Here is a 57,671-nt window from a genome sequence, read left to right on the forward strand (position 1 = left end):
TTGTCTTGTTATTGCCTGGAACGACCAAACCTTTATCTCTAGCCATTTGTCTCCAATCTCGCAGTGACTGTGGGGTGACGCCGATTGCAACGGCGAGTTCTGCCACCGCTCGATTAAGGGGCGGCATCATTTGCAGAACCGCCCAATCCTTGAAGTCATTGTCATAACGTTTCGGCATTGCCAAACACCTTCGCCCCCTTGAATGATTGAGTCAAACATCAGAGGTGACAGATAGGCTGACACGGGGGGTCTTTTCAAAAGTGACCCGCTGTAAGAGCGGAACCCATACAAGCCATCACCCAAAAAACGGATATACACCCACCCCCCGCGTCCCCCTAGAATGCACCTCCTCCACCTCATGCATTCGGGGCATTCATGCACATCTCATCAGGCCGTTGGGTCTACGGTTTATCCCTGGCCCTGCTGACCGCGCTGCTCTGGGGCATCCTGCCGATCAAACTCAAACAGGTCTTGCAGGTGATGGACCCCGTCACCGTCACCTGGTTTCGCCTGGTGGTCTCCGGCAGTTGCCTGTTTATCTACCTCGCCGCCGTAAGACGCCTGCCCAGTTGGCGCTCCCTTGGCCCCAAAGGCGCCTGGCTGGTAGCAATCGCCGTGTGCGGCCTGATGGGCAACTACGTGCTCTACCTCGTGGGCCTGAAACTGCTAAGCCCCGGCACCGCGCAACTGGTGGTGCAGATGGGCCCGATCTTCCTGATGATCGCCAGCGTCTTCGTGTTCAAGGAACGCTTCAGCCTGGGCCAGGGCGTGGGCCTGCTGGTGCTGATCACCGGCTTTGGCCTGTTCTTCAACCAGCGCCTGACCGAACTGCTGACCTCCCTGGGCAGCTACACCGCCGGCGTACTGACGATCCTCCTGGCCACCACCATCTGGACCTTTTACGCCCTGGGCCAGAAGCAGTTGTTGACCGTGTGGAATTCGTTGCAGGTGATGATGGTGATCTACCTGTGCTGCGCGCTGTTGCTGACGCCCTGGGCGCACCCGATGGAAGCGCTGCAACTGAGCCCGCTGCAAGGCTGGCTGCTGCTGGCCTGCTGCTTCAATACGCTGATTGCCTACGGCGCATTCGCCGAAGCCCTGGCCCACTGGGAAGCCTCGCGCGTCAGCGCCACCCTGGCGCTGACGCCATTGGTGACCTTCGTCGCGGTGGCCGTGGCCGCGTGGATGTGGCCCGACTACGTGCACGCCGAAGACATCAACGCCCTCGGCTACGGCGGGGCCGTGCTGGTGGTGCTGGGTTCCGCAACGGTCGCGCTGGCGCCATCGTTGTTCGCCGGGCTCAGGGCCCGGCGTGCACGGTTGGCGTCTTAATGACCGGCTTCCAGCATGTTTTCCGGACGCACCCACTGGTCGAACTCTTCATCCGTGAGGTAGCCCAGCTTGAGCGCCGCCTCCCGTAAGGTCAGCCCTTCGGCATAGGCCTTCTTGGCAATCTCGGCGGACTTGTCGTAGCCGATGTGCGGGTTCAGCGCAGTCACCAGCATCAGGCCACGCTCAAGGTGCGCGGCCATTTGCTCGGCGTCGGGTTCGAGGCCGGCGATGCAGTGCTCCTGGAAGTTGCTGCAACCGTCAGCCAGCAGGCGGATCGACTCCAGCAGGTTGTGGATGATCACCGGCTTGTACACGTTCAGCTGCAAATGGCCCTGGCTGGCGGCGAAACCGATGGTCACGTCGTTGCCCAGCACCTGGCAGGCCAGCATCGACAGGGCTTCGCACTGGGTCGGGTTGACCTTGCCGGGCATGATCGAACTGCCCGGTTCATTCGCCGGCAACTTGACTTCCGCGAGCCCTGCACGCGGGCCGGAACCCAGCAGGCGCAGGTCGTTGGCGATTTTCATCAGGGCCACGGCCAGGGTTTTCAGGGCACCGTGCAGGGTAGTCAACGGCTCATGGCCGGACAGCGCAGCGAATTTGTTCGGTGCGGTGACAAACGGCAGGCCCGACAGCGCGGCCAATTCCGAAGCAATCGCTTCGCCAAAGCCGTGAGGCGAGTTGAGCCCGGTGCCGACGGCAGTACCGCCCTGGGCCAGTTCGCAGACGGCGGGCAGGGCGCTGCGGATCGCGCGTTCGGCGTAATCCAGTTGCGCTATAAAGGCTGAAACTTCCTGGCCAAAGGTGATCGGCGTGGCGTCCATCATGTGGGTGCGGCCGGTTTTCACCAGTTTCATGTGGCGCGCCGACAATTCTGCCAGGCCGCCGGACAGTTCACGGATGGCCGGCAACAGCTTCTCGGTGACCGCCTGCACGGCGGCGATGCTCATGGCGGTGGGGAAGCAGTCGTTGGAGCTCTGGGAGCGGTTCACATGATCGTTGGGGTGAACCGGGCTCTTGCCGCCACGGGGCTTGCCCGCCAGCTCGTTGGCGCGGCCGGCGATCACTTCGTTGGCGTTCATGTTGCTCTGGGTACCGCTGCCGGTCTGCCATACCACCAGGGGGAACTGGTCATCGTGTTCGCCGGCGAGCACTTCGTCGGCGGCCTGTTCGATCAGCCGGGCGATGTCGGCGGGCAGGTCGCCATTGCGGTCGTTGACCCGGGCTGCAGCCTTCTTGATCAGGGCCAGGGCGTGCAGCACGGCGAGGGGCATGCGCTGGTCGCCGATGGCGAAGTTCACCAGCGAGCGTTGGGTCTGCGCGCCCCAGTAAGCGTCATCCGGGACTTGCACTTCTCCCAGGCTGTCGGTTTCGATACGGCTCATCGGGCACACTCCTTCAGGTTCGTTTGCGCAGTTTAGGCCGTGATGGACCTTGAGGGTTCCATTAAAGACTTTTCATCGGATTATGTACCGCAAAACCAGGCCCCATAAGGCGTGGGGTTGAGCCGCGGCGTTTTTTAGGCGCAGAATGGGCGCCCTTGGGGTCTTACCTCGCCTGCTAGAAAAGGAAACTCGATGACTCGTCTTCGTGCCATCTGTACCGCGGTTGCTCTGGTATGTGCCAGCGGCCAGGTTTTTGCCGATACCGCCAGCCACAACGCCAGTGCCGAAGCCTTCCTTACCCTGGCCCATGCCGACAAGCTGGGTACCCCGGTGTACATGCAAGTGCAACAAATGTTCGCTCAGCGTTTCGAGCAGACCAAGGCGCCTGCTTCCAAGCAAACCGTTCTGGACACCTACCAGGCCAAGGCCAACACCGCCCTGGACCAGGCTATTGGCTGGAACAAGCTCAAGCCGGACATGATCAAGCTGTACACCAGTAACTTCAGCGAATCCGAGCTCAAGGACCTGGTTGCGTTCTACCAGTCGCCATTGGGCAAGAAAGTCCTGGAAAAAATGCCTCAGCTGACCCAGCAATCGGCCCAGATGACCCAGGCCAAGCTGGAAAGCGCGGTACCTGTGGTGAACAAGCTGCTGGAAGACATGACCAACGAGCTGACGCCAAAAGCCCCGGCCCCGGCCAAGAAGAAGTAAACAGGAATGACCATGCAACAGCGTATCGAATCGGCACTCGTCGCCCTGAGCCCGGAACACTTGAGCGTGCTGGATGAAAGCCATATGCACAGCCGTGGGTTGCAGACCCACTTCAAGGCCGTGCTGGTCAGCCAGCAGTTCGAGGGGCTCAACCGCGTCAAGCGCCACCAGAAGGTCTATGCCACGCTGGGTGACCTGATGAGCGAATTCCATGCGTTGGCGCTGCATACCTACACGCCTGAAGAATGGGCGAAAATCGACGCAGCCCCGGCCTCGCCGACCTGCGCCGGCGGACATTGATGGGTATCGACTGAACTCCCCTGTAGGAGCGAGCTTGCTCGCGAAAAACCTGAGAGCGCCGTTGGGTTTCAGGTGTTCCGCGTCACCGTTGACGTCCTTCGCGAGCAAGCTCGCTCCTACAGTTAACGGTTTATCCCTGATAGAATCCGCAACGCGCCGCTTAGTCGGCGCGTTTTTTTTGCATCCGGTTCACCCTTTACGAGGGTAGCCACCTGGAGAGAACACCCATGACTCAACCAATCGTCGTGGCGGCACTGTATAAGTTCGTCACCCTCGAAGATTACGTTGCCCTGCGCGAGCCACTGCTGCAGGCGATGGTCGACAACGGCATCAAAGGCACCTTGCTGATCGCCGAAGAAGGCATCAACGGCACCGTTTCCGGTAGCCGCGAAGGCATTGATGGCTTGATGGCCTGGCTCAAGAACGACCCACGCATGGACGACATCGACCACAAAGAGTCGTACTGCGACGAGCAGCCGTTCTACCGCACCAAGGTCAAGCTCAAGAAAGAGATCGTGACCCTGGGCGTCGAAGGCGTTGACCCGAACAAAAAAGTCGGCACCTACGTCAATCCGCAAGACTGGAATGCGCTGATCAGCGACCCGGAAGTGCTGCTGATCGATACCCGCAACGACTACGAAGTGTCCATCGGCACCTTTGAAGGTGCGATCGACCCGAAAACCACCAGCTTTCGCGAATTTCCCGACTACATCAGAGCCAACTTCGATCCGGCCAAGCACAAGAAAGTCGCCATGTTCTGCACCGGCGGCATTCGTTGCGAAAAAGCCTCGAGCTATATGCTCAGCGAAGGTTTTGACGAGGTGTACCACCTCAAGGGTGGCATCCTGAAGTACCTTGAAGAGGTGCCGCAGGAAGAAACCAAATGGCAGGGCGACTGCTTTGTGTTCGACAATCGCGTGACCGTGCGCCACGACTTGAGCGAAGGCGACTACGATCAATGTCATGCCTGCCGCACACCGATCAGCGCCTCCGACCGTGCATCCGAACACTATGTGGCCGGCATCAGTTGCCCGCATTGCTGGGATAAGCTTTCCGAGAAGACTCGTCGCAGTGCGATCGACCGGCAGAAGCAGATTGAACTGGCCAAGGCCCGCAACTTGCCGCACCCGATTGGCTACAACTACAAGCAATCCCCATCCTCCGAGGCCTGAGCCATGTCCGCGCGCCTGCTCTATGTAATGGATCCGATGTGTTCATGGTGCTGGGGTTTCGCTCCGGTGGCCAAGGCGCTGGTTGAGCAGGCCCAGGCCGCAGGCGTGGAGCTGCACCTGGTGGTGGGCGGTTTGCGCACCGGCAGTGGCGCGGCGCTGGAGCCGACCACCCGGCGCTATATTCTTGAGCACTGGCAGGCGGTCACCGACGCCACCGGCCAGCCGTTCAAGCGGGAGGGCGCGTTGCCTGACGGATTTGTCTACGACACCGAGCCGGCTTGCCGTGCGGTGGTCACGGCCCGCAGCCTGGCGCCGGATTGCGCGTGGAAACTGCTGGGCCTGATCCAGCAGGCGTTCTACGTCGAAGGGCGCGACGTGACCCGCGCCGACGTGCTGGTGGAGTTGGCCGAGACGGCCGGCGTGCCGCGTATCGAATTCGCCGAAGCCTTCGACCGGGCCGATCAGCACGCGGCCACCGCCGCGGATTTCACCTGGGTTCAGGACTTGGGTATCGCCGGTTTCCCGACCTTGCTGGCTGAGCGCAATGGGCAGTTGGCGCTGCTTACCAATGGCTATCAGCCGCTGTCCGAGTTGTCGCCGCTGCTGAGTCGTTGGCTGGAGCGAGCTGCCTGTGCATGATCAGCCCGATCCCGTCGAACAACCCAAGCGCGTCGACCGGCTGACCTGGGCGGAAGTCCGCCGCCTGGCCCTGCATCACAAAAAATCCCTGTGGATCGCCAATGGGGTTGCCGTGCTGGCGACCCTGTGCAGCGTGCCGATCCCGTTGCTGTTGCCGTTGCTGGTGGACGAAGTACTGCTGGGCCACGGCGATGCGGCACTGAAAGTGATGAACCACGCGCTGCCCCTGGGTTGGCAGAAGGCTGCCGGCTATATCGGCCTGATGCTGCTGGTGACCTTGCTGTTGCGTTGCGGCGCCCTGGTGTTCAACGTGTTGCAGGCGCGGTTGTTTGCGCGGCTGGCCAAGGACATTGTCTATCGCATTCGCGTACGGCTGATCGAGCGCCTCAAGCGCATTTCCCTCAGCGAATACGAAAGCCTGGGCAGCGGCACGGTGACCACGCACCTGGTCACCGACCTGGACACGGTGGACAAATTCGTCGGCGAGACCCTCAGCCGATTCCTGGTGGCGATGCTCACGCTGGTGGGCACCTCCGGGATCCTGATGTGGATGCACTGGAAGCTGGCGCTGTTGATCCTGCTGTTCAACCCGCTGGTGATCTACGCCACCGTGCAGTTGGGCAAGCGGGTCAAGCACCTTAAGAAGCTGGAAAACGACAGCACCTCGCGGTTCACCCAGGCCCTCACCGAAACCCTCGATGCGATCCAGGAAGTGCGCGCCGGCAACCGCCAGGGCTTTTTCCTCGGGCGCCTGGGCCAGCGCGCCCAGGAAGTGCGGGACTTCGCCGTCAATTCCCAGTGGAAAAGCGACGCCTCCAGCCGCGCCAGTGGCCTGCTGTTCCAGTTCGGTATCGACATTTTCCGCGCGGCGGCCATGCTCACCGTGCTGTTTTCCGACCTGTCCATCGGCCAGATGCTCGCGGTGTTCAGCTACCTGTGGTTCATGATCAGCCCGGTGGAGCAGTTGTTGAACCTGCAATACGCCTACTACGCGGCGGGCGGGGCGCTGACGCGGATCAACGAACTGCTGGCCCGCGCCGACGAACCGCAATACGCGGGCGGTGCCGATCCGTTTACCGGGCGCGAGACCGTCGGCATCGAGGTGCGCGGCCTGAACTTCGGCTATGGCGAAGAGCTGGTGCTCGACCAGTTGAACCTGAACATTGCCCCGGGTGAAAAAGTCGCGATTGTCGGCGCCAGCGGCGGCGGCAAAAGTACCCTGGTGCAGCTGTTGCTGGGGCTGTATACGCCGCAGGCGGGCAGCATCCGTTTTGGTGGCTTGACCCAGCAGGAAATCGGCCTGGAGACGATTCGCGAGAACGTCTCCGTGGTGCTGCAACACCCGGCGCTGTTCAACGATACGGTGCGCGCCAACCTGACCATGGGCCGCGAACGCAGCGACCAGGCCTGCTGGCAGGCGCTGGAAATTGCCCAACTGGATGCGACTGTCAGGGCGCTGCCGCTGGGCCTGGACAGCGTGGTCGGGCGCTCCGGCGTACGCTTCTCCGGCGGCCAGCGTCAGCGCCTGGCCATTGCACGGATGGTGCTCGCGGAGCCAAAAGTGGTAATACTCGACGAAGCCACCTCGGCCCTGGATGCGGCAACCGAATACAATCTGCACCAGGCGCTGGCGCGGTTTCTCACTGGCCGTACCACCTTGATCATCGCCCACAGGCTGTCGGCGGTGAAACAGGCGGATCGGGTATTGGTGTTTGATGGCGGGCATATTGCCGAGGATGGCGACCATCAGCAGCTCATTGCTGACGGTGGCTTGTACGCCAAACTTTACGGACACTTGCAACAAGTGCGGTGATTTAGCCTACGCTGAGCTATCAGGAGCGGTTTTCACTCGCGTGCGTATTTTAGTTGTGCATGTGCAAGGGACCTCATGAAGCAAAAGCAGACTCTCGGAACCCCTCGGTTGTTGGGCATCGTGTGGCCCTTTATTGCCGTCGTACTGTTCCAGGCATTGTTAGGCTGCGTCAGTCTCTACGTGCTCTCGGCGGTGCGCGGCTATGTGGCAGGCGAAAGCCTGTGGTCCAAGGGCCAGAAAGACGCGATCTTTTACCTGACGCTGTACGCCGACAACCGCAACGAAGCCACCTTCCTCAAATACCAGAACGCGATTGCCGTACCCCAGGGCGGGCATGAGCTGCGCGTGGCCCTCGACCGCCCGACCCCGGACCTGAGCGCCGCACGCTCGGGCATCCTCAAGGGCGGCAACCACCGTGACGACGTTTCCAGCCTGATCTGGCTATACCTCAACTTTCGCCATTTCAGTTACCTGGAAAAGGCCATCGAGCTGTGGACGGTGGGCGACGGCTATTTGTTGCAACTGGACGACCTGGCGCAGGAGATGCACCGGGCGATCCTGGCCAATCAGGTCAGCAGCGCCGACGTGCACGCCTGGAAGGAACGGATTTTCGCCATCAACGACGGCGTGACCCCGGCCGCCAAAGCCTTCAGTGACGCCCTGGGCGAAGGCTCGCGGATGATTCTGCGCCTGCTGCTGGTGACCAACCTGGCCACGGCGCTGGGCTTGATCGTGCTGGCGCTGTTGCGCACCCACAAGCTGCTGGCCCAGCGGCACGCGTTTGCCGACGCGCTGCAGTTAGAGAAGGAGCGGGCGCAGATAACCCTGGAGTCAATTGGCGACGGGGTAATCACCACCGATGTCGACGGCGCCATTGCGTATATGAACCCGGCCGCCGAAGCCCTGACCCACTGGAAAGGCGCCCAGGCCCAGGGGTTGCCGCTGGCAGCGCTGTTCAACCTGCTGGATGAGAATGCCCAGGCCGACGGCTTTACCTTGATCGAACGCATATTGGGCGGCCAGCTCGGCGGGGGCAGCGAGCATTCAAAGCTGATTCAGCGTCTGGACGGCACCACCGTGTCCGTCACCCTGGTGGGCGCGCCGATCCGCAGTGCTGGCAAAGTCGTCGGCGCGGTGCTGGTGCTGCACGACATGACCCAGGAGCGCCAGTACATCGCCAACCTGTCCTGGCAGGCGACCCACGATGCCTTGACCGGCCTGGCCAACCGGCGCGAGTTTGAGTTCCGCCTGGAGCAGGTGCTGCACAACGTCGGGCGCCAGCAAAGCGGGCGCCATGCCTTGATGTTCCTTGACCTTGACCAGTTCAAGCTGGTCAACGACACCTGCGGGCATGCCGCCGGGGATGAGCTGTTGCGGCATATCTGCGCGCTGCTGCAGTCGGATCTGCGCGAAGGCGACACCCTGGCCCGGCTTGGCGGCGACGAGTTCGGCATCCTGCTGGAAAACTGTCCGGCACAGGTGGCGGAAAAAATCGCCGAAAGCCTGCGCCATACCGTGCAGAGCCTGCATTTTGTGTGGAAGGGCAGGCCGTTTGTCACCACCGTGAGTATCGGCCTGGTGCACATCACCCAAGCCCCGACCACCCTGGAAACCTCCCTGCGGGCTGCCGACATGGCGTGCTACATGGCCAAGGAAAAAGGCCGCAACCGCGTGCAGGTGTATCACGCCGATGACTCGGAATTGTCCCTGCGTTTTGGCGAAATGGCCTGGGTGCAGCGCCTGCATATGGCCCTGGAAGAGAACCGCTTTTGCCTGTACGCCCAGGAAATTGCGCCGCTGGGGCACACCGAGCATGGCAATGGGCATATCGAAATCCTGCTGCGCCTGCATGACGAGGCGGGGCGGATCATCCTGCCGAACAGTTTTATCCCGGCGGCCGAGCGTTACGGTTTGATGACATCGCTGGATCGCTGGGTGGTGGAGAACGTGTTCAAGATCGTCGCGGGCTGTATGCGTGAGCGCCCGGCCCGGCCTATGGCTATGTGTGCGATCAATCTGTCAGGCATTACCATCGGCGATGAGGACTTTCTCGGGTTCTTGCGTGAGAAATTCAGCGCGTATGGCATTCCGCCAGAAATGATTTGTTTTGAAATTACAGAAACCAGCGCTATCGCGAATTTGGGTAGTGCAATTCGTTTTATCAACGAACTCAAAGAGTTAGGGTGCCATTTCTCCCTCGATGACTTCTGCGCCGGGATGTCCTCGTTCGCATATCTTAAACATTTACCTGTAGACTTCTTGAAGATCGATGGAAGTTTCGTAAAGGATATGCTGGACGACCCGATTAACCGCGCTATGGTCGAAGTGATCAATCACATCGGTCATGTCATGGGTAAGCGCACAATTGCCGAATTTGTCGAGACACCCCAGATCGAACAAGCCTTGCTTGAGATCGGGGTCGACTACGCTCAGGGATACCTGATCGAGCGACCGCAGTTGTTTACCTTTGATAGTTTGCAGTGTCGACCTGTGCGACCGCAGCCTCTGTTATTCAAGGCGCCTGGCACGTTCCGATGAAACATTTGCTGGTCTGTACATATCACACATCAAAAGGAGCCCGACAGTGATCGACACATTCAACAGAACCGGCCCGCTTATGGAAGCCTCGAGTTACCCCGCCTGGGCACAACAGCTGATCCAGGCTTGTAGCGAGAGCAAGCGCCGCGTTGTCGAACACGAACTGTACCAGCGCATGCGCGATAACAAGCTCAGCGCCAAGACCATGCGCCACTACCTGATTGGTGGCTGGCCAGTGGTTGAACAGTTTGCGTTGTACATGGCACAGAACCTCACCAAGACCAAATTTGCCCGCCATCCTGGGGAGGACATGGCGCGCCGCTGGCTGATGCGCAATATTCGCGTGGAACTCAACCATGCCGATTATTGGGTGCATTGGGCGCGTGCCCATGGTGTCAGCCTGGAAGAGTTGCAGGCACAGGAAGTGCCACCGGAGCTGCATGCACTCAGCCATTGGTGCTGGCACACCAGCTCGGCCGATTCGCTGATTGTCGCGATTGCCGCCACCAACTACGCCATTGAGGGGGCCACTGGGGAGTGGTCCGCCGTGGTGTGTTCCACCGGCGTCTATGCTGCGGCTTTCCCTGAGGAAGACCGCAAGCGCGCCATGAAGTGGCTGAAGATGCATGCCCAGTACGATGATGCTCACCCGTGGGAAGCGCTGGAAATCATCTGCACCCTGGCCGGCATGAATCCGACCCAGGAACTGCAGGTAGAGCTGCGTCAGGCGGTGTGCAAGAGCTACGACTACATGTACCTGTTCCTGGAACGCTGCATGCAGTTGGAAAAATCGGCGACTGCCACCCGTAAACAACCCACCCTGGTTGCCAGCGAAGCATAAACCGCGTGATGGCGGGGCTGCCGTGAATTAAAGCGGTTACCCCGCCATTGCCAGGCGATTGCGGCCTTCGCGCTTGGCCACATACAAGGCGTTGTCCGCCCGGCGCAATACGCTCTCGGCGGACTCTCCTGCCAGCAAGGTCGAGCAACCCAGGCTCACCGTCAATTCGATACGTTCATCATCCGCCCAGTATTCCTGGGCCTGTACCGCATGGCGCAGGCGCTCACCGACCATCGAGGCCGCATCCCGGCCGGTGTTGGACAGCAGGATCAGAAACTCTTCCCCGCCAAACCGAAACACCATATCCACATTGCGCAGTTGGCCCTTGATCGAGGCGGCAACGGCCTTGAGCACCTTGTCGCCTGTGGCATGGCCGTGGCTGTCGTTGATGTGTTTGAAGTGGTCGATGTCCAGCATCAGCAAGGACAGCGGCTGCAGGTGCCGGCGGGCCATGTCGATTTCCCGTTGCAGGGTCTGGTCCATGGCGATGCGGTTACCGGTTTCGGTCAGCGGGTCGCGCAGGGCGCTACGGGTCGCCGCGCGGTAGAGCAGGGCGTTGCGCATCGGGTAGAGCAGGGTGGCCAGCAGTGATTCCAGGTTGGCCAACTCGTCTTCCATGAAGCGTTGGTTGCGCCGAAACACCAGTTCGCCGAGGTGCTCGCCTTCGTGGCTGAGGGCATAGCTCACCGAATGATGGCCGCGATGGCCATATTCCAGGCGCAGGTCGCTGGCTTCGTGACGGTATTGCAGGGCGTCCAGTGGCACCAGGCGTTGGATCTCACGGAAGAACAGCGCGAGGATGTGCTCCGGCTCCAGGCTGGTTTGCAATTGCATGCCCAGTTGCTGGCGAAGTTGCACAACGGTGGTGGGGCGGCGTGTAAGAAGGGAAGGCTGACCAAAGCCCAGTCGTTGCAATTTGGCGCTGTCGAAGTCAATTGCGTTGGTCTGGGTCGGTGTTTTCATAAGTGTATGAGCCTCTAAGCACAAAACTGTCTTACAGGCTGGGTGAGAGCGTCGTACTGTTCCTTCAGTTCCGTAGGACTGACGTATAGTCTAGCCCGGTTTGCCGAAGGGTATAACTGCCGCACGTCTTATAGCCGGGGCTGCGTTGCCGCAAGCCCCGGCGTGGGGCCTATTGTTTTTGCGGATCAAACTGCTTGTCGCGGATGAACAGCGCCGGGATCACCCCGCAGATAAAGTACGCGCCGCCCATCACCAAAAATCCTACGCCGATCGAGCCATGGGACGCCAGGAAGCCAATGGCGGCCGGTGCCACCGCTGCGCCAATTCGGCCAATGTTGTAGGCCCCGCCCACCGCTGAGCCGCGAAATTTCGCTTCGAAGCTTTCGGTCATGTAGGTCGCATTCACGCCGTAGGGAATGCCGTAGAGGAAGCCGAACACAATCAGCATCCACAGGATGTTGTCCGGGCTCTGGAACAGCACGATCACCGGCAGGAAAATCGCCGTGCCCAACGCGCCGACGGCGAATACCAGGCGCCGGCCCAGGCGGTCTGCCGCGAGCCCGGCGAGGATCTTGCCGAAAATCATCGCTGCGTAGGTGCCGACCATGTAGCTGGTCATCGACTTGAAGTTCATCCCCAGTTCGCCTTCCAGGTACGACGGCATCCAGTTATTGACGCCGTAGTAGCCGAACTGCAGGAAGCCTGCGGTCAGCGCCCAGAGGATAAACATGCGGCTGGCTTTCGGGTCGCTGAAGATCAGCTTGAACATGCCGTCGGGTTTCTTCGCCGACACGCGCTTGATGCCTTCGGCCTTTTCCCGGGCACGTTCGGCCTGGGCCTTGATCCAGGCTTGGGGCTCCGGCACCAGGCGTTGCATCAGCACGGCGAGGATCACCGGGATGATCGCCACGTAGAACAGCCAGCGCCAGCCGTGGTTCGGCAGGATCCAGCCCGCGAGCAAGGTGGCGACGATGTAACCCACCGACCAGCCGGCCTGCAGGGTGCCGAGCACGGTGGTGCGATAGCGGGTCGGCACGTATTCGGCCATCAGCGTGTTGCACGCGACATACAGCGCGCCCAGCCCGAGGGAGGCGAAGAAGCGTGTGCTCGCAAACTGCCAATAGCTGTGGGTCATGCCCAGGATCGCGGTGCCGGCGGAGAACAGCACGATGCTCCAGACCACGGTTTTCACCCGGCCAAAACGGTCACAGGCCCAGCCGCCGTAAATCCCGCCGATGGCCATCCCGGCCAGGGTGAAACTGCCCAGGCTGCCGGCTTCGACACTGGTCAGGCCGAACTCGGCCTTGAGGCTGCTGAGGCTGTAGGACAGCAACATCAAGTCGGCCCCGTCGATCAGCAGGCCGAGGAAGCAGAAGATGAATACGATGATCCACAGGTTGTTTTTCGCGGGCGACAACGCACCCGCCTGAGTGGCGACTTCCATAGCGATACCTTGTTGTAGTTGTTAGGGCACTGGGTATGGGTGTTGCAGTTAATGGGTTGGAACACGGTCAAAATGTGGGAGCGGGCTTGCTCGCGAATGCGGTGTATCAGCCACTGGATGCATCGACTGACACACCGCCTTCGCGAGCAAGCCCGCTCCCACAGGTGATCTGTGTTGTTCTCAGGTTTAGTGCTGCGCCTCGCGAATCATGTTGCGGGCGATCACCAATTGCTGGATCTGCGTGGTGCCTTCATACAGCCGGAACAAACGCACATCGCGATAGAACCGCTCGATGGCGTACTCGCTCACATACCCGGCACCGCCGTGAATCTGCACGCAACGATCCGCCACCCGGCCACACATTTCCGTGGCGAACATCTTCGAGCAGGACGCTTCGGTGCCGATGTTCAGGCCTTCGTCGCGCTTGCGCGCAGCGTCCACCACCATGCAGCGGGCGGCGTAGATCTCGGCCTTGCTGTCGGCGAGCATCGCCTGGATCAGCTGGAACTCGGCTATCGGCTGGCCGAACTGTTTGCGTTCCAGGGCGTAGTGCAGGGCATCGTTGAGCATGCGTTCGGCAGCCCCTACGCTGACGGCGGCAATGTGCAGGCGGCCCTTGTCGAGCACCTTCATCGCGGTCTTGAACCCCACGCCTTCGACACCGCCGATCAGCTGGTCGGCCGGCACGCGCACGTTGTCGAAAATCACGTCGCAGGTGTGGGCGCCTTTCTGGCCCATCTTGTGGTCACGCTTGCCCAGGGACAGGCCCGGCGTGTTGCGCTCGACGATAAACGCACTGATGCCGCCCGAGCCCTTGATGTCCGGGTTGGTGCGGGCCATTACCGTGTAAATCCCGGCGTGGGGGGCGTTGGTGATAAAGCGCTTGGTGCCGTTGATGACGTAGTGATCACCGTCGCGCACCGCTGTGGTTTTCAGCGAGGCGGCGTCGGAGCCGGAGTCCGGTTCGGTCAGGCAGAACGAGCTGAGCAGCTCGCCGCTGGCCAGTTTCGGCAGGTAGTGCTGCTTCTGCTCCTCGGTGCCGTCCAGCAGGATCCCGATGGAGCCGATGCCGTTGTTGGTGCCGAAGTAGGAGCGGAATGCCGGAGAGGTGCGCCCCAGTTCAAAGGCCACGTTGACCTCTTCTTCCATGGTCAGCCCGAGGCCGCCGTAGGCTTCGGGCAGGGTCAGGCCGAACAGGCCCAACTCACGGAACTGGCTGACGATATCCGCCGGGACGTCATCGGTCTCGGCCAGTTCGTTTTCCCGTGGGATCAGCGCTTCGTTGACGAACTGCTGGAGGGTTTCCAGCAACAGATGAAGCGTTTCGGCGTCTCGGATCATGTGCATTCCTCAGCGGCCCGTTCGGCGGGCCAGTTGAAAGTCAATCTGCCGAGGCCCTGCACCGATCTGTCTAGCGGGCGGCGGCCTCGATGTTGTTCACCATGTGCTTGAGACGGGGCCCGATGTCGTCCTCGAGTTTCTCCCGGGAAAGGTGAAAACTCGGTCCGCCACAGTTGAACGTCAGCAGCCCATGTTGTGCATGCAGCAGCGGTACGGCGATGGCGTTTACATCGCGGTGCCACTCACCGATCGACATGCAGTAGCCGAAATCGGTGTAATCCCGGAAGGCGCGTTCCAGGCCCTTCCTGATGCCTGGCCAGTCCTCCAGATGACGCTGGCGGATATGGTCGAGGATAAATTCCCGCTCGTTTTCCGGCATCGCTGCCAGGCAGGCGCGGCCTGCGGAACTCAAGTGCAACGGCAGCCGCGTACCGACCTGGCGGCGCATGGTCATGTTGGCTTCACCCTGGACCACGTCCAGGTACACCATGTCCAAACGATCGCGGGTCGCCATGGCCACCGCGGCCTGGGCGTACTTGGCCATCGTCTCCATCAGCGGATGGGCCACGGCCCGCACCGACAGGTTCGAAAGCATTGCGTAACCGAACGCCATCACCCCTACATCCAACTGATACCGGCCTGACTGCGGCAGGTGCTTGAGATAGCCCAAGCGGGTCAGCGTGTGGGTCATTCGTGTAATCGTCGGCTTTGGCAGCCCGGTCTTGCGCGCCAGCTCCTGGTTACCCAGCACGCTTTCGCTGGGGGTAAAACAACGCAGCAATTCCAGGCCACGTGCCAGGGCGGTAACGAACTGGCGGTCCTTGTCTTCTTCCTCGTCGGCATTCATCGGATCGATCAGCAAGTGTTCGAATGCGTGGTTGCCGGCAGGTGCTTCAGGTGTATTCGGGTCCAGGTTTCGACGGCGCATGTTAGTCCCCCTTTTTTTAGAAAATCAACAAAACAAAATTGTATTCCGCACAGCGAAACTAATCAACTTTTCGGGTGATTGTCTTTTTGTTTAATAAAACCCTTCTAAACAAAGAGTTATAGCTCGATTTGCGGGCGGCTAAGGTTTTTACGTTTACATCACGGCGAGTCGGTCCTTATGATTATCGCTAAATACGGAATGTTGTTTCGCATAGCGAAACACTCGATATCCGAACTAACAAGAACATTGCAGCAGGAGAACTTGTGGCCAGCCTCGACCAACCCGTAGTGCACCTCGACGTCCAGGACAATGGCGTCGCCGTGGTACGCATCCACCGTCACGAAGTTAAAAACGCCTTGAACGCCCAGGTTCGCGAAGAACTGGCCGAACATTTTCGTGCCCTGGCCAAGCGTCGTGATGTGCGCGCCATCGTGCTCACCGGCGGCGATCAGTTCTTCGTGGCCGGTGCCGACATCAAGGAATTCGCCAGCGCCACTCCGATCGAGATGTACCGTCGGCACACCGAGTATTTGTGGGAAGCCATCAGCCGCTGCCCGAAGCCGGTGATCGCCGCGGTGAACGGTTTTGCCCTGGGCGGCGGTTGTGAGTTGGCCATGCATTGCGACCTGATCGTCGCCGGTGAGTCGGCGCGGTTTGCCCAGCCCGAGGTCAAGCTGGGCCTGATGCCGGGCGCCGGTGGCACCCAGCGCCTGGTGCGCGCCGTGGGTAAGTTCCAGGCCATGCGTATCGCGTTGACCGGTTGCATGGTCAAGGCGCCGGAGGCTCTGGCCATGGGCATGCTCAGCGAAGTGGTGGCGGATGACCAGACTATCCCCCGCGCCCTGGAACTGGCTGCGCAGATCGCCGCCTTGCCGCCACTGGCGGTGGAGCAGATCAAGGAAGTGATGCTCGCCGGCGCCGACCTGCCGCTGGAAAGCGCGCTGGTGCTGGAGCGCAAGGCCTTTCAACTGCTGTTCGATTCGGCAGACCAGAAGGAGGGCGCCGCAGCGTTCTTCGAAAAACGCACCGCGAACTACCTGGGGGAATGACGATGACGGATTCAATCAAGATCATGGGCCTGGTAGGCACCGGCGTGATGGGTGCCGGCATCGCTCAGATTGCCGCCCAGGCGGGCGTGTTGGTGCGCTTGTTCGATGCCCGCGATGGCGCTGCGCAAACCGCTCGGGACAACCTCGGCGCCACGCTCTCGAAACTGGCCGCCAAGGGCAAGATCAGCCAGGCGGCGATGGACGCAGCGCTGGAAAACCTGCACGTCGCCGCCACAGTTGAGGCATTGCACGATTGCGACCTGGTGGTGGAAGCCATCGTCGAAAACCTCGACGCCAAGCGCGGCCTGTTGCAGCAACTGGAAGGCGTGGTCAGCGCGGGCTGCATCCTCGCCACCAACACCTCGTCGCTGTCGGTCACGGCCATCGCCACCGGTTGCCAACACCCTGAGCGGGTAGCGGGGCTGCACTTCTTCAACCCGGTGCCGTTGATGCGCGTCGTCGAAGTGATCGACGGCCTGGCCACTGCGCCGAAGGTCGGCGATGACCTGCTGGCCTTCGTGGCCCGCACCGGCCATCGCGGCGTGCGCGCCAAGGACACCCCGGGCTTTATCGTCAACCACGCCGGCCGTGCCTACGGCACCGAAGCGTTGAAGATGCTCGATGAAGGCATTGCCGAGCGCGGCGACATCGACCGTATCCTGCGTGAAGGCGCAGGCTTTCGCATGGGCCCGCTGGAACTGCTGGACCTCACGGGCCTCGACGTTTCCCACCCGGTGATGGAGTCGATCTACAACCAGTTCTATCAAGAAGCGCGCTACAAACCGTCGCCCCTGACCCGCCAGATGCTGGCGGGCGGACGCCTGGGGCGCAAGAGCGGGCAGGGCTTCTACCGTTACGAAAATGGCCAGGTAGTCGACGGCCCGCAGCCGCAGCCGGTGCCTTCGGTGAAGCATCTGCCGCCGGTGTGGATCGCCACTGAAAACGCCGACGACTACGAGCGCCTCAGCGCCTTGGTGATCAAGTTGGGCGCGCACCTTGAAAGCACGGCACAGCCTTCGCCTGAAGCGTTATGCCTGCTGGCGCCTTACGGCCTCGATGCCACATCGGCCAGCGAGCGCTTCCACACCGACCCGGCGCGCACCCTGTGCATCGACCTGCTGACCGACCTGTCACGCCATCGCACCCTGATGCAAAACCCGCTGACCTCCACCGCCACCCGCGACGCCGCCCACGCGCTGCTTGCCAGTGACGGGGTGGGCGTGACGGTGATCAGCGACAGCGTTGGCTTCGTCGCCCAACGCACCTTGGCGATGGTGGTCAACCTGGCCTGCGACATCGCCCAGCAACGCATCGCCAGCGTCGACGACATCGACCAGGCGGTACAACTCGGCCTGGGTTACCCACAGGGTCCGCTGGCCTGGGGCGATGCCCTTGGGCCGCGGCGCATCCTCACGATTTTGCAGCGCATGAGCGAACTCACCCACGACCCACGTTATCGCCCCAGCCCCTGGCTGCGGCGGCGTGCAGTGCTGGGGATTTCCCTGCGTCATGAAGAGCCGGCAGTCGGCTGATTTCGATTCATCACAGGACAAGAATAATGGGTGCATTGACAGGTTTGCGGGTGCTGGATTTAAGCCGGGTATTGGCCGGTCCCTGGTGTGGCCAGGTATTGGCTGACCTCGGCGCGGAAGTGATCAAGATCGAACGGCCACAAAGCGGTGACGACACCCGTGGTTGGGGCCCGCCGTGGATGAAGACCGATACCGGCGAGTCGTCCGGGCAGGCGTCTTATTACCAGTCCACCAACCGCGGCAAGTTATCCGTGGCCATCGACCTCGCCACCTCCGAAGGCCAGGAACTGGTACGAGCCCTGGCGGCCAGCTCCGACGTACTGATCGAAAACTACAAGGCCGGTTCCCTGGCGCGCTATGGCCTGGATTACGCGACCCTGGCCGAGATCAATCCACGGCTGGTGTACTGCTCCATCACCGGTTTCGGCCAGACCGGCCCGCGTGCCGAAGAGCCCGGCTACGACTTCATCATCCAGGGCATCGGCGGCCTGATGAGCATCACCGGCGAGCGCGACGACTTGCCCGGCGGCGGCCCGCAAAAAGTCGGCGTAGCGTTCTCCGACCTGATGACCGGCCTGTATTCCACCGTCGCCATCCAGGCCGCACTGCTCAGCCGCGAACGCACCGGCGTTGGTCAACACATCGACATGGCGCTGCTGGACGTACAGGTCGCAACCCTGGCCAACCAGAGCATGAACTACCTGGCCTCAGGCAAGGTACCTGAGCGGTACGGCAACGCCCACGCCAACATCGTGCCGTACCAGGTGTTCCGTGCGGCAGACCGCGACTTTATTATTGCCTGCGGCAACGACAGCCAGTTTGTTGCGCTGTGCCACAGCATTGGCTTGCCGCACCTGCCGCAAGACCCGCGCTTTCGGCGCAATGCCGATCGGGTCGCGCACCGGGCCGAGATTGTCGAGCTGTTGTCGGCGCACTTTCTGGGGCGTACGGCGGACGAGTGGGTGGCGAGTATTCACGCATCGAAAGTGCCGGTGGGCGCGATCAATAACATCGCGCAATCGTTGGAAGAGCCGCAGGTGATTGCCCGAGGCTTGATGGTGAAGATCCCGCATCCCAAGAATCCGGATTTCGCCATGGTCGGCAGCCCGATCAAGATGTCGGGCACGCCGGTGGAGTATGTAAGGCCGGCGCCGATGTTGGGGCAGCATACCGATGAGGTACTGGGCGAGCGCCTGGGGTTGTCGGCGGAGCAACTGGGGCAGCTCAAGGCGGTCGGGGTGATCGAGCAGTTGGACTGAACAATGGCGGCCGTGAAGGCCGCCATCCACCTTGATGACTGTTTAGCGCGCGACTTCTTTAAGGTAGGTGTTTCGGGCAGCTACGGCAGTCGGCGTGAAGTCCGTAAATACACCATCAACTCCCGCCCGGAAGAAGGCCATGTATTCGGCCGCCGGATTGCCCTTGTAGGCACCGGCCAGGTACTTCGCTTCGTTGCGGAAGGTGAAGATATGGACGAACAAACCAGCCTTGTGCGCATCGCTGATCAGGTTGGTCGGCTTGAAGGTGTCGACTTCGGGCAAACCAGGGTTTTGCGCTGAAGTGGCGGTCAGCGACATCGCTTGCGGCTTCCACGGGCCGATGCCGTCGGCGTAGGTCTTGACCTCGGCCAGGCCTGCCGGAGTCAGCATCGCACCAAAGGCGCGTGGGTCGCCGGCGACGGTCCAGCTGTAGGGGCGGCCGCTGACGAAGGTGTTGGGTTTGTCCGTGATGAAAATGGTTTCGCCGGTCTTGAAGTCCACACCGTTCCCATCCACCAACTGCACCGCCCTGGATTGCAGGCCGATAGAGCGCAGGTACTTCAGGCTGTTCGGGTCAAAGCTTTGCACAAACACCGGCGCGTCTTTGCGATTGAGGTTGTTGTCTTTAAGGGTCTTGAGGAACGCCGCTTCGAACGGATGACTGCCCGGGGCGCCGCAACCATTGGCGATGGCCTGGGCGTTGTTCCAGATTGGGTTTTTGCTTTCCGGGTAGGTGGTAATCACACGGCCTGTGGCTGCGCTTTTGGCTTTTGCGATGTCGATCACTTCCTGGAAACTCAAGATCGGCAGCTTGCCGTTGAGTTCGGTCGGGCGCTCGTCGCGGGCGTCGTACGTCGTGCCGCCGATCCATTGCTTGAGTTCGGCCAGGGTGAAATCGCTGATTGACCAGTCGTTGGTATGGTCTTCGCCATCCACGATCAAGGATTTCAACACGGATTTTGGATCGTTGGGGTTGGTCAAATCACTCAGGTACTGGGCCGGGCCATTTTCTGCGGTGGCGGGATACCGGACATTGACCAACACACCTGGAACCGTGCGCTTGCGGCGAGCAACCTCTGGGTTGGTCTTCGCGACGTCGCTGATGTTGGTGTTGTCGCTCAACCAGGGATTGTGCCGAGCTACCAATACACAGTCCTTGGTCATATGCAGGTCCAGCTCGAGGGAGTCTGCACCCGCGTCGGCCGCATGCTCATACGACGCCCGGGTTTCCTCGGGGTACAACCCCGGCAGGCCGCGATGCCCGATTACCAGTGGAGGTGCACCGTCCAGGGTCTTGAAGGAAGTGGAGGCGGCAGGCGCACTCCCGGTCACACTGTCACACGCGCTCACCATCAGGCTGCATCCGATAACGATAAAACGGGCAAGCAGGGTTTTTACCGCTGGCGGGCCTGAGCGAGTGTGCATGTGTCGTCCTTCAAGAAGAGGGTAGGGGCGGGGTATCTGCGGATGTTGGCGTTGACGCATGACAGAGTCGTGACAGGGAGTGGAGTGATGACTTTTCAGCAGTGCGCACCTTGGGAAAGCACAAATCTCACTGAATGCTTGACTTCTCCTTTTCAATCAGTAACATACGGCGCATTCCGCGATAGCTCAGTTGGTAGAGCAAATGACTGTTAATCATTGGGTCCCTGGTTCGAGTCCAGGTCGTGGAGCCAGATAGTGAAAAAGCCTGCAGAGATGCAGGCTTTTTTCGTTCAGGGCGTTTTTCCTGACAATCAGTCTATAGCGTGACTTTTATGAAGCTGTCTCTAATCCTTCGATTCAGAGGCAAGCAGTATGAAAATCGCAGCAATCGTTTCAACCAAGGGCGGACCGGGTAAAACCACGGTAGGCGCCAATCTAGGCGCGTTCTGCGCCGATGCAGGTCTTCGAACCCTACTCATTGATCTTGATAACCAGCCATCGCTGTCGTCGTTTTACGCGCTATCGCATGAAGCGCCAGGCGGCACCTATCAACTGATCGCGAATAATGAGACCCGGGCCGACCAGATCATCTCCCAGACCTGCATTCCCAATCTCTCGCTGATTCACTCCAATGACCCGTTCAACCAATTGAGCAATCTGCTTTTGCACGCAGCTGACGGCCGTCTTCGTCTCAAAAATTTGATGCCGGCATTTGAACGCGACTTTGATCTGATTTTGATCGACACCCAGGGCGCGCGCTCCATCCTCTTGGAGATGGCGTTGCTGGGCGCCCAAATGGCTATTTCTCCCATCACGCCTGATATGTTGACTGCTCGAGAGTTTCACCGCGGGATGCTCCAGCTCTACCGGGATCTTGAGCCATTGGCAGCGCTTGGTGCTGTGACGCCACCGCTGAATGTGGTGATCAACAAGCTTGACGCAACGAATGATGCAAACCTGATTTATTACTCTTTAGCCGAGACTTTTTCCGACCATCCCCAGGTTCAGATGGTCCGCACAACAATCCCGGCGGCGGTGAGTTTTCGTCGTGCCGCCACTGAAGGTATTCCCGCTCACCGATTGGAGTATCGGCTGCCCACACACCGACGTTCACCAACCGCATTCAAGGTCATCAAAGACCTCTCCATGGAGCTGTTTCCCGAGTGGCGTTTGAAGTTCGAAGCGCTGAGTGAGGAACGTCTGAGCCAGAACGTGTCTTTGCTATCGAAGAGGGCGACCCTGGGGAGAGCAGCAGTATGAGCGTGCTTGATCTAGCCCCACCTCATTCAGTTGAGGCCGAGCAAGGCGTTCTCGGTGGCCTGATGCTCGACAATTCCACGTGGGATCTCATTGCAGACGTCATTACCGCGGACGATTTTTTCAGGCGTGACCATCGTCTGATTTACCAGGCGATCGAGAAGCTTGCTGTGCGCGGTTCACCGATTGATGTGGTTACCGTCCTTGAGTCATTGGACGGGCCAGATGAAGTAGGGGGCCTGAGCTACCTAGGAGAGTTAGCCAAGAACACTCCTTCGGTTGCCAATATCTCGACCTACGCCGCCATCGTTCATGAGCGCTCCCATCTTCGTCGGTTGGTCATGCTCGGATACGAATGCAGCCGCGAGGCTTCCTCGAACCAAGCCAAGAGTGCTGAGGTCCAGGAGCTTATTGAACAGAAACTCTTCCTGCTGGGGCAGGACAGGGGACGGAGTGATTTTGTTGATGTGAAGCAGACGTTAATGGAGGTGGTTGAAAGGATCGACTACCACTTCAACGAAGGCGACAGCATCACCGGTATCCCTAGTGGACTGGATGCGATGGATCAGGTTACGGGTGGCTTTCAAGATGCTGATTTGATCGTCATCGCGGCTCGTCCTTCCATGGGTAAAACCAGCCTCGCGCTCAGCGTGGTGGACGCCGCCCTCCAACAGAAACCAACCAATACGGTTCAGATCTACAGTCAGGAGATGCCTGCTCACGCGTTGATGTTTCGCTTAATAGCGATCCTGGGCCAACTCAACCTGGCGGATTTGATGCGCGGTCAGTTGCGTGATGAAGATTGGCCCAAGGTGATAGCAGCGGTCGGCCGCATCAATAATTACGGTGAGCGACTCATTATTGATGACACCTCCAGTCTTACCCCGTCAGCGCTAAGGTCTAAGGTGAGGCGTGCGGCGCGGCGTTCGGGTATGCCTCGGCTGATCATGGTCGACTATCTCCAGTTGATGAGGCTGGAAGGTAAGGAAAATCGCAACCTTGAGATCGCCGGTATCACCGCGTCGTTGAAAGCGCTGGCCAAGGAGTTCAATTGCCCTGTTATCGCATTGTCTCAACTCAACCGGTCGGTGGAGCAGCGAGCCGATAAGCGCCCTTTCAATGGTGACCTACGCGAGTCAGGTGCGATTGAGCAAGACGGTGACGTCATCATGTTCATCTACCGCGATGAGGTCTACCACCCCGAAACAAGTGAATGCGGAGTGGCAGAACTCATCTTCGGCAAGCATCGCAATGGTCCTACCGGTACGGTTCGAGTCGCTTTCACACCTGAGCAGACACGCTTTTCAAACTTATCCCGGGATCAGCGGGGGGCACAGTGATGGGAGTATTCAACCAACGAGGACGCTGCTGTGACTGCGGCGCAGAATTTCCGCTTCACGTTTCGGTTAAGAGATTTGCCGGCGAGTCTCTGCCTGAGGGCGAAGTCGATATAGATACCTGCCCTGAGTGTGGCAGTTACAGCGTAGAAGATGCGCTGATGATCCTGGGGAGCGAAGACAACCTCGACGACACCTGCACGGTGGTCTTCCGACTCAGCAAGGAGCTGTTGGACAGTAGCGACTTTCTTTATGCCTTGGCCTGTCGCACGGATGGGTGGAAGGGGGTGGAGATACTGCAGGTTCAGTTACCCGAACACTGTTGCGAATTACCTGCCATAGAAGGGCGCAACCATGAATGAAGCGATGCTGATCATGGAGGTGAGCTAATGGCCGCCAAGCCCATGTCGACGGACCAAATCAAAGGGAAGCTGCTACAGGGCGCCTTTACGAACAGCGCACCGATGGTAGGTCGTCTGTCTGATCCAATTGTAGATACTCCAATGGTCCTGACGTTGGACCAGCTCAAGCCTTATGACCACAACCCCAGGTTGAACCGAAACCCTCGATACGATGACCTTCGTGCCTCAATTCAGAGTCGAGGCTTGGACGCACCGCCTCCTGTCACTCGTCGAGTGGGGGAGGAGCATTTCATCATCCGCAACGGCGGCAATACACGCTTGGCTATTCTCAATGAGTTGTGGCGGGAGACCGGAGAGGAACGCTTTTTTCGCATTCACTGCTTGTTCAGGCCTTGGCCTAGCCGTGGGGAAATCGTTGCACTTACTGGGCACTTAGCGGAAAGCGATCTCCATGGTGAACTGACCTTCATCGAGCGAGCTCTGGGCGTGGAGCGCGCGCGGGAGTTTTACCAGATCGAGGTCGATACACCGATCTCCCAAAGAGAGTTGGCGAAGCTTCTGAAGCAGGATGGTTACCCAATCTCTCAGCCGCATATCAGCAAAATGCAGGATGCGGTGCGTTATCTCTTGCCGGCGATTCCTAATGCTTTATATGGCGGACTTGGTAAACCTCAGATCGAAAAACTAACGAGTTTGCGCCGCGCGAGCGAGAAGGCTTGGCTTAAGCATGCTGGGGCAACGCCTCAAGAAATTGAACACGAGCATCTGTTCCAAGAGGTGCTTTCTCTCTTTGACCAAGGCGAGTACAGCTACGAGCGTTTCCAGGATGAGCTGCTCCATAAAATGGGGCAGCTGTTGGGGCAGGACTACAACAGTTTGAAGCTGGATGTGCTTGAGCCAGACCGTTCATATCCGATTGAGCGGCCTGAGCCAGCAGTTTCCGGCCGCGACCTGAGTCCTCCGGTTCATGCCGTTGCTCCTACCGCCCAGCGGCCTCAGCAAGTACCCGGCAGCATTGCATTAGGGCAAAACGCACCTGATGAGGTGGCACAACCCGATGAGCCTGTGTTCCTGCTTCATGAGGATGAGCAACAAGCGCGTATGGCGTCCAATACGCTTTCCGCTATCGCTGGGGTTACAACGCGGACTCAGGTTATTAAGCATCAGTTGGCGCAAGCGACTGGTGAAGCGATTCCACGTTTCGAGGACTCCTGTCTTCAATCCATTCCCATCCAGGCGGGAGGGCTTCATCCGGTTGCTGATCTTTGGTACATCGAGCGTGCTGTCGACTCACCTGATTCCTTGCGCCAGGCCATTTTCGGCCTGGTACAGGACATAGCAACTGAAGTGTCGCTTCCTCAAGAATACTTCACCCAGAGTGATTGGGGCATCGGCTTTCTATGCGCTCGGCCAGCTGAATGGGGCAACGATCTCTTTTCAGAAGCGCCCATGACACTCAGTCCCGAGGCCTACACCGTCCTTAACCTGCTGGATGGGTTGAGTGGGCGTTTCGCTCCGGCTTTGCACCTGCTTCGGGAGGATGCAGTACACCCGGCAATGCCTGAGATGAATAGCTATCGCTTGCTTGCCGAGTTGGGGCAACTCCTCCTCGGCGGTTCCCCCTTGAAAGACCAACCGGCCTCACTAGCAGGTCGGCTGAGTGATGTTGCCTTGGTCAAGTTATTCAGAGTCATACGCCTTGGGCGTCGGCTCATTGAGTTGGAATCCAAGCAATCTTTTTGCGATGTCATCCAATAACCACGGAGTGGTGGAGGTTTCTGTGCATCCCTTAAATCTGGCAGTCGCCTTTCAGATTTTGAACAACATAAAAAATGGCCAGTTGCGCAGTTGTCTCGCTATGGGCCTTGAAGAAAACGACCTGAAGATACTCATTGACCCGCTATGCATGGGGGTTCTGGTCAACTCACCGGTACCCTGGTTCAAGGTTGTCGTGGATGGCGTTGCAGTAAGGCGAGTACTCGCACACGCAAAAAACACTGAGGAGGATGAACTGATCAATCGAGCGATATTGCTTGGGGCAAGTTCTCCGATGATTCTTGAGCTTTTCGGGCTTCCGTCCAAGGAGTCATCAATCAGGCGGGAGATTCTGGGCGTACCACAACGTAGGGGGCGTTGGCCCCATGTTGGACCTGAGGATGAGGCAATTCTTTGGAAGCATTGGGTCAGCCTAACCAAGGAACTGGGTACTGATCTAGGGGATCCTCGAGCGGTCTTTGATGTGGCAATGATAATGGCCGAGCGTGAGCGCAGTCTGAACCTCGCGATTATCTGGAGCGCCATTCAGAGCTGGATCGCGCAGGGCCTGGTGTGATGGGCGTAGGAGGAAATTCTCGTTTCACCCCGGGTAACCTTGATGCGCTAAATGCTTTGCTCGACTCGGCAAGTGCGGCACTTAGTGAGAGCCGATCTGATAAGCATGCGGCGCCAAAAATTGAGAGGCCGTCTACGCGGCCACTCACGCCTATTCTGGACACGGAGAGAGCCGGGATTATCTTTACCGGTAATCCACATGAGGCAGTGCCAAGGAGGCTGTTGCTGGATAACCGGCTTACACCTTTGGAGCGTAATGCCTGGCAGGTCTTTCGCTTGCTGCTCAATGACGATGGCCTGACTTCCTTCCCAACTTATGAGCAGCTACGTCCATATTTGGCATCTACGCCCTTTAAGTTAGCGTCCAGAGAAACTGTGGCCAAGGCTTTGACGGCTTTGCGCATGACTCGCTGGCTCAGCCTTGGCGGACGAGTTCGCGACGAGGTAACAGGGCAAATGAAGGGCAATATCTACCTCTTGCACGATGAGCCAGTAAGCATTGCTGAAGCAGTCTTGTTGGACAGTGGCTACCTGGAGTTACTCGGGGAATGCGTTGGTCACTCAAACAAGTCGATCCGCGACGTTGCTGCCCATGTCTTTGAGGAGCTTGCTGCTGACCCCTACATTCGAGAGAACGCCTTGCCTTCGCATCTTGAAAAGCTGCAGCAGCGAATGGTAGGGCAGGGGTGGACCAACACTACAGTTGCTCAAGCTGGGGCAAGTGAATCCGAACTCAGTAATTTTGAGTCCGTACTCAGTGGAAACGAATCCGAACTCAGTGAAAAGGCCCCAGTTCGGAATCACGTTGGGCCGAGTTCGGATTCCGAACTCAGCCGAAAAGCTTGCGTCTTGACCCCAGTTCGGAATCCGAACTCATCTAGTACTAGTACTCATACAGATGTTTGTAAAAACACAGTACCGCGGGCGCGCGAGGATCTGCGATTGCCCGAGCAACTCCTCCAGCTTGCCTCAGAGCAGCGACGTAACGCCATGGTAGCGCTTGGATCAATTCAGCAGGGGTTGCAGCAAAAAGTACTGGACCAGTGGGCTGCACGGTGCGCCAGTGCGGAGGTGCGCAACCCTGCGGGATACCTATTCGGCATGATCCAGAAGGCTCAACGCGGTGAGTTCAATCAAGTCAGTGACAACGGAGGCGGTAATGCACATTACAATGCTCGCAGCGGCCCAGGGAGAGCAGTTGCGGCTCGAGTACCGCACCTGTCTGAGACGTTGATGCAGCGCGACAAACCGACGCCTGAGAGCCTTGTCGCGGGGCGTGAAGGTATGAGCGCGATCATGGCGTTGTTGAAGTCTGGACCAAGGCCATAGGTGAGTGGAGTGATTCCAGTGGAATCATCCTTGGCTGAGCAGCATGCTGATTCCACTGGAATCATGCTGGCAGAGCGCTTCCGTGATTCCAGTGGAATCAGCTCCTTGGGTTCGTTGGACCATCCCCAGCTTGGGAGGCTGTCTCAAAACATCCCGTCTACGAATCTGTTTCCGCACTGACGACATTCTCGTTCCTCGCAATACTGATGCAGTGACATCTACTTGCAGGAGCAATCCATGTCTGACCTTGTTCAATTGAATCTTGGCCCGTTGCGCAGCGCCATGAAGCTCACGCTCCACACCCATCATGCAGCTCGTGTCTGGCATGGCAGACCTGCAGGGAATGGCAAAAACGGCATTATTGGCTTGAGCGGCTTCGTCAGCTTGATGAACAGAATGAAGCGGGCGGCGGAGCAGGACGACCCCTATGCAGATTTTTGGCTGATCCGAATCCACGAGAAACTTGAGTCTTCAAAATCTGAACTGGGACAAATAAAAGCCCGGTTGGACCAGTCCATGAGCAGCCTGCCCGAAGCATTAAGTGTGGGTGAGAACCTCAACGTTCATCCGGTCATGCTCCCGGTCTACATCAACTCTCCGTTTGGCTTTCTTGCTGTGTACCTGCTCATCGCTTATGACGACATAGTTCGTCGGTTGTTGCTGGCCCATCACACAGCGTTGATGGGCCGGCGAGACATGGAGGTCTGGATCAACGCGGGGGGTTACGTGCTGCGTAGTCTCTTTGGGTTGGCCCAACAATACAAAGTCTCGGGCGCCACGCGTGATGACTTCGTGACGAACAATGCGGTCGCCCGGGAGGCTCGAGAGCGATATGGAGAGTTGCCACAGGACGTCCTTGAAGGGATACGCCGTTGCGAGTTTGCGCCTCCGATATACCAGCGTCGACCACGAGAAGAGGGGCAGGACGATGATCCAGATGACGATCCAGATAGCCCGCTCAGCATGGCTCCAGTGGAAACCATAGTGCCAACAGAAGCGGTTGGAGGATGAGTCGATGGTTCATTCCGAAGATGCCGTCAGCGCTGTCACTGCGGCCGAATCGACAGTCGATGAGAAACACGTTGCCTTCCAGCCGCTGCAACAGAGTGCCTTCTCGGCGATAGAACACGCGGCCTTCCTTAAAGGGCTTTTAAAGCCTTTTAAGGGTAAGGGGGAGCTCATGCAATTTGGTGACGTGTGCAGTCGGCTTATGAACAGTTTGGTTCAGTTAGCTACTGGAGAGGTGCTGGCTCAGGCCGAGCGTTATCCATTCACGTTGCTCCCAATCCGTATGACGCGACAGTCGACTGGAGCGGGAACGGTATTTCTGCGCTGGAGCCGAATGGATCGCAGCAAGATGGGAGTCGACCTATGGGCTGACCTGTTAGGCAATGGCAGGACGCCGATCAACCTAGTTTCGGATCTTTACGCCATGGAGCTTCAGCGGATAACGATCAACATGCAGATCAGCTTAATGCACAGCATCAGCCGACAGGCATTTTTGTGTGCTTCCAAAATCCGAGTTGCCGAGCAGATTTATCAGCAGCGAGTTTCTCAGCAGGTCACAAGCAATTCAGCGGAGGTATGACCATGTCCACCAAGTTTTGGGGCGAGGGGAACATCGGCACGAAGCCCGAGTTCAGGGAGTTTGCGAACGGTAACAAAGAGCCCCGGCGGTTGCTCAGGCTCAACGTGTACTTTGATAACCCGGTGCCGAAAGGTGATGGAGAGTATGAGGATCGCGGCGGTTTCTGGGCCAACGTGGAGCTTTGGCACAAAGACGCCGAGCGCTACTCGGAGCTTTACAGCAAAAGCATGCGGGTGCTGGTGATAGGTCGCATGCTTATGGATCAGTGGGAGGACGACAACGGCGAGGAGCGCAGTGCGATGAAGGTGCAGGCTAGCCGAGTGGGGATTTTGCCGCATCGTCTTCAGAGTTTGATGGTGAGATCGAACGACCATGCACCTTCTGAAGACGTAGTTTAAAAATCTATATTTGGCTGTTAAGCAAATTCCCAGGTACACCGTTTCTCGTATGCGAGAAAATTCCCCAAGCCCAGTCTAAAACCGGGGCGAGGCCGTCCCAGAATGGGGTTATCACATCTACTCAGCGAAAGGAATCTCGATATGCCGACCTTTACCGCATCAGAAAAAGCTGTCGCATTGAGTAAGGCGCAAAGAGAAGTTGATCTAGTCGCCGAAGCTGAAGACATCGCGGAGCTGCACCGACAGAAAAGCTGGGCCAGGGCATACGCCTCGGCGTTGGTACACGTCGGGGCATTGACTAGCGATGAACAGGGTAGGCTTGAGGGGCAGATCCTCAGGACTTCAGAAATGCGTCTGGACGAGCTTGATGCTCGCTGATACCTCTGAAACAAGCCCGGCGTGTCGGGCTTGTCGAGAGCTGATTCATTAAGTCGGTTGCCGACAGTTTCCGAGTACCTCGAACTGTGTAAGCGTCCGGTTGGGTTGCTTTCCTGAACGACCTCGGCTTTGAACGGTTTTGGATAAGAGCTTCGTTGGCGCATGAAAATGCTGGCAATAAGGGTGATCGCGTCCGCTTAAAAATACGCGGACACCATGCACTTAAACTTAGAGTTTGAAAGGTGAGTTCGCCGGACGCTTACGGGAGGTTTTTCCAACGGTCCAAAGCTATATTGGGTCGCTATATGCAGGAGTTCCATCATCGGGCGCGTATTGCAACGTTTGTTGAAAGGTTAACGCTAACCTATTATCGCCCTTTGGGGACCAAATATTGACTTGAGGCACACATGCTTTTACGCACGATCGCCCTCTACATCGGCTCCCCTATAGAGGAGGAATCTGAACGCGTAGTGCTTCGAGCTCTTCTAGTGATGCTTGAGGAGCGTAGATGGGCGTGAACGGACTGCGTGTGAAAATCGCGACGTATGACGAACTGTCAATTCTTTTGTCTAGCATCAACCCGCGATGACGGTTCCGGTTTCACAATTGCTGTGAAACCTTGAATGTCAGACGAAAAAAGCCCAGCTTGGCTGGGCTTTTTTAAAAATGATTCAGAATTTATTCAAACGTGTATTTTTTCTCAGTTACGAATGCCGGTTCCTTCCAATTAGGGCCTTTTATTAAGGCCTTACCAGAATCGATGATAAGCCCTTCACTTACCATATAACTAACCAGTTTTAATAGCTCAAGATTGTTTAGGATATTAACCCAGTCGTTTCTATTGTAAAGCCCGTCTAATCTAGGATACGAAATTCCACTTTCGCCCTTTGTTAGAAATAAAACGACATCTCTAGGTGCTTCGGAAACAACCACATCATTAATAGTATTCATTTTGCTTCCCTCTCGTCCTGTATCCTTCCAGCTTCTAACGCTTCCGGGGTGTAAAACAGATTCTGACCATCTTTCAGCTTATAGTCTTCTAATGTTGCCGCATGAGCATTATTCCAAGTCGCACCGCTATCCGCAGGGGACACACCATCCGCAATCCCCAAAGCCCTGTACCGTTCAAGCTCTCTAGTCTCGTGAGTATAAAATCGCTTATCGATATCAGTAACGGCCATTTCGCCGCTTAGGATTTTTTCCAGGCGATCAATCATCACGGCGTTTGCATCCGATGGACCGAACCTGCCTGTATGCAGCTTAACGAGATCAATGCCTTCCTGGGTCACTGTTGCGGTCGTCCAATCAAGGTTTTGAGTCGGCCCCCCTGCTTTATCAGGATTGTACATCCGACCGCTGTACTCGCCTTTGGTGTCGGCCCCTTCGTACGGATTGCTGTACACGGCATAAATCGGCGGCAAACCGGAATCCGCAGGGTAAACGTAGATACCGTCTCGAAAGCCCGACTGCTCGGCAGCGGGAAACGGCTCAGCTTCGATTTCGACGGGTGTCAGTGTGATTCCGGTATATACCGGATTCTGGACGGGCTGCGCCGGTGTTGCGGTTGAGCTATTTCCAGGTACCGCGATCGGGAACGTCAAAATAAAGGGTTCTGCACCAACGCCTGTGAACGTATAAGCGTTTGCTACAGGATCGAATACCAGTGCACGTACAGGCACAGCAGGAGAAACACCACCGGTTGCCTGCGTGTTCACCAGGGAATACTTCGATTGATCACCAATAATCCGATATGGGACATCAACCGTCCCGCCCGCCGCAGCAACGTCCTGAAGGTTTGCGGGCAGATTGGGCGCCAAGTCTTTCGCTGGCAGGTTCAGGGTTGTCGGTGGTAATTCACCATTACCGAGCGGCGATGGATACAGCAGGGCAAACAGACCCACGGCTGTGGCCGAACTAAAAACGGTACCCAATACCGCCCTACCGGCTTGAAGGGCACCTTCCAACGTTATTTGTGAGCCTGCCGCAGCTACGACAGATCCTCCAGCAGCGCTGAGCTGCGTAGCACCGGCAGCCGGAAGCTTGAACGTATGAGCGGTTTTAAATGCAGCAACTCTCGCAGCTTCAGCGGCTGCTGCGGCGACGGCCGCTGCGGCGGCGTTGGCGGCAGCGACTTCCTCGGGGGTCAGTTGCTTACTGATCGTTACGGGGGTATCACCGTTGATTGTGATTTCAAAGGGCGTAGCGTTCAGATTTTGCGCCACGTACTGAAGCTGAGTTGCTGCCGCTTCACCCACTGCGGTTTTAAGATTTTCGGGAATGGTGTTGTAAGTGACGTTTCCCGCAGAAATTTTCCCATCAAACTGATAGTTCCCTACGGCGTCTTTATTGACAGTGCCTTCAACCTTGAAGCTGGTATTTTCAATCCAGGACAACAGCTGCCAATCACTGACTGATCCGACAGCAGGAATGCTTTCTACAAGAATCGGGGTGACGGTACCGACCGGAGCCGCTGCCAAGGCGGCATCCAAGAGAGGGCTGGAAAAATTTGACGAATTTAAGCCAAAGCTGGCAATGGATGTTTCTGCTGCTGCGCCGTGTCCGTAGACAAAATGTCCAAATGCAGCAACGGGGGTCAGTTGGTTGCCCGTCAGACCAGGGCATGCCGCAACGCCGTTCGTGAGCTGGACATAATTGGTGCTCGCGTAATAAAGCGCGCCATTGACGTCATTTCCCGGGTGCAAAAATATGTAGTAGTCCGCATAGGGGACAACTTGCAGATCGTAGGTGAACCCCGGCGCGACGTTACCATTCTGGCTCCAATTTAGCTGTTCATCGGCGAGCTTAATAAGCATTTCTCGCCACAGACCCTGAGCGTAGTATGGATTTCTTGATTGTTGTTGCATTAGGAAAATAACAGCAGGGCTGGGCCCCGGGTTAGGCAGTCCATTTGTATTTACATCTGGATAGCCAGGTTCAGTAGCTGTGATGTTTATTGGGGGAAGAGTTATGTCGACCATAGTTTATATCCTTATCCATCCACGTAATTAGCAGTTCCTGTTCCCTAAAGGGTCGAAGCCCTTTGTTGGCATGACTCATGTTCAATCGCATCTGACCTGATGGCGGGTTTGGCCGTGGGTAAACATGAGCGCCAAGAAACTGTATATCCGTACAGCTTAATCCATCAACAGAAATATGCATAAATGCATATGTGGCCGACAAACGGTATCGATTCGCATTTGCCATCGGTGTGTGGTGGCCAGATCAAATAGAGTCAATACACCTGTTCCAAATGTAAAGTATTCGCATTTATACTCCCGCTCAATCGCCACTTCTACCGAGGTCGTCTGTTTATTTCTTCGCGCAGGTCATCGTGCAGGTCTCCCCCCAAACCCATACTGCTGACAGCTTTGATTCGGCACTACGATGAGCTGGTGGACCATGTGCGCCGACGCTTTGGTAAGCGGATCTTCGCGCGTGAAGTGGTTCACGATTTGTGCCTGCAGTTGCTTGAGCAGGATGAAAAGCCAAGCGTGCGCACGCCAGTGGCCTTTTACGCAAGATCGCCAGTGATATAGCAATCAGTCGCTACCATAGCGAGCGCCGCCGCCAGCCTTCATTGTCGGCGTTTCGGCAGTGCCGGGCGTGATCTGTGGCGCGCCGAGCCCGGAGCGTCAGCTTGATGGGGGAAGAGCGCTGGAGCTGCTGACTAAGCAATTGCCAGTCTGCCACCGCGCTGCCAGACGGTGTTTGTCATGCACAGGTGCATGAGTTGCCCCAGGCTGAAGTGGCCGAGCGCGGTACACACTAAGAAGCGTGCCTACTCAATTGAATAGGGTAGCTGGTCACTCCCCATTGACCACCGATGCGGGGGTTGAGGTTGTCGTCACTATCCAAGTGGAAGGATCAGATCCGCCCCTTGGTTTTTGACGTTCCCTACTGGAGTCCCCACCGGGTACCACTCAAATTCGTCGACGGGGAGACAAAGGTTTTTGGCTATGTCTTCCGCTCGAGCTGGCGACAGTTCCTGGTCCAACCATTCCCTGGCGTGTTCTGGAGACAAAACCAGCGGTCGCCGATCGTGTATATCCAACATGCCTTGGTCGCTGGCAGCCGTAATGATGACAAACCCATCTCCCTCGTGAGGTTCAAGATCTGTGTGAACCTGAGCTAGCGCTGCGAGGAACATAGGTGTCTGGCTTTTGAGACGAATGAAGTAAGGCTGCTTTTTCTTTGGATTCTCAGGATCCTTCACCCACTCATACCAACCATCAGCTACAACAAGTGCCCGGCCATTTGGCCAGAGCTGCTTGAAGAACTTGCCGGTGGTCACTGTTTCAACCCTGGCGTTGATCGGATCAGGACGTTTGCCTTTGGCCCAGAAGGGCGCCCATCCCCAGTGGACCGGATCAATTCGCAACCCGTCGTCGACGCTGTGCAGGATAAGTACCCGGGTAGTCGGTGCAATGTTGTAGCGGGCGATTGGCTGGTTGTCGTAGCCGCTGATCACGTCCTGCTCTGAATGGAGCTCTCTTAGGTAGTCGGCCATACCTTGGTACTGAGCAAACCGTCCGCACATGGTAATCACCCGCTTGTCGTAATTTCCTACAACTGAATTGACCGCAAACCGCCTTCAAAGTTAACTGTATACCTATACAGTATCTGAGAAATCTTGCGTCATGAGCTTTGTCATTCTAGGCCCTCTGGCAGAAGGCGGCGTCCAGCTGCCTCTTTGCTCTTTCAAAGTCCCGGCGGGTTTCCCTTCGCCGGCGGCTGACCATATCGAACAACAGATCTCATTGGATGAGCTGCTGAACATCCGAGCGCCCCATGTTTATCTGGTGTCGATTGCGGGGGATAGCATGCAAGGCATCGGAATTTTCGACGGTGACTTGGCGATTGTGGATCGGTCCATTGAGCCGCTGAACGGGCACATCGTCATTGCTCTGCTTAATAACGATCCTGTGTGCAAGCGCCTCTGCAAGCTGGGGCCTGAAGTGATTTTGAGGTCAGAGAATCCAAAGTACCCGGCGCGGTATGTGATGGAAGGGGACGAGCTATCGATCTGGGGTGTCGTCACTTACAGCGTGCGCAGCCATGGCCACGCTTAAACCTGAGCCAGTATTTGCGTTGATCGACTGCAATAGCTTCTACGCGAGCTGCGAGCGGGTGTTTCGTCCCGATCTGGCACGTACGCCTATCGTGGTTCTCAGCAACAACGATGGTTGTGTGATTGCTCGATCCGCGGATGCGAAGCCGTATATCAAAATGGGAGAACCGTACTTTCAGATCCGCGACAAGTTGAGCAAGCACGGCATCCTTCCTTTCTCCTCAAACTACGCGTTGTACGGAGACATGAGTCAGCGGGTCATGACGGTCATCGAGTCCCTGGTACCGGCTGTTGAGATCTACAGCATCGATGAAGCCTTCGCGGACTTGACAGGTATGACAGGTGACTTGGAGCACTTAGGTCGGCGTATCCGCGCCCAAGTGCTTAGGAGTACGGGTATTCCTGTGGGTGTCGGCATCGCGGGAACCAAAACGCTCAGCAAGCTGGCCAATCACGGTGCCAAGAGGTGGCAGTCCCAGTTGGGAGGTGTGCTGGATATTCGAAACTCAGCGCGAAGAGACAAGCTGCTCAAGGTGTGTGATGTCTCAGATGTCTGGGGCATTGGCAGAAAAATGACGGCGCACCTGGCCGAGATGAACATTCGAACAGCTTGGCAGCTTTCGCAGGCCGATCCCTGGATGCTCCGTAAGAACTTCAGCGTAGTGATCGAGAAGACTGCTCGTGAGCTCGCCGGAACGCCTTGCCTGGAACTGGATGAGCCCGATCCGCCAAAGCAGGAAATTTGCTGCAGCAGGATGTTCGGTAAGCGGTTGAAGGATCTGCCCTCGATCAAGGAAGCGGTCGCCACTTACATGATGCGGGCTTCTGAAAAGCTGAGGGCCCAGCACTCGCTGTGTAAGAAGATCCGCGTGAGCATTCGTACAGGGATGTTCAATCCGGAAGAGGCAAAGTATGCCAATGGAGTGATCGTTGACCTTCCCTATCCCACGGACGATGTTCGTCTTCTGACGAGGGCGGCGGTTGATGCGCTGGATCGGGTTTTTCGACCCGGCTTCAACTACAGCAAGGCAGAGGTGTTGCTGCTCAATCTCTGCCAGAAGGGAGAATACACCGACGATTTGTTCGCGGCGTCTCAGCCCGCCGAGGCGTCGAAGGTAATGGCTGTGTTGGACGAGATCAATGGCAGGTGGGGCAGGGGGACGTTACGTGCAGCAAGCGTCCCGCTGAACCCAGACTGGGGCATGCGGCGGGATATGATGAGTCAAAGCTATACCACTAAGCTGGACCAGCTCTGGAGGATTTCTTGTAGTTAGTAACTTTAAAAGTCGTCCACTCCTTGCAGATAGCACGCTTCGTCCGCGCGCATCTGGATTTCCGAATCTGTACCGGGTCATTTTCCAGACGAAATCCTTCTGGTTTGCGGAATTCCCCTACAAGCCTTCCTGTTCAACTTCTGCAAACCTATTTGCACTCGCATCCAGATGCGTATGAGGGTCACCCCGTGAATAGCAAAGTAGGATGAATGCGAAATGGGAAAAAAGGGATTTGCTCATCGTGCGGGCTACCGTCTTGGAAGGCTTCTAAGAGCCTCCACGCGTCGGCAAACTCTGATTGTGAAGTGGTTGGCAGTGAAGGGCGTTCCCACTGTAGTAACGGCCACGATGATCTGGATCGTAAAGCTCCTATTGCTTGGGACGCTTCTGTATTTTGTGTTTTGGCTAGGTCTGCTTTTGATTGGACTCTTTGTCTTTGGGGCGTTTTTAAGACCTGGTCCGAACGCTACAGACTCCGTCGTTGGTTTTGATGGCGATAAACTGTTTCCCGACCACAACACACCCCAGAACTCAAATGACCCGAAGTACGATTAGACGCGCCCCTTGTTTTGCTAGGATCTCTTAGAACTAAATCACCTTCTGGATCGTGTCTTTGCCTTTACCTCCCTGCTGTTGAGCACCGTTTGTACCGTCGCTCATTCCCTGTAGGGTTGATCCGGCTTTTACTCCTGCAAAGGCTAGTGATGTCATCCAAAAGGCTGGCAAGACGATAAACAGTGCCGCCATTACGTAATTCAGCAGCATATCCGCCTGGGTGTTATTCATGCCCATCAGCGGATTCAGACTGGAATGCGGGGAGTTCGCCCCGTAAAGCGTATCGAGGATGGTGGTATCGATCCAGCGTGCGAGCTGTAGCCAGAAGTCCACGAATATGATTGCGAACTGGACAACGGATACCGTGATGGTTGCCTTCAAGTCGTAGGTGCTGAACATCAGCACCAGCGGAATACAGATCAGCAGGGCCATCTTGAGGGCTGCCAGCACCATTGGGAGCGCTTGGCGTACTACGTCCATGGCGGGGAAGTACGCCAGGGTTCCAGCGGCTAACCCAACGGTTCCTGTTACCCGGCTCATGTCATTGAACAAGGAGCCACCGGCTTGTCCTCCGTAATCGGTGTAGACCTTTCCCTGTGTCATTCTTTGGCTACTCGGCGACACCACCTGACGAATGATTGCGTCGTTCACCTCTTCCTGTGGCATGAAGCGGGCCCACCGAATAAAGCGGTCCAACAGGCTGCTATCGACCTGGGCGAGTAATCGACTACGAAGCCCCTTATTACTGTCTGCCCACCACTGGTTGCAAGTCGGATAGCCTCCACCGTTTCTCACCTGGGCCAGCCCCATATCCCTCGTAGAGTCGTAGGGCCATTCGGCACGTGGAGTTCTGGAGTGGTAGGTGTCGTAGTAGCCTGGCTGGCCAGAGAAGTATCGAGAGCCAATCCAGTTGATATCGTTGGTCAGCTCATCGTCGAGATTTGGACGGTTCATGAACAGCTTCGCTCGCGAGTAGCCGTAGCAATCGTTTGTGAAGTCGGCGACCTCCTGAGCGAGTACGGGATCATGAAGGCGGGTGTTGTTTACCTGCATACGCATCTGTCTCAGATCACTCCCACAGGGAATGGCAGCAACTGCGGCGCCGGTGATCGCCTTGGACATGGAGTGCACGAAGAACCACCAGACGGGGACTTGTGCGCTTTGGTTGTTCAGGGACGTGAAGGATCTGCCCCAGCCAGTGTCCTCTGGCGCGGGTACCTGGTACTGACATTGTTGTGAGCGGCTATCGTCGAACTGCATCGTGCTCAGGTCTAGATGGATAAAGGGCATGCCGGCGAACATGATTACCGCCGTCGCCATCCAAAGCCGGCTCTCAATCCGAGTACTGGCCAATAACCCTTTGTTACCTTCGTCAGCACCCTCTCCTCGGGCCTTCAGCCACTCTTGGAGGAGGATGGCGAAGATGGGCAGGGCGAACATGCCTGAGTCCATCAGAACGTCCCAGATGCCGTTACTGATGAGCCAGCCCACAAGCGTCAGGTAATACTCCAGATAGTCATTGGTATAGAGCGTCATCTCAAGCTCCCATCCGTATTTGAGCTCTGGTTAGCTCCAGCAACAGCAACGATAAAATCACGGCCGTCTCTGCTTTGCGGACGTTCGATTTGGAGGAGGGCACGCGATGTAGCTGACGATCGAGGTAGCGCAGCCAGAGGGACAGAGCGACGCTGTAAAGCGCCACCCGCCAGCTAAAGAAATACCAATAGGAGTTGGCTCTCCACTCTTGCCAGGCGGGCAGTCCCTTCATGACCTGAATGCCTAGAAGGTTGAACGCCAGTGCAATGACGAGTACCAGACTTACTACTGCGATGGGAGCCCAGAGACCCAGACTGATAAACCTGCGTAACGGATTTCTTGTCATGGCCGGCGTCCCCGGCTGTTACTGGACACATCCTGTTCTGCTTCTTCAAGGCGGTTGGTATCAGGGTCACCCTCATAAATGGCGCGAGAGTTGTCTTTACGCTCCTTGTGGCGGGCGATGATGGCAGCGGGGGAGTTGCTGGTCAGGAATCTACGCAGTTCCATCTCGGTGCGTAGATTGGTGATTTCCTGTTGCAGTGACTGACGCTCATTGCTCACTGCGTTAGTGGCCAAATCGTTGGCCGCCACATTGGGTTCTTTGTTGCCGGCGAGAAGGGTGCGTTGCAGCAGAAGCGCCTTCTCCAGAACACTGGTGACAGCAATTTCTGACGCCAGACGCTGGGCCAAAATCTCCTGATCTGGTTCATCACGTAAGGCCGTGATGACGCCTCGGGTGATGGGCATTGAATTGCTGCCGGCCGCGGACAGGTTCTCTGAGTTGGGAAGCTTGGCGCCGGAGATCAGTTCTTGCAGCAGCTCAAGTTTTTCTTCGTATTCTTCTTGGATGAGCGGGGTTAATCCCACGCCTGCGGTTGCGCTGCTTTTGGTACAGCTTTCACACGTCTGTTGCTGTACCTCGCCCAGGACACGATTGGCAAACGCGCCAGCTTCCTCTGGCGATCGCCAGGTACCGCAGAGCATGCCGCTGTTGCAGTCATTTGGAGCGATCGTAGAGGAGTCGCTGGCGGTACGGCCGTTGAGCAGGTTGTAGCCGGCTTTGGTGACCTCGCTGACCACCTTGATGGGAGGCTGTCCGCGGCCACCGGCCTTGCTGCCGCCTATCCAAGGGATGCCGGTATTGCCGTTATCAGACTCTGCCTGGGCTGTTACTGCTACTGCGTCCTTGTTTTGACCAATGGCTTCCTTGAGTGCCTGCCCTTCTGCGAGTGAACCCCATCCGGTTTGATTGCCAGCAAGGGTGACCATGCGCTCGGCCATCGCGCGGCAACTTGCCTTCGATCTGTCGAAGTCCAAGCGTGCCTGGAGAATGCCGTTGGTGAGCAGATTGTAGAGGCCGGGATCCGCACGCTGAATGATTAGTGCGGGCAGCGAGGCAACAGCTCCTGTCGCGTTTTGAATCACGCTCCCCATGATGCTCTGAAAACCGCCAGTCAAACCGTTGAGTTGGTTATGCAGCGTGGTCGAGAGGTCCATGTTTCCGCACATCAGGTTGCTGTTCCAACCCACACCGACGCCGACGCTTTGCATATTGCCCGCGCGGCCCATGGAGACCGCGTTGCCGCCACCGATGCTGTACAGCACGTCATCGCCAATGACGCTGCCAGAACCACCAAAACTGGCTGCGAAAGCGAGAGAGGTGACACTCCATAGAGCAGCGCTTAGGACCAGCCGGCGGCAGGTTGAGAGAGATTGGGGGGCTGACGTCCGAGTCATGTTCAGGCTCCGTGTTGAATTGAGGGTTAATGAGGGCCGGTGCTGCCGAGGAAGGTTTGCCCTTCACGTTTACAGCAGGTGTAAGGGCGCCACAGCGACCACGCGTATCCCCCATCGATGGCTTGAAGGTGAGGGCCCGATTCTGGGAAAGCGCTGCAGGAGTTGCTGACGCGAGGCGTGAGTTGTTGCCACTTGCCTGTGGCGGGTTCTGATTCGCGCAGTTCACCCGCGGGCCAATAGCCTGCGCTGGGTGACGCGAGGAGCGGTTGGTACACGTGGACCTGGCCAGGGCGCGTCACAATATCGCCTGCGCGCTGAGCCATGACGGCGGAGGCCTTGTAGTCGTCCACGTGGTGCAGAAAGCCGCTGCGGGGATAAATGTTTCCCCACAGGTTTAAAGACAACCTGCTGCCCACCTCGCGAATGCCGGGAATGAGTGATTGTGGGTAGATACTTTCTGGAATGCCGTAACGCCAGCCGACGTAATCCAGTGTGCTGAGCATGTTTGGCATGTAAGGTGTGCCGGCGCCGGCACAGGTGTATCCGGAGCCGCTGGCGAAAGCGTTGAAGGCTGCGATCCCTGGATGGCCAATCACATCCACATTTTTGAAGATGGAGAGGTTGTTCTCGTGTCGATCGTTGGTAGTACCGCTGCCGCCGCCTTTGGCGTGAGAGATCGGTGCGCTGAGTGCCCTGACTTCACTCCAGGGATTTTCCCCTGTTGAGGAATAGCTTGAGACAACGGCGTCGGGAACGTAGTGGCGAACCTTGGCGGAAGTTTTGACCTTGCACCCAAAGGTGGTGCAACGGAGCCAGAAGCAAGCGCCCACAACTTGGTATTCAAGGCAGTTGGGGGATATCACTGAAGGGACGATGATCGCCGTGTTTAACGCCTGACTCAGGGGGCTGTAGGTAAGTGTGAGTAGTAACGGTGCGATGGTGATGAGGTAAGGAGATTTGCGATCCTCGTTCATGGATGTGCTTCCCGGTATAGCTGGATCTTCGTCAGCGCGCGCTCGACGTTTGAGTCTCCATAGATAACGTATTTCCCATCCGCCACGACCGCTGGGATTTTGGTGAGTCCCAGGCTCCAGGCATCAACGATATCCTGGTGAGCGTTCTCAATCCTCGCGCTCATCTGAGCGGTCATTCGTTCACCGAACATGGCTTCGGCTGCAGCGGACGAGGAGGGCAGCCCGCTGGAGAGCTCATCCTCCAACGCTGAAAGCTGGTCGATGAGAATCAAGCGAATTTCATTCGTCGCCTCAATGGGATGAGCGCTGTCGGTGATGACCCAGGGTACGGCGGAGGAGGTTTGGCTGACGACCAGCGCTGCCAGGCTTATCAGAATGAGAATGGGCTTCATTGCTCGGGTCCGGGGTGAGTGAGTCCTGAATCTTCTGCGTAAGCTCGCCCCCGCACACTATGAAAACTGGTTTGTGAGCTATTCCTTTATTAAATAGCTAATCGTTATTGGTGCAGCGCCCGAATGTTCAGCAAGCTATGATTGGCGACAAAACTCAGGCATTGAAGCAGGCATGGACGATAACATCGAGATGGGCCGTGAGCCGGTGCAGATAGATAAGGTGCTTGCATCCAAGGCAGGGCATGCGTTTCACGAGGCATGGGCAGCACGATCAGCCCTTGAGCTGCTTATTCCCTCCACGCAATTAGCGGCGATAACCCTTGAAGGATTCGATGTGATCGATGAAGGGGACCTCGATGCTAGCGCGGTGGAAATTGCGGATATGGTGCGTTACTACGGGAATAGTAATGTTGCCGAAGCAAGTCGCGTTGAAATTGTGCAGTTTAAGTACTCGATCGCCAGGGCCTCCATTCCTGCACGAGCATCCGATTTAGTAAAAACCCTAAAAAAGTTTGCTAATACAGACGTACAACTCCGCGCTAAGCACGGTGACATACACGTCGAGCACATAGTCCATTATGAGTTTGCTACCAATCGCCCGATTCACCAAAATTTAATTACGGCCATAGCACAAGGGCAGGATGGTGGCGTCTATCTGCCTGATGTAATAAAGCAAAGGAGACAAGTTTCTGAAGCTCTTGAAGATTATCCTTATCCTCATGAGACACTACTCCATCGCTTGATACTTACGGGTGGCGGTGGCGCACTTGACGAGGTTGATCGATCTGTCAGTCACGTGCTTGCATCGTGGAGTGAAGCAAGTGATCCAGAAGCTGAAAAGCGGCTTTTGAAGCTTCGAAATCTCGTCCGTACCAAAGCCGGGCCAAGTGCAAATGGTGATAAACGAATTGAAAGAGTTGCCGTTTTAGCTGAGCTTGAGGTCGATCATGAAGATCGTCTTTATCCGACGCCCGCGGCTTTCATGCCGATCGAGTGTTTGGTTAAACGCTCAATCATCAGCGATGCCATAAAGTTAGCCCGTGAGGGTGGTCCTCCGCTTATCGTTCATGGCGCAGGCGGCATGGGTAAGACCGTGCTTATGCAAAGTATCGCAGAGCAGATGGCGTCGAGAGACCAAGTTGTGATCTTTGACGGTTTTGGGGCCGGGCGATGGCGAGATCCTGCAGATGGGCGCTTTAGGGCTGAACGGACACTTGTGCATCTTGCCAATTTGCTGGCAGGGCGAGGGCTTTGTGACATCCTTCTTCCGATCTCGGATATCACAAGTTTGCTCCGGGCTTTTCGGAGTCGCCTTGTCCAGTCTGTAGCATCTATACGTCAAGCTGATGCTGCCGCATGCGTTGTTTTGGTTTTGGATGCAATTGATCATGCCGCAATATCTGCTGTTGAGTTCAAAGAGACGTCCTTTGCCCAACAACTTTTGCGAAGTTTCTGTGCAAATCCGATCGATGGTGTGATGCTAATTGGCTCATGTCGTACCGAGCGCTTGGGGTTGGCGGTTGGTGATGCTGAGTATCGTGGATTTGAGATACCTCCGTTCACTCCACAAGAGATCAGAGAACTGATACTGAAGCATGATCCGGATACTAACGACCTTGAAATAGCTACGTTGGAAATGCGATCCGGACGAAATCCACGATGCCTTAATATGTTGTTAATAGATGGGCGACCATATGACTCAGTACTTATCCCACTTGAAAATAACCAGCCATCGGCATTGCTCGACACGTTGTTAAATAAGCGTTTGCTGGAGGTGCGACGATTCGCGCTCAGCAGGGGGGTGCGCAATGCAGACATCGATCTACTATTGATGGGCATCGCTCTTTTGCCTCCCCCCGTCCCGCTTGAAGAACTGGCAGTTGCCCATGGGATCGCCCAGCGTGAAGTTGAAAGCTTTGCAGCTGATCTGGCGCCTCTTCTAGAACGAACGCCGCACGGTCTGATGTTTCGTGATGAGCCTACAGAAACATTAATTCGTCAAGAATGTGAGAGTGATCTCGCAAGTCTTGAGCGCATTGTGGGTGTTCTCACCAGTCGCCAGGCGAATTCTAACTACGCAGCTAGAGCTTTACCGTCATTATTAGTATCACTGGAAAGAACTGAGCAGCTCATTGCCCTCGCTACAGACGTCCGGGTCCCGTCAAGCGCATCCAAGGTTAGCCGACGAGATATTCGGTTAACGCGGATTACGGCCGCGCTCAATGTTTGCTCAAAGGAACATCGATCAGATGATCTCGCAGGCTTGCTTCTGGAGGCGTCGATTGTTGGTGCGGGGCATGAGCGAACCGACCGATTTCTATGCGACTTCCCAGACTTGGCTTCTGTTGCTGGAGATGTTGAGGCTCTTCGTCGGTTGTTTACTACCAAGATATGTTGGCCGGGCGAAAGACATTCTGCCCTAGCAATTGCTCATTCATTTGCAGGGGAAATGGGAGAGGCCTTACGTAACTCAAGGCGCGCGATTGACTGGCAAAGGTGGGCTAGTTCCAGTTCCATCTCTAGTTTCTCTGAACTGAAGCCTAAGGCTGCTCGTAACACACGAGAGGATCTCGGGATTTTCTACGTTCAGATACTTGCAGGCAATGATGTTCGGGCTGTGAAGAATTTTGAAAGGATGAAGGAGGGCATTGCGTATCAAAAAATCAGTGATCTATTTGAGCTTTTTGAGCGTCATAAGGTTAGCCCTAATAAACCTTCATACGAAATATTTCAACGTTTAAGATACTGCCGTTCACGTTCGCGAGCGTTGTGGGCAGCTGCGCTGGAGTTCTCCAATAACGCACCCGATGTTGATCGGTGGATAGTAAAGCGGTTCGCTAGAGCCAATGCATCGGCTAATAAGCATAAGGCTGAGCCGGGAACCGATTTCGCAGTAATCGCTCGGGGGATAGATCTAGGGCTGATTGAGGAGGCCAAGGAAATATTGAGCAGCGTGAAGGTCTCGCCTCCAATATTATATGACTATACGTCTCACTGGCATATGCAGCAGCAAGTGGTTAGCGCTGTAATTTTAGCGGGTTTGAAAGCGACCGTTTCTAAGAAAGCTGTAACTATTATTGATCTTCTGCCTGAAGAATTGATTCTTTTGGTGAGTCCTAGTGTTCGGAAGCGTAGCTCTGCTGCATTCATCAACTCCCTCAAATTAAAACTAACTGAATCGTCTAACTTTAAACGCAAGGTCAAAATCATAAAAGATAGCTCCTCACTGAGTTATGAAAAGCGATCGGAGTATTCGCGTGTTGTTACCCATAGAATTGAACCACTCTTGTCTTACGCCCAGTGGGTTGTTGAGGCTATCTCACCTCCAAAGGGCTTTACGAGAAGTGATGTACTAAATTCAGCGTTCGATCAGCTGGAGCGAAACGTTAATCAAGCCTCCGAGTATCCATATACCGATACTAAATCTTATCTTGCTTGGATCGGTTTTCACACATTATTTTTCGTTGCGGACTCATTGGCTGCGATTGATGAGCATTTAGGTAGTCGGATTGCAAATTGGCTCTTAGTTGCTCCTGGGATTTATCAACCAGAGAAAATCAAAATAGTCACACGCCTTTCTCGGATAGAGGAATGTCACGACGCGGCTCTTAAATTGGCTAGACATATTGAGTCTCGCATTGTTTCTGATACGGATGTCAGCAATCGAATAAACTCCTACGGCGAACTTGCCCGGGCGGTGTGGCGTGTATCTACCGAGGAGGCTGCATCACTATTTCGGCGAACGATTGATCTTGCTGATGCTGTTGGAGCTGATGATATTGATCGAACTAACAGTATTCTTGAGCTCACTAGGCACTATTCCGGCAATGAACTGAGTGCCGAGGCCGCTCATGGCCTCGCCAGAATACTAGAGCTTAGTCAGAATGAAGATTCAAAGTTTCCATGGTTTGAGTATGCTCAAACCATGGTTCCCGCTGCAGGCCTGGGGGCTCTTCCAATCATTGCAAGGCTTGATGACCGCGAAATGTCTGATTTGGGGCGCACCTTAGGACCTACCCTCACCGTACTTGTGAGCTCAGGGAAACTTAAAGCTGACTTGGCTTGTTGTCTATACGGGTTGGCAGAACCTATTGAATCATGGACTTGGCAAGTTACATGCTTGATTGAGGCGGCGCTCGAGAAGTTGCCTAAGGAGTCGCACGAGTGGCTGTTCACACAAATGCTAATTGAAATTGACAGAAGCGATCAGTTATCACCAACTGAAAAAAATATTGAGGAGTTGTTGAAAATCGCGCGTCGCCACCTGCCGAAAACGTCGATGTCGCTAAGCCGTATTGAAGGCCTTGCAGCGCGAAACCCTGGTTTAGACTCCCAATATTCGGGAGGTGAAAAGAAGAAGGTGAAAGTGGCTTGTAATATTGACATTACTGACCCCGATCAAATTGATCGTGCCATTCTGAGTAAAGGAGTCGAGACGCCTGGGTGGGGAACATATCGATCTGCTATAGCTTATTTTGCTACAGCGGCTACAGTACCCGCTAAACGTCTTGGTTTTGTAAATGCTGTCGTCAATAGTAATGTTGCTGGGTTGGCGGACAAGCTAGAAGCTCTAAAATATTATTTACCAGACTGGAGTAATAAGTCTACCGCGCTGAAAGATGCTCTCCCAAACCATGCTCTTACCTTGGCGACTAAGCATTCATTGGAATTGGTCAGCTCTGACTGGCAGGGAGGAGTATGCTGGGACCTGTTGGACAAAAATTTTGAGGCTGACCGGAAAGCGGTTGTAGAGCGCGTAGTCACGTCTTTGTGCTCAGCATCTAGCGATGTGACTGGTGACTCATGGTTAATGCTAGCGGCGAAGCTAGCGCCTAAAACATCAAATTTGGCCCTCGCTTCAAGTATGGAGCGCTTTATTGCTCAGAGTGCTTCTACAATTCCGGCTGAGGTGGGAGATGGTCCTTGGGCTGAGCATTTTTTGGTTACTAACGAAGAGTCAGATATCGCGGCAGGAATGATTTGGTCACGCTTAGGTCACCGTAGCGCAAAGATACGATGGCGTGGAGTTCATGCAGTGATGCGTTTGGCTCAAGCTGGGCGATTTGATGCCATTGACCGGTTGGTCGAGCGATTTGGAACATCAACTGCGCTGCCTTTTGGTGATGTGAAATTCCCGTTTTTTACGTTGCATGCTCGTTTATGGCTCATGATCTCACTGGCGCGCATCGCATTAGACTTTCCTGTTCAGGTAGCTGAATATCGGGCGCTGTTCGAGCAGGTCGCGTTCGATAAAGTCTATTTGCACGTAGTGATGCAGGCGTTTGCGGTGGATGCGCTAATAGCAATTGCCCCAACACTCGATAGTTCGGATGAAGCGGATCTGCTAGCGAGTCTTCATGCGATCAACCAATCACCATTTCCGCACCAGTCTTCCGTAACTCCTGCAAAAGGTCGTTACTCCTCCCGGCCGAAGCAGTCAGCGGAGCCTGCGAATAACTTTGTTCTGGAATATGACTTCAACAAGCATCACGTTGAAAAACTTTGCGATGTATTTGGCTGTGCTGTTTGGGAAGCTGGAGATGCAATTACTGGATGGGTAAGGCAATGGGATTGTGATATTGAGGGAATGCATGATTGCGCTAGGAGTCGGCGTCACGATGAGCGATACCGGTCTTCAGATTCGACTGCAGAAATCGACACCTTTGGAGGATATTTAGGATGGCATGCGTTGATGTTAGTTGCTGGGGACATGCTTAGTTCGCGAATTGTAACCGGGAGTGATTGGTATGGTGTTGACGCATGGACCTCCTTCCTAGCTTCATATCGACTCTCGCGACATGATGGTAAGTGGTTGTCGGATGCAACGGATTTATTTCCCCTTAGCCTCACAAAGGAAAGTGACCTTCCAATGGATTCGGTCTCGACTGGAGGAAATGATCGAGAGGATCATGATCTCCTATCTCCTCTGATTGGCATTTGTGAGGGCAAGCTAGACTGCGAATGGATGCCAGTCGGAGGGCGTTGGTCATTACCAGGAGATGTCACGCTTTCTTTGAGTACGGTGCTTGCTGATCGTATCGATGCCGACGCTGCAGTGATGACGGTCGTGACTGATGAGAAGTTCTTTCGCAGGCTGCCTCACGATAGCGACGATGTTGAACGCGAATTCGGAGGTATAGATCATTCGGTGCGCTCTTGGATCGACGCTTCTGAACATAGTAGGTTTCAGATTGATCTTTATGATCCGTATTCAAGTTTGACTTCAATGTCACGGTCTTCGCCATCGCCTTGGGTGTGTCAGTTGCTGAAATTAAAAATGGATGACCAATTTGGCCGTAGCTTCTCTGATTCCATTGGTGCTTGTTTCTTAACGGAGGTCTGGGGGGCGTCAGGAGGTAGAGGTGAATATAGCTGGGAAAGAAGTGGACAGCGAATTTGTATCTCTCGAGAACGATTACTGAGCTTGCTGCAGCAAACTGGCTTGGTTCTCGTTGGCTTGATTACGGTGCAGAAATATCACCGTAACCATTCATCCGGGCGAATGGGAGGGACGGGGGCTTTCACTAATCGAACGTATAGCTTCATCGTTTCCCAAGAGGGGGCGGTGTCAGCACCGTTGCGTGCTAGTAAGCTAGCGCTGAGTGCGATCAAAGATCTAGATCGATACGATCGTGATTTTAATGAGCGCTTCAAGGCAATTTCTGCGCGTATTCGTGAGTTATAGGGCGATTGGTACGTACTCATTACTTCAACCGTCTATTGAGGACGAGTGACCTTACCTACATTATTTCGATAATACGAAAAGTCTGTGAGTGGGTGACTTGACGATAATTGGTATGTGACGATAACGCTATATGGTACAGAGTGCGATCTAGCGCCGATGCTGCAGTTCTCGTTGTGATTTTAATGTATATTGATTTTAATTCATCCTTGATGGTTGTAAGTGCCGACTTATGGAAGGCTGAGGCTTTTAGCGGGCCTGCCGGCTAGGTGAATACCTTTGATTCTAGAAGTTAATCTGTGACTTGAATTGGTGCTATTCATTGGGGCGATATCTTACGTCCAACCTTTCAGTATGTCTTTGAGTTTTTCATCAGTTGCTTGAATGGGTACAACATTACAGTGTTGAGTAGGCGCGATCCAATTGTATCTCTGTGGCGTTGGCCCTCTCTGTGAGTAACTCGTCTGAAGTATATATGAATACGGACAATATTCCCTTCCAGTTTCCGACTCCCTCCAACTCAATATCAACGGAAATAGGCAAGCGATTATCCATCAGTTCAAATGAGGAAATTTCGACGCTATTGATCCGATTGACGCAAGCCATTGGCGTCGTTACCAGCGAGCCATGGTATGGTTTTGAGGGAATGGAGGAGAGGCGAATCATTTCCATTGTAACGAGGTCGCTAAACCAAGGGGATCCGAGATAACGCCAGTAAAGATCAGAGACATCACTACCTTGGTCAAGGTCCGCGAACCACGTCCCATATGCCAGACCTAAAGTGGATTGACAGATTTGAGCAATTGCATCAATCCCTTCGAGCCGTTTCAATGTATCGGCGCACAATATTTTGATCTTGCTAGCATCCCGACGCGGTACTTCGGCTTCGAATATAAACTGAAGCTCATAACCTTGACTTGTACGTTTAATGGTCGGGGCCTCAGCTAACAATCCGCCATAACCAAGCTCGTTTAGAAGTACATATCGACGTTCGGGCGGCTATTTTTTAAAGTCTTGAGTTAAAGACCACAGATCACGAATAGTCCCTTGCAAAAAGTGGGAAATTCTAACTTGGTGTCCTTCAGGTCCAGATTGCAAGACCAAGCCTAAGGCTATGAGATAGGGACCAATCGCAATTATGTCCTCTGCATCTGCGGCTCCGAATCCGTGGATGCGGCGGGACACCTCGTGTTGTCTCTTAAGGTCTAAGAGATATTTAACCGGAAAGCGCTGTTCATCGCGGTCAATGAGAACACTGCAGGTTCCACACAGCCAGATCCCATTATCGATATGCGAACGCTCAGCGGAGGTCATATTGGGGTCATAACGGCGCGCGCCCGGCCCGCCTGAAGCTGCAGTGATGTGTGCGGCAACTCCGATCATAGTAACGGCATTTGATGCCTCATCGCTTGGCCCGACCGTTGAGCATTTGCAGTTGGAGCATAGATAGCTAGCACGCAACGCCAAATCACTCTTGGTTCGGTTCGTAAAGTCGTCGCGAGTATTTGACATATTTTGCCACTAAGCAGGGGAGTGATGCTGCGTCGCCTTTTCATTCTAAGTTTCCGATGAAGTTAAGCGAGCATGCGTGTTATTGGAGCTTTTCTATCAGTTTTGTTCGCGTTGATGATTAGATCATATCAGTACGCAAAGCCGGAAGGTAAGCGTCGAGTTGGTGCTCATTGGGCAGGAGTACCTAGAGAGATCAGATCTTATGGGACTGGATTTTCAAACAGAGGCAACTTACTCAAAAATGAATAGGTACTGGGGACGTATGACGGAAATCCTCGAGAGTCTTCACTTGCGATTGTCCCCACATTAGCAATTCAGTGATAAAACCGTTCATGCGTCGTTAAGGATTCAAGAGCATGCCAACGTCTTCAAAGGCAATATGAGCCGTATCACTGGGGCGTGACCTATTTCGACGAAGCTAGCAATTTTTGTCAAATGGCGCTATATTTTGGCCATATGGCAGAGGAGCGCGATCATGATTGCTGCAGGTAAAGAGTCCTATCCAATAGCGTACGACCCAATACGTCCGTTGCAGTTATTGTTCGGTGAGGGGAAAAAGCTCAAAGCCACCAGCGCGTTTGAGCTTCACGCGATGATGGAGAAAGGATTTCCGTCGGACCTGGTCATCTCGTTTGTTCAATCGTACAGCCAGTTCCGTGACCATCAGGTGTTTTCTAAGATCATTGGCCTGTCTGATCGTACGGTGCAGCGTCGGATCAAGAGTCCTGAGCCGCTGACCGCCGAACAAACGAACGGTACCTGGCGCTTAGCTACAGTGTTGAGCAAAGCTGAAGAAGTCTTGGGTGATCGCCAGCAAGCGGTTAACTGGATGACGTCGCCAGCAATGGGGCTTGAAGGGAAGGCGCCTATAGATCTTCTGACCACGCAAATGGGCTTTGAGCTGGTCGAGGACTTTCTGACCCGCATGGAGTATGGGGTGTACTCCTGATGACGATACTGCCAGGGAATGGTGAGCTGTATTTGTGGCGTCTTGACCAGGAGAAACATGCGTCCACCTGGTCGTCCGGCATAGGTGCTGAAATTGCCGGCGGCCGGTGGAACTCTAAAGGTTGCAAGGCTGTGTATTGCTCGGCGGATCCCTCCACGGCGATTCTTGAGGTGGCCGTGCATAAAGGCTTTCAGGCACTGGATACGGTACCGCATGTCTTGACGTGTGCCCGGGTAAAAGAATTCAAGTTGGTTCACCAGGTGATGCCGGACTCGGTACCGAATGCCAACTGGCTATTTCCAGGCTCCCCCGGCCGCGGTCAACAGCTGTTCGGTGACGGCCTCCTAGCTCAGCATCCCTTCGTATTGATACCTTCGGCGGTTTCTCGGCACAGCTGGAATGTGCTGATGAATCCCGTTGCGGCAGAGGACCTGTTTGAACTCGTTAGCCAAGAGCGATTCGCGTTGGACACCAGGCTCAACCCCCCGTAGAGATTGGCGATTCAACCTCCGCTTAAATCGCCGCCCTAGCCACAGAAGACGGCGATCGTTTCTGTCCCGCTATCAAGCTTCCAGTAGGTACTTCTCGATATCTTCGATAATGGCGTACGACCTCGTAACCTTCGCGTCAAACTCGGTATTTAGGCCGGAAATGATCGCCTTGTTCCGCTCGGCCTTGATCACGCCGAGTAAATCCATTTTGTCTATTAGGTAGCAGACGAAGGTCATACACAGAGCAGTAATTGCACCGACCAGAACGGCGGTAAGCATAGAGGCGATCGGTACCAAGAGAGGGACGCTCATGATCAGCTTCTCCACCATCTCCTCTAAGGCGACACCACCAATTACTACGCCACCTACCGCCAAGAGCTTTAAGGCTTCATGGGCAACTTGGGCAAAGGTCAGGTTTTCTGGAGGGAAGACCATCATTTTCATCGCTTTTAAAAGAGAGAAAACGCCTTCGCGAATCATGCGTACGGCGCGTTTCCCGGTAGTGACGAACATGTTGATAAGCATTGTCAGCGCATTGGAAATAAAGCCGGAAATGAAGCCACCGCTAAAGCCCTCGATCATGTCCTTCCACTTAGACGCTATCCTCGTGCCCAGGCGCTTCAGTCTTATAGATAGCTCTTCTAAGACTGATTCACTCTGCTGGCCGTTTTTATAAACGTCTTTAATTTCCTCGAGTGCGCTTGAAAATATTTCGACCATCAACAAGCCGAAGGCCTGTTGGGTACCCATTTTCAAACCTTCGTTTACGCCTGTTGCCGCTGCGTTTTTGGTGTAGAACTCAGCTTTTTCACTCAAGGATGGGCCGTGCTTTTCTGCTGCCTTTTCCCCACGTTGTACGGCAGCTTCGAGTTGAGTTTTGTTTATTTTGTAGTGGTCTTCGTTTGTGATCTTTCGGCCGTTTGATTTGCGATCAACCCATTCACGCTTGTCATCATCACTCATAGATATGTTGATGTCCCGGCGAGTTGAAATCAGGTTATCTTTATCAGTACCAAAGTCGGCTTTTTGTTTTTTGGGGAGCATAAAGCCCCCATCCTTGTGGAAAGCACTGGTTGAGATGATGTGATCAGGGCTGCTCTCGCTGCCTTTTATGCGTTCAAGGGTATAACCATCAATGACGTCAGTTTTATCGATGAGCTTTGATTTCGTGAATTCGCTACCTACGGATTTTTTACCATCACCAGAAAACCTCTTGCCCTCACTATTAGGTGCATCTGTGTATTCGGCTCGGTTGTACCCGTCTTCTTTCCGGGCGTAGATGTCCTGTCCAGCGTTATGGACCGTGGTGACGTTACCCCCGACTTTATCGTGGACAGCGAGTACCTTACCCAACCCCAAAGGTCCCGCTATGGCCCCGATCACGTCCTGCTGGCATTTCTGCAACATGTGATCGAGTCGGGCAGCGTCAAAGCCCTGTTCGAGCTGGTCGATCAATCGAAGGGCTTCATTAGAATGGTCTGCTGCAGTTAGGGATATCGCTTCAAAGTAATTGAAGGATGAAAGCCGGACATAATCAGGCTCGATGCTGAGTATTTGCGCAACTGCCTCGGGTGATACAGCGCTATGAATCAGAGGTCTGTTGCCCACGGAGGCACGTAAGGCTTGCTGCTTTCTAAAAATTTCTAGCTTGCTCATCGCATCCCTTCCTTAGGCGGCTATTAGCTCATTCCATGCTTGCATGAATGTGTCTTTGGCGACGTGAGCGAGACCATCTGATTCCATAATAATGTTGATGATTTCGCGAAACGCGGTCAGGTCCACATCTGATGCTTTCGCTAGCTCAAAGGCATCGCGAATGGAGGGTGGGTTTTGATACAGGGAGGCGATTTTTCCAAGCGCCGCAGGTGGTATTGAGTCGGAGGCAAGGCCAAAGATGAGCATGTCGATTGACTGCTTTTCTACTTCGGAAATCTCGCCATCGCAATTTGCGGCTGCAATAGCGACCGCGTGCATGGCGATCACGCCATTGAAAAACTGCCCTGTTTCCTTCAGCTGATTGCGGACCCTTTCAAATTTGTCACCTAGCTTTTCAAGCTCAACAACGGTTTCAGCTTTACCCTCAGCAAATCCTTTGTTGTAGCCTTTTTCCCGCTCGGCGGTGCTATCACCCAGGTGTACTCCCACTACCGCGCCAGCCACCCCGGCTCCGACTGCGGCGGCTACTGTTGCACCTCCAGCCAATGAGCCCATCAGTGTCGCGGCCCCCAGCAAGGAGCCACCCCCTGTGAATGGAATCGCGGCGACAGCTCCGACACCAATGGCGGCTCCTCCTGCGATTGCCCAATAGTTCGTTGAACCGTCGGCATCAGTAAATTTGTCGCCTAACTCGCTTACGTATTCTTGCGAGGCGTCGAGCGCGTCCGAAGCAGCGTATGCGACAGTTTGCGCCGCTGTGGAGATTGTTTCGGTCGTAGCGCTAAATGCATCAGACGCGACTTCGGAGATTTTTTCTGCTGTTTCAGATACGACATTTCGGGTGGAGCTGTATGCGTCTGATACAACATCGGCTGCGTCAGAAACGGTCTCTAGGGTCGAGTCATAAGCATCGGAAACCTTATCCGCCACGATGTCAGCCGCCTCCACAACAGTCTCACGAGCCGAGTCGTAAGCTTTTGAGAGCGCGTCGCTAATGGATGAGAAAATGTAAGTAGAAACTGCTGGGAAACGCTTCGGAGAGGAGATGTCATATTCCCGCATGCCGGCGTAGTAACCTTGCTCGGGTGCGCCAAAGTACCGTCTAAACATCACTCACTTCCTTGCGAAAAATGGGCTGTCTGGCAAAAGGCCAGAACCAGAAAGGGCACGGCTGAAAGCAGAATCGACGTGCATAATTTCGAGTTTATCGGCAAGGAGTTGAATTCGTTTAGCACTTTTTGGCGATGTGCCACTACGGCAGCTGTTTTTGCCTATTGCGCCGAGCGTTGCTCAAGGAGGGGAACGGGATGTGATGACGTGTTTTTCATTCGGTGACACTTTCTTGTTTTGACGTCTGAGCGGCCTCACAGATCATGCTGAGCACCTGAATGCATTGTTAGTTTACCGGTACGAAATGGAGATTGACGAATGTTTGCAGGAGTCATGAACGGACAGCTGATCACGCATATGGAGAGCACCAATGCCGTTTTACACAGAGGAAGATCGAGTCAAAGCACGTCATATTTGCGACGTTGAGATAGGCCGTATTCGAGAGGCACTCACACCGGAGCAGGTTAACGAAAAGGGATGGCTGGCTTTGGGATGTATCCAGGGAGTCTATGAACTGGAGGCTGTTAGCGTTGTTGAGCATTGTCAGCTCATAAAAGAGCTTGCCGCCGTTGAGGTGCAACGCCTGGCCGAACTGGGAGCCATTCCAGGGCGATGATCCGTTGCCATCCTATACTCAGATCCTCAGGATCGGGGGTGTAGGATGGGAAGCCTTTTACGCGTGCTTGCAGTCGTATCCGCAGCGCTAATGCTGACGGCATGTTTTGACCCTCACGCGTCTGGCACTTACGTTGCCATTCGCTCATCAGGGGTGGAGCTCTTGGAGCTCACCCAGTCTCAAGGTGGCGAAATCGTCGGTAGCCTTCGGACTATTGAGCTCTCGTCCAAAGGCGAGATCAGTACATTGATAGCCAATGTGAGGGGAGTCGTTGACGGGGAAAGACTGACACTGGTGATCTCTACACCTAGGGGCTCTACTGAGCTGAACTACAGCGGTGTGCTCTCAGATAAAGGTTTGGATCTCAATGTATCAGGCGATGCGGCCCTGGTATCCAAAGTTCATTTCACCCGAGACAGTGTCGAGGAGTTCAATGCTGAATCGCAGAGGCTTGCGCAAACTGGTCATGTGATCAAAGCCGAGAAGTTGAAAGGCGCACGAGTGGACGCTTTGAATCGGTCTGCGTCTGCCCTCGAAGCCTCGTTAGATGCCTATGTGAAGAGAGCAAACAAGCAGATCAACGACACGCCTCGTTTCGTGTCTTACTTTGCTCAGGTAAGCAAGGAGATCGGCGGCAAGCTTCAGCTTGCACAGAGGCTTGCAGCTGGGAATGACCAGCAGCGACTTCAAGCAGGAGGTTTGCTTGTTCAGATCGAAGGCTCTGAGCCCCGTATTCGAAATATAAGCGAGTCGATCGATGGCGCAATTGAAGACATGGTCCGGGAGGCGGCCTCGCTCAACGCTCAGATGACAGCTTTCAATGGAATCTGCCTAGGTGACGCGTCCTCAGTGCATCCGGGCGACATCATTCCAGATATGGGGCCATGCAGAGGTCTGAAGGCCGCAGTTTCAGGTTTTGAAGCGGTGAGGGGGCCGCTTCATGAGTCCCATGCGCGCCTTCAAAAAGTGAAGGCGGTAGCAATTGCACAGCTAGAAGTTGCCTGGCGTGCAGCAGATAGTGCTCAGTGAGTTTGAGTGTTTGATAAATATGGCTTAGGCGGTCGATCTAATCTGTCAGCAACTCCAATCGTTGAGCTACGTCCGTACGGGCGAGCCAAAGTCGGATTACAGACATCTGACTCAGTTGTTTCTGAGCCTTTGAATTTGCGTCCCGAGCGCTGGATCAATTATGAGCGTACGGTGAACACGCCCGACGCACGTCAATCAAACTTCGCTTTTGCACTCCGGTTGAGGAGCGGTCAGAGCATAACCATGGTTGTCACTCAACGCTTGAAATAACCACAAATTCAATGGCTACCCAGCGGGCAGCTGGATAGCTTGTTAAATGTCCGGGATTTAGTCTTAGCGAACCAGCTCGACCAAAAGTTGATTCCCGGCGGTAGCCCCTTAAATGTTCGGCGAACATCGCGATCATCGTGTGGGCCAGCAGTCAGTCGGTCGATATGCCTGTGTCGATGACCTACGCCGGAACCTGTGCCTAATGTATATCGTGAATTGTTACAATGCGGTGTGGATCGGAGCCTGGTAGAACGTGGTAGATATTCAATAAGATTAACAGCCCCCTTGATCGGTACGCAGCAACCATTAGCTTAAGTCTTGCGAGAAGCAATGAGTTTCAGCGGTGCCCATTTGAAATAAAACGCCGGCAAAAATGCCAGCGTTATGCAGTTCAGCGCACTTTCAACGAAACGCCGGCAATACATGCTTGATAAACAACTCCAGGGATTTTTTCTTCTCTGCGTGGGGCAAGCTGTTGTCACACCAGAAGCTGAACTCGTCGACGCCCAGCTCCTTATAGTGCTGGATGCGCGGGATGATTTCTTCCGGCGTGCCAATCATCGCGGTCTTGTGCAGACTCTCCAGTTCGAACTCCGGCCGCCCGGCGAACTTTTCTTCCGGGCTCGGATCGAGGAAGCCGTTGACCGGTACGTTTTTGTTACCGAACCACGCATCGAAGGTGCGATAGAACCTAGCGATCGCCTTGGCCCCGACTTTCCAGCCTTCCGGGTCGTCCACAGCGTGTACGTGTGTATGGCGCAGCACCATCAGCTGCGGGCGTGGCACATCCGGGTTGTTGTCGAGGGCGGCCTGGAATTTGTTTTTCAGGTCGAGCACTTCTTCGTCGCCTTTCATCAGCGGCGTGACCATCACGTTGCAGCCGTTTGCGACCGCGAAGTTGTGCGAGTCCGGGTCGCGGGCGGCGATCCACATCGGTGGGTTGGGCTGCTGGATCGGTTTAGGCACGCTTGTGGAGGTGGGGAATTTCCAGATGTCGCCGTCGTGGGCGTAGTCGCCTTTCCACAACGCACGTACCACCGGCACCATTTCGCGCAGGGCCTGGCCGCCGCTGGAGGCGGGCATGCCGCCGGCCATCCGGTCGAATTCAATCTGGTAGGCGCCACGCGCCAGGCCGACTTCCATGCGCCCGTTGCTAATCACGTCGAGCAAGGCGCATTCGCCCGCCACCCGCAGCGGGTGCCAGAACGGCGCAATGATGGTGCCGGCGCCTAGGTGAATGGTGGTGGTCTTGGCCGCGAGGTAAGCCAGTAGTGGCATTGGGCTTGGCGAGATGGTGTATTCCATCGCGTGGTGTTCGCCAATCCATACGGTGCTGAAGCCGCCGGCCTCGGCCATCAGGGTCAGTTCGGTCAAGTCTTCGAACAGCTTGCGATGGCTGACACTCTCATCCCAACGTTCCATGTGTACGAACAGGGAAAACTTCATGACGCTTACCTCGGATCTATTGTGATCGGCCTGTCGACTGCGGGCCCTTATGTGCTCTCGCCAATATGAAGCGTGCTGGTGATGACAGCTATTCGGCGGATTGATTGTTGGTATACCATAATACGGAATATCCGCAAAATTTTTCTCTCCAACGGTTGCACCCTCACCTCACAAGGAAGGCGAGCTCGATGAACATAAAACAAAAACTGATTCTGGCCTTTGCGGTGATCGCCAGCCTACCGGTGATTCTGGTAGCAGCGCTGATCATCCTCAATGTGCGCGATGAGGCCAGGGACGGCTTTATCGACGGCAGTGGGCGCGAGATCCGCCAGGTCGACAACGCGATGCAATTGTTTTTCGAAGGCATCAGCCAGAACGTCGCCTACCTGGCCGCACATCCGCAATTGCAAGCGATCAATAGCGATGTGAAACGCTACTTGGCCAGTGATGCGGCGCAAGTCGCTCCCGGCCAACGTGACCAGCAACTGTTCACGTTGTTCGAGGGGCTGGCCAGGAGCCATTCGGCCTACACCTACTTATCGTTGGGCACAGAGGACGGTGGTTATGTGTTCTGGCCCGGCGACCCAAAGCTCGCCAGCTACGACCCGCGCACGCGCCCCTGGTACAAGACGGCCATGGCGCAACCTGGCAGGACCCTGCGTACCGGCGCCTATTACTGGGCCGCCGACGATGTGGTGTTAGTCAGCACGGTGCAAAGC

46 protein-coding genes, 1 tRNA gene and 2 pseudogenes (1 of these 49 running past the window's edge) are annotated in these 57,671 nt (G+C 55.6%); 31 read left to right on the forward strand and 18 right to left on the reverse strand.

The genetic code is table 11. From position 1 onward, the window contains the following. Positions 1 to 178 (reverse strand): transposase (locus tag AU074_RS34810; RefSeq protein WP_143503556.1); only part of this gene is annotated, 178 nt, incomplete at its 3' end. A gap of 197 nt (positions 179 to 375) precedes the next feature. Here AU074_RS34810 and AU074_RS09275 point away from each other — a divergent pair. After that, the gene (locus AU074_RS09275) at positions 376 to 1,332 is read left to right on the forward strand and encodes a DMT family transporter (protein ID WP_076014455.1); all 957 of its coding nucleotides are present in this window, start codon (positions 376 to 378) and stop codon (positions 1,330 to 1,332) included. Here the strand turns inward: AU074_RS09275 and AU074_RS09280 are convergent. Continuing rightward, complete coding sequence (locus tag AU074_RS09280; protein ID WP_003216744.1) at positions 1,329 to 2,717, reverse strand: class II fumarate hydratase; 1,389 nt, start codon at positions 2,715 to 2,717, stop codon at positions 1,329 to 1,331. The two genes, AU074_RS09275 and AU074_RS09280, sit on opposite strands and share 4 nt — an antisense overlap. Positions 2,718 to 2,909: 192 nt before the next feature. On the opposite strand from AU074_RS09280, the gene AU074_RS09285 reads away from it, so the two are divergent. The 7 genes from AU074_RS09285 to AU074_RS09315 all read left to right on the forward strand — a co-directional run bounded on the left by AU074_RS09285 (position 2,910) and on the right by AU074_RS09315 (position 10,731). Then, a complete protein-coding gene (locus tag AU074_RS09285; RefSeq protein WP_017476194.1) occupies positions 2,910 to 3,428 on the forward strand; it encodes a DUF2059 domain-containing protein in 519 nt (172 codons plus the stop codon). Between the two features lie 6 nt (positions 3,429 to 3,434). Next, positions 3,435 to 3,728 (forward strand): BolA family transcriptional regulator, encoded by a 294-nt coding sequence (locus AU074_RS09290; RefSeq protein ID WP_003216739.1) that lies wholly within the window; start codon positions 3,435 to 3,437, stop codon positions 3,726 to 3,728. A gap of 227 nt (positions 3,729 to 3,955) precedes the next feature. After that, the gene (locus AU074_RS09295) at positions 3,956 to 4,900 is read left to right on the forward strand and encodes a rhodanese-related sulfurtransferase (protein ID WP_076014456.1); all 945 of its coding nucleotides are present in this window, start codon (positions 3,956 to 3,958) and stop codon (positions 4,898 to 4,900) included. A gap of 3 nt (positions 4,901 to 4,903) precedes the next feature. Then, complete coding sequence (locus AU074_RS09300) at positions 4,904 to 5,539, forward strand: DsbA family protein (protein WP_076014457.1); 636 nt, start codon at positions 4,904 to 4,906, stop codon at positions 5,537 to 5,539. Then, on the forward strand, positions 5,532 to 7,352 hold the full coding sequence (locus tag AU074_RS09305) for an ABC transporter ATP-binding protein (RefSeq protein ID WP_076014458.1): 1,821 nt from the start codon (positions 5,532 to 5,534) through the stop codon (positions 7,350 to 7,352). Before AU074_RS09300 ends, AU074_RS09305 begins: the two co-directional genes overlap by 8 nt. A 75-nt stretch (positions 7,353 to 7,427) precedes the next feature. Further along, positions 7,428 to 9,890 (forward strand): EAL domain-containing protein, encoded by a 2,463-nt coding sequence (locus tag AU074_RS09310; protein ID WP_076014459.1) that lies wholly within the window; start codon positions 7,428 to 7,430, stop codon positions 9,888 to 9,890. Between the two features lie 79 nt (positions 9,891 to 9,969). Further along, positions 9,970 to 10,731, forward strand: coding sequence for a TenA family transcriptional regulator (locus AU074_RS09315; RefSeq protein WP_371916619.1), 762 nt, complete (start codon positions 9,970 to 9,972; stop codon positions 10,729 to 10,731). A gap of 36 nt (positions 10,732 to 10,767) precedes the next feature. Here AU074_RS09315 and AU074_RS09320 read toward each other — a convergent pair whose 3' ends face one another. The 4 genes from AU074_RS09320 to AU074_RS09335 all read right to left on the reverse strand — a co-directional run bounded on the left by AU074_RS09320 (position 10,768) and on the right by AU074_RS09335 (position 15,407). After that, positions 10,768 to 11,694: a GGDEF domain-containing protein gene (locus tag AU074_RS09320; protein WP_076014461.1), complete on the reverse strand. Its 927-nt coding sequence runs from the start codon at positions 11,692 to 11,694 to the stop codon at positions 10,768 to 10,770. A gap of 169 nt (positions 11,695 to 11,863) precedes the next feature. After that, complete coding sequence (locus tag AU074_RS09325) at positions 11,864 to 13,138, reverse strand: MFS transporter (RefSeq protein WP_076014462.1); 1,275 nt, start codon at positions 13,136 to 13,138, stop codon at positions 11,864 to 11,866. Between the two features lie 186 nt (positions 13,139 to 13,324). Then, a complete protein-coding gene (locus AU074_RS09330) occupies positions 13,325 to 14,479 on the reverse strand; it encodes an acyl-CoA dehydrogenase family protein (RefSeq protein WP_076014463.1) in 1,155 nt (384 codons plus the stop codon). A 70-nt stretch (positions 14,480 to 14,549) separates the two neighbouring features. Further along, on the reverse strand, positions 14,550 to 15,407 hold the full coding sequence (locus AU074_RS09335) for an IclR family transcriptional regulator (RefSeq protein ID WP_076014464.1): 858 nt from the start codon (positions 15,405 to 15,407) through the stop codon (positions 14,550 to 14,552). Positions 15,408 to 15,670: 263 nt separating this feature from the next. Here AU074_RS09335 and AU074_RS09340 point away from each other — a divergent pair, with 263 nt between their 5' ends. The 3 genes from AU074_RS09340 to AU074_RS09350 are packed head-to-tail and all read left to right on the forward strand — an operon-like array spanning position 15,671 to position 19,247. Beyond that, on the forward strand, positions 15,671 to 16,456 hold the full coding sequence (locus AU074_RS09340; protein WP_076014465.1) for an enoyl-CoA hydratase: 786 nt from the start codon (positions 15,671 to 15,673) through the stop codon (positions 16,454 to 16,456). Positions 16,457 to 16,458: 2 nt separating this feature from the next. Continuing rightward, entirely contained in the window at positions 16,459 to 17,988 is a 1,530-nt protein-coding gene (locus AU074_RS09345) for a 3-hydroxyacyl-CoA dehydrogenase (protein ID WP_076014466.1), read from the forward strand. 26 nt (positions 17,989 to 18,014) lie between these two features. After that, positions 18,015 to 19,247, forward strand: a complete 1,233-nt coding sequence (locus AU074_RS09350) for a CaiB/BaiF CoA-transferase family protein (RefSeq protein ID WP_076014467.1) — start codon at positions 18,015 to 18,017, stop codon at positions 19,245 to 19,247. Between the two features lie 42 nt (positions 19,248 to 19,289). Here AU074_RS09350 and AU074_RS09355 read toward each other — a convergent pair whose 3' ends face one another. Then, positions 19,290 to 20,672 carry a glycerophosphodiester phosphodiesterase family protein gene (locus AU074_RS09355; RefSeq protein WP_076014468.1) on the reverse strand — a complete coding sequence of 461 codons (1,383 nt, stop codon included), beginning with the start codon at positions 20,670 to 20,672 and terminating at the stop codon, positions 19,290 to 19,292. 175 nt (positions 20,673 to 20,847) lie between these two features. On the opposite strand from AU074_RS09355, the gene AU074_RS09360 reads away from it, so the two are divergent. From AU074_RS09360 to AU074_RS09410, 10 genes are all read left to right on the forward strand, one after another. After that, positions 20,848 to 20,923: transfer RNA gene (locus AU074_RS09360), tRNA-Asn, on the forward strand. Between the two features lie 121 nt (positions 20,924 to 21,044). Further along, complete coding sequence (locus tag AU074_RS09365) at positions 21,045 to 21,932, forward strand: ParA family protein (protein ID WP_076014469.1); 888 nt, start codon at positions 21,045 to 21,047, stop codon at positions 21,930 to 21,932. Then, a complete protein-coding gene (gene dnaB, locus AU074_RS09370; RefSeq protein WP_076014470.1) occupies positions 21,929 to 23,269 on the forward strand; it encodes a replicative DNA helicase in 1,341 nt (446 codons plus the stop codon). The genes AU074_RS09365 and dnaB overlap by 4 nt, the downstream gene beginning before the upstream one ends. Before the next feature lie 386 nt (positions 23,270 to 23,655). After that, positions 23,656 to 25,386: a ParB family protein gene (locus AU074_RS09380; protein ID WP_076014472.1), complete on the forward strand. Its 1,731-nt coding sequence runs from the start codon at positions 23,656 to 23,658 to the stop codon at positions 25,384 to 25,386. Beyond that, positions 25,373 to 25,960, forward strand: coding sequence for an STY4526/YPO1902 family pathogenicity island replication protein (locus AU074_RS09385; protein ID WP_076014473.1), 588 nt, complete (start codon positions 25,373 to 25,375; stop codon positions 25,958 to 25,960). The genes AU074_RS09380 and AU074_RS09385 overlap by 14 nt, the downstream gene beginning before the upstream one ends. Continuing rightward, a complete protein-coding gene (locus AU074_RS09390) occupies positions 25,960 to 27,288 on the forward strand; it encodes an STY4528 family pathogenicity island replication protein (RefSeq protein ID WP_256576863.1) in 1,329 nt (442 codons plus the stop codon). The genes AU074_RS09385 and AU074_RS09390 overlap by 1 nt, the downstream gene beginning before the upstream one ends. Before the next feature lie 237 nt (positions 27,289 to 27,525). Then, positions 27,526 to 28,299: a PFL_4669 family integrating conjugative element protein gene (locus AU074_RS09395; protein ID WP_003216698.1), complete on the forward strand. Its 774-nt coding sequence runs from the start codon at positions 27,526 to 27,528 to the stop codon at positions 28,297 to 28,299. Positions 28,300 to 28,303: 4 nt separating this feature from the next. Continuing rightward, complete coding sequence (locus AU074_RS09400; RefSeq protein ID WP_076014475.1) at positions 28,304 to 28,876, forward strand: DUF3158 family protein; 573 nt, start codon at positions 28,304 to 28,306, stop codon at positions 28,874 to 28,876. A 2-nt stretch (positions 28,877 to 28,878) separates the two neighbouring features. Next, positions 28,879 to 29,274 (forward strand): single-stranded DNA-binding protein, encoded by a 396-nt coding sequence (locus tag AU074_RS09405; protein WP_076014476.1) that lies wholly within the window; start codon positions 28,879 to 28,881, stop codon positions 29,272 to 29,274. 141 nt (positions 29,275 to 29,415) lie between these two features. Next, positions 29,416 to 29,652, forward strand: coding sequence for a hypothetical protein (locus AU074_RS09410; protein ID WP_076014477.1), 237 nt, complete (start codon positions 29,416 to 29,418; stop codon positions 29,650 to 29,652). A gap of 678 nt (positions 29,653 to 30,330) precedes the next feature. On the opposite strand, the gene AU074_RS09415 is transcribed toward AU074_RS09410, so the two are convergent. Both AU074_RS09415 and AU074_RS32750 read right to left on the reverse strand, forming a co-directional pair. Further along, complete coding sequence (locus AU074_RS09415; protein WP_076014478.1) at positions 30,331 to 30,603, reverse strand: hypothetical protein; 273 nt, start codon at positions 30,601 to 30,603, stop codon at positions 30,331 to 30,333. Then, the gene (locus AU074_RS32750) at positions 30,600 to 32,630 is read right to left on the reverse strand and encodes a lipid II-degrading bacteriocin (RefSeq protein ID WP_256576864.1); all 2,031 of its coding nucleotides are present in this window, start codon (positions 32,628 to 32,630) and stop codon (positions 30,600 to 30,602) included. The genes AU074_RS09415 and AU074_RS32750 overlap by 4 nt, the downstream gene beginning before the upstream one ends. 333 nt (positions 32,631 to 32,963) lie before the next feature. On the opposite strand from AU074_RS32750, the pseudogene AU074_RS34815 reads away from it, so the two are divergent. Next, a pseudogene (locus tag AU074_RS34815) lies at positions 32,964 to 33,409 on the forward strand (RNA polymerase sigma factor); the annotation flags it as partial. Positions 33,410 to 33,499: 90 nt separating this feature from the next. On the opposite strand, the gene AU074_RS09425 reads toward AU074_RS34815, so the two are convergent. After that, complete coding sequence (locus tag AU074_RS09425; RefSeq protein WP_076014479.1) at positions 33,500 to 34,189, reverse strand: SOS response-associated peptidase family protein; 690 nt, start codon at positions 34,187 to 34,189, stop codon at positions 33,500 to 33,502. 100 nt (positions 34,190 to 34,289) lie between these two features. Here AU074_RS09425 and AU074_RS09430 point away from each other — a divergent pair, with 100 nt between their 5' ends. The 3 genes from AU074_RS09430 (at position 34,290) to AU074_RS34820 (ending at position 36,549) form a co-directional block, all read left to right on the forward strand. After that, positions 34,290 to 34,721: a LexA family transcriptional regulator gene (locus AU074_RS09430; RefSeq protein ID WP_003216664.1), complete on the forward strand. Its 432-nt coding sequence runs from the start codon at positions 34,290 to 34,292 to the stop codon at positions 34,719 to 34,721. Then, entirely contained in the window at positions 34,708 to 35,994 is a 1,287-nt protein-coding gene (gene umuC, locus AU074_RS09435; protein ID WP_076014480.1) for a translesion error-prone DNA polymerase V subunit UmuC, read from the forward strand. The genes AU074_RS09430 and umuC overlap by 14 nt, the downstream gene beginning before the upstream one ends. 216 nt (positions 35,995 to 36,210) lie before the next feature. Beyond that, positions 36,211 to 36,549, forward strand: a complete 339-nt coding sequence (locus tag AU074_RS34820) for a DUF3742 family protein (RefSeq protein ID WP_076014481.1) — start codon at positions 36,211 to 36,213, stop codon at positions 36,547 to 36,549. Between the two features lie 33 nt (positions 36,550 to 36,582). Here the strand turns inward: AU074_RS34820 and AU074_RS09445 are convergent, their stop codons facing one another. The 5 genes from AU074_RS09445 to AU074_RS09465 are packed head-to-tail and all read right to left on the reverse strand — an operon-like array spanning position 36,583 to position 41,191. Further along, complete coding sequence (locus AU074_RS09445) at positions 36,583 to 38,085, reverse strand: conjugal transfer protein TraG N-terminal domain-containing protein (RefSeq protein ID WP_076014482.1); 1,503 nt, start codon at positions 38,083 to 38,085, stop codon at positions 36,583 to 36,585. 1 nt (position 38,086) lies between these two features. Further along, positions 38,087 to 38,431: a hypothetical protein gene (locus AU074_RS09450; protein ID WP_076014483.1), complete on the reverse strand. Its 345-nt coding sequence runs from the start codon at positions 38,429 to 38,431 to the stop codon at positions 38,087 to 38,089. Then, the gene (locus AU074_RS09455; protein ID WP_076014484.1) at positions 38,428 to 39,825 is read right to left on the reverse strand and encodes an integrating conjugative element protein; all 1,398 of its coding nucleotides are present in this window, start codon (positions 39,823 to 39,825) and stop codon (positions 38,428 to 38,430) included. Before AU074_RS09455 ends, AU074_RS09450 begins: the two co-directional genes overlap by 4 nt. Positions 39,826 to 39,851: 26 nt before the next feature. Beyond that, positions 39,852 to 40,799, reverse strand: coding sequence for a TIGR03756 family integrating conjugative element protein (locus tag AU074_RS09460; protein ID WP_076014485.1), 948 nt, complete (start codon positions 40,797 to 40,799; stop codon positions 39,852 to 39,854). Next, entirely contained in the window at positions 40,796 to 41,191 is a 396-nt protein-coding gene (locus tag AU074_RS09465; protein ID WP_076014486.1) for a TIGR03757 family integrating conjugative element protein, read from the reverse strand. Before AU074_RS09465 ends, AU074_RS09460 begins: the two co-directional genes overlap by 4 nt. Positions 41,192 to 41,363: 172 nt before the next feature. Here AU074_RS09465 and AU074_RS09470 point away from each other — a divergent pair, with 172 nt between their 5' ends. The 3 genes from AU074_RS09470 to AU074_RS09485 all read left to right on the forward strand — a co-directional run bounded on the left by AU074_RS09470 (position 41,364) and on the right by AU074_RS09485 (position 50,825). Then, positions 41,364 to 47,876 carry an NACHT domain-containing protein gene (locus AU074_RS09470; protein ID WP_076014487.1) on the forward strand — a complete coding sequence of 2,171 codons (6,513 nt, stop codon included), beginning with the start codon at positions 41,364 to 41,366 and terminating at the stop codon, positions 47,874 to 47,876. Between the two features lie 1,984 nt (positions 47,877 to 49,860). Beyond that, positions 49,861 to 50,334 (forward strand): antitoxin Xre/MbcA/ParS toxin-binding domain-containing protein, encoded by a 474-nt coding sequence (locus AU074_RS09480; RefSeq protein WP_076014488.1) that lies wholly within the window; start codon positions 49,861 to 49,863, stop codon positions 50,332 to 50,334. Further along, positions 50,334 to 50,825 carry an RES family NAD+ phosphorylase gene (locus AU074_RS09485; RefSeq protein WP_076014489.1) on the forward strand — a complete coding sequence of 164 codons (492 nt, stop codon included), beginning with the start codon at positions 50,334 to 50,336 and terminating at the stop codon, positions 50,823 to 50,825. The genes AU074_RS09480 and AU074_RS09485 overlap by 1 nt, the downstream gene beginning before the upstream one ends. A gap of 72 nt (positions 50,826 to 50,897) precedes the next feature. On the opposite strand, the gene AU074_RS09490 is transcribed toward AU074_RS09485, so the two are convergent. Then, positions 50,898 to 52,481 (reverse strand): hypothetical protein, encoded by a 1,584-nt coding sequence (locus AU074_RS09490; protein ID WP_076014490.1) that lies wholly within the window; start codon positions 52,479 to 52,481, stop codon positions 50,898 to 50,900. Between the two features lie 12 nt (positions 52,482 to 52,493). After that, positions 52,494 to 53,591, reverse strand: a complete 1,098-nt coding sequence (locus AU074_RS09495; protein ID WP_076014491.1) for a hypothetical protein — start codon at positions 53,589 to 53,591, stop codon at positions 52,494 to 52,496. 370 nt (positions 53,592 to 53,961) lie between these two features. Here AU074_RS09495 and AU074_RS09500 point away from each other — a divergent pair, with 370 nt between their 5' ends. Continuing rightward, positions 53,962 to 54,207 (forward strand): hypothetical protein, encoded by a 246-nt coding sequence (locus AU074_RS09500; protein ID WP_076014492.1) that lies wholly within the window; start codon positions 53,962 to 53,964, stop codon positions 54,205 to 54,207. A 162-nt stretch (positions 54,208 to 54,369) separates the two neighbouring features. Beyond that, entirely contained in the window at positions 54,370 to 55,236 is an 867-nt protein-coding gene (locus tag AU074_RS09505) for a hypothetical protein (protein WP_143503558.1), read from the forward strand. Between the two features lie 672 nt (positions 55,237 to 55,908). Here AU074_RS09505 and AU074_RS09510 read toward each other — a convergent pair. Next, positions 55,909 to 56,952, reverse strand: a complete 1,044-nt coding sequence (locus tag AU074_RS09510) for an LLM class flavin-dependent oxidoreductase (protein WP_076014494.1) — start codon at positions 56,950 to 56,952, stop codon at positions 55,909 to 55,911. Between the two features lie 344 nt (positions 56,953 to 57,296). On the opposite strand from AU074_RS09510, the pseudogene AU074_RS34825 reads away from it, so the two are divergent. Further along, positions 57,297 to 57,671 (forward strand): annotated as a pseudogene (locus tag AU074_RS34825) (cache domain-containing protein) (its annotated part continues 558 nt past the right edge of the window); the annotation flags it as partial.

This window comes from Pseudomonas sp. ATCC PTA-122608 (assembly GCF_001952855.1).
In the GTDB taxonomy this organism is placed as follows: Bacteria; Pseudomonadota; Gammaproteobacteria; order Pseudomonadales; family Pseudomonadaceae; genus Aquipseudomonas.

What these genes read in the sequence shown, in the direction of transcription:
- AU074_RS09345 (WP_076014466.1), top strand. Translation starts at nt 16,459, where the DNA reads ATGACGGATTCAATCAAGATCATGGGCCTGGTAGGCACCGGCGTGATG.
- AU074_RS09290 (WP_003216739.1), top strand. Translation starts at nt 3,435, where the DNA reads ATGACCATGCAACAGCGTATCGAATCGGCACTCGTCGCCCTGAGCCCG.
- AU074_RS09385 (WP_076014473.1), top strand. Translation starts at nt 25,373, where the DNA reads ATGTCATCCAATAACCACGGAGTGGTGGAGGTTTCTGTGCATCCCTTA.
- AU074_RS09315 (WP_371916619.1), top strand. Translation starts at nt 9,970, where the DNA reads ATGGAAGCCTCGAGTTACCCCGCCTGGGCACAACAGCTGATCCAGGCT.
- AU074_RS09350 (WP_076014467.1), top strand. Translation starts at nt 18,015, where the DNA reads ATGGGTGCATTGACAGGTTTGCGGGTGCTGGATTTAAGCCGGGTATTG.
- AU074_RS09430 (WP_003216664.1), top strand. Translation starts at nt 34,290, where the DNA reads ATGAGCTTTGTCATTCTAGGCCCTCTGGCAGAAGGCGGCGTCCAGCTG.
- AU074_RS09295 (WP_076014456.1), top strand. Translation starts at nt 3,956, where the DNA reads ATGACTCAACCAATCGTCGTGGCGGCACTGTATAAGTTCGTCACCCTC.
- AU074_RS09450 (WP_076014483.1), bottom strand. Translation starts at nt 38,431, where the DNA reads ATGACAAGAAATCCGTTACGCAGGTTTATCAGTCTGGGTCTCTGGGCT.
- AU074_RS09415 (WP_076014478.1), bottom strand. Translation starts at nt 30,603, where the DNA reads ATGAATACTATTAATGATGTGGTTGTTTCCGAAGCACCTAGAGATGTC.
- AU074_RS09325 (WP_076014462.1), bottom strand. Translation starts at nt 13,138, where the DNA reads ATGGAAGTCGCCACTCAGGCGGGTGCGTTGTCGCCCGCGAAAAACAAC.
- AU074_RS09425 (WP_076014479.1), bottom strand. Translation starts at nt 34,189, where the DNA reads ATGTGCGGACGGTTTGCTCAGTACCAAGGTATGGCCGACTACCTAAGA.
- AU074_RS09405 (WP_076014476.1), top strand. Translation starts at nt 28,879, where the DNA reads ATGTCCACCAAGTTTTGGGGCGAGGGGAACATCGGCACGAAGCCCGAG.
- AU074_RS09495 (WP_076014491.1), bottom strand. Translation starts at nt 53,591, where the DNA reads ATGTTTAGACGGTACTTTGGCGCACCCGAGCAAGGTTACTACGCCGGC.
- AU074_RS09330 (WP_076014463.1), bottom strand. Translation starts at nt 14,479, where the DNA reads ATGATCCGAGACGCCGAAACGCTTCATCTGTTGCTGGAAACCCTCCAG.
- AU074_RS09285 (WP_017476194.1), top strand. Translation starts at nt 2,910, where the DNA reads ATGACTCGTCTTCGTGCCATCTGTACCGCGGTTGCTCTGGTATGTGCC.
- AU074_RS09490 (WP_076014490.1), bottom strand. Translation starts at nt 52,481, where the DNA reads ATGAGCAAGCTAGAAATTTTTAGAAAGCAGCAAGCCTTACGTGCCTCC.
- AU074_RS09485 (WP_076014489.1), top strand. Translation starts at nt 50,334, where the DNA reads ATGACGATACTGCCAGGGAATGGTGAGCTGTATTTGTGGCGTCTTGAC.
- AU074_RS09280 (WP_003216744.1), bottom strand. Translation starts at nt 2,717, where the DNA reads ATGAGCCGTATCGAAACCGACAGCCTGGGAGAAGTGCAAGTCCCGGAT.
- AU074_RS09455 (WP_076014484.1), bottom strand. Translation starts at nt 39,825, where the DNA reads ATGACTCGGACGTCAGCCCCCCAATCTCTCTCAACCTGCCGCCGGCTG.
- AU074_RS09275 (WP_076014455.1), top strand. Translation starts at nt 376, where the DNA reads ATGCACATCTCATCAGGCCGTTGGGTCTACGGTTTATCCCTGGCCCTG.
- AU074_RS34820 (WP_076014481.1), top strand. Translation starts at nt 36,211, where the DNA reads ATGGGAAAAAAGGGATTTGCTCATCGTGCGGGCTACCGTCTTGGAAGG.
- AU074_RS09470 (WP_076014487.1), top strand. Translation starts at nt 41,364, where the DNA reads ATGGACGATAACATCGAGATGGGCCGTGAGCCGGTGCAGATAGATAAG.
- AU074_RS09355 (WP_076014468.1), bottom strand. Translation starts at nt 20,672, where the DNA reads ATGCACACTCGCTCAGGCCCGCCAGCGGTAAAAACCCTGCTTGCCCGT.
- AU074_RS09380 (WP_076014472.1), top strand. Translation starts at nt 23,656, where the DNA reads ATGGCCGCCAAGCCCATGTCGACGGACCAAATCAAAGGGAAGCTGCTA.
- dnaB (WP_076014470.1), top strand. Translation starts at nt 21,929, where the DNA reads ATGAGCGTGCTTGATCTAGCCCCACCTCATTCAGTTGAGGCCGAGCAA.
- AU074_RS09510 (WP_076014494.1), bottom strand. Translation starts at nt 56,952, where the DNA reads ATGAAGTTTTCCCTGTTCGTACACATGGAACGTTGGGATGAGAGTGTC.
- AU074_RS09365 (WP_076014469.1), top strand. Translation starts at nt 21,045, where the DNA reads ATGAAAATCGCAGCAATCGTTTCAACCAAGGGCGGACCGGGTAAAACC.
- AU074_RS09320 (WP_076014461.1), bottom strand. Translation starts at nt 11,694, where the DNA reads ATGAAAACACCGACCCAGACCAACGCAATTGACTTCGACAGCGCCAAA.
- AU074_RS09445 (WP_076014482.1), bottom strand. Translation starts at nt 38,085, where the DNA reads ATGACGCTCTATACCAATGACTATCTGGAGTATTACCTGACGCTTGTG.
- AU074_RS32750 (WP_256576864.1), bottom strand. Translation starts at nt 32,630, where the DNA reads ATGGTCGACATAACTCTTCCCCCAATAAACATCACAGCTACTGAACCT.
- AU074_RS09500 (WP_076014492.1), top strand. Translation starts at nt 53,962, where the DNA reads ATGCCGTTTTACACAGAGGAAGATCGAGTCAAAGCACGTCATATTTGC.
- AU074_RS09300 (WP_076014457.1), top strand. Translation starts at nt 4,904, where the DNA reads ATGTCCGCGCGCCTGCTCTATGTAATGGATCCGATGTGTTCATGGTGC.
- AU074_RS09400 (WP_076014475.1), top strand. Translation starts at nt 28,304, where the DNA reads ATGGTTCATTCCGAAGATGCCGTCAGCGCTGTCACTGCGGCCGAATCG.
- AU074_RS09465 (WP_076014486.1), bottom strand. Translation starts at nt 41,191, where the DNA reads ATGAAGCCCATTCTCATTCTGATAAGCCTGGCAGCGCTGGTCGTCAGC.
- AU074_RS09335 (WP_076014464.1), bottom strand. Translation starts at nt 15,407, where the DNA reads ATGCGCCGTCGAAACCTGGACCCGAATACACCTGAAGCACCTGCCGGC.
- AU074_RS09460 (WP_076014485.1), bottom strand. Translation starts at nt 40,799, where the DNA reads ATGAACGAGGATCGCAAATCTCCTTACCTCATCACCATCGCACCGTTA.
- AU074_RS09410 (WP_076014477.1), top strand. Translation starts at nt 29,416, where the DNA reads ATGCCGACCTTTACCGCATCAGAAAAAGCTGTCGCATTGAGTAAGGCG.
- AU074_RS09395 (WP_003216698.1), top strand. Translation starts at nt 27,526, where the DNA reads ATGTCTGACCTTGTTCAATTGAATCTTGGCCCGTTGCGCAGCGCCATG.
- umuC (WP_076014480.1), top strand. Translation starts at nt 34,708, where the DNA reads ATGGCCACGCTTAAACCTGAGCCAGTATTTGCGTTGATCGACTGCAAT.
- AU074_RS09480 (WP_076014488.1), top strand. Translation starts at nt 49,861, where the DNA reads ATGATTGCTGCAGGTAAAGAGTCCTATCCAATAGCGTACGACCCAATA.
- AU074_RS09390 (WP_256576863.1), top strand. Translation starts at nt 25,960, where the DNA reads ATGGGCGTAGGAGGAAATTCTCGTTTCACCCCGGGTAACCTTGATGCG.
- AU074_RS09310 (WP_076014459.1), top strand. Translation starts at nt 7,428, where the DNA reads ATGAAGCAAAAGCAGACTCTCGGAACCCCTCGGTTGTTGGGCATCGTG.